This window comes from Paenibacillus albidus (genome assembly GCF_014644435.1).
Taxonomy (GTDB): Bacteria; Bacillota; Bacilli; order Paenibacillales; family Paenibacillaceae; genus Paenibacillus_AQ; species Paenibacillus_AQ albidus.
This window is the reverse complement of sequence record NZ_BMKR01000003.1, coordinates 1-57,671: the sequence shown is the minus strand read 5'-3', so window position 1 is coordinate 57,671 and position 57,671 is coordinate 1. Positions and strand designations below refer to the sequence as shown.

The 57,671-nt window shown below is 54.5% G+C and carries 48 protein-coding genes and 1 pseudogene (1 of these 49 running past the window's edge); 37 read left to right on the top strand and 12 right to left on the bottom strand.

Annotation, left to right across the window (positions count from 1 at the left end; genetic code table 11):
- The 3 genes from IEY53_RS03690 to IEY53_RS03680 form a co-directional block, all read right to left on the bottom strand.
- Positions 1 to 144: the start of an L-lactate dehydrogenase gene (locus IEY53_RS03690; protein WP_189022267.1), read on the bottom strand. Its footprint begins 819 nt before the window's first position; the window shows 144 of its 963 coding nt (coding positions 1–144); it begins with the start codon at positions 142 to 144; its stop codon lies off the left edge, out of view.
- A gap of 401 nt (positions 145 to 545) precedes the next feature.
- On the bottom strand, positions 546 to 1,052 hold the full coding sequence (locus IEY53_RS03685) for a CcdC family protein (protein WP_189022266.1): 507 nt from the start codon (positions 1,050 to 1,052) through the stop codon (positions 546 to 548).
- A gap of 222 nt (positions 1,053 to 1,274) precedes the next feature.
- Complete coding sequence (locus IEY53_RS03680; RefSeq protein ID WP_189022265.1) at positions 1,275 to 1,535, bottom strand: GlsB/YeaQ/YmgE family stress response membrane protein; 261 nt, start codon at positions 1,533 to 1,535, stop codon at positions 1,275 to 1,277.
- A 255-nt stretch (positions 1,536 to 1,790) separates the two neighbouring features.
- Here IEY53_RS03680 and IEY53_RS03675 point away from each other — a divergent pair, with 255 nt between their 5' ends.
- Positions 1,791 to 2,840: a lactonase family protein gene (locus IEY53_RS03675; protein ID WP_189022264.1), complete on the top strand. Its 1,050-nt coding sequence runs from the start codon at positions 1,791 to 1,793 to the stop codon at positions 2,838 to 2,840.
- A gap of 96 nt (positions 2,841 to 2,936) precedes the next feature.
- Here the strand turns inward: IEY53_RS03675 and IEY53_RS03670 are convergent, their stop codons facing one another.
- Positions 2,937 to 5,207, bottom strand: coding sequence for an alpha/beta hydrolase (locus IEY53_RS03670; RefSeq protein WP_189022263.1), 2,271 nt, complete (start codon positions 5,205 to 5,207; stop codon positions 2,937 to 2,939).
- A 381-nt stretch (positions 5,208 to 5,588) separates the two neighbouring features.
- Here IEY53_RS03670 and IEY53_RS03665 point away from each other — a divergent pair, with 381 nt between their 5' ends.
- The 4 genes from IEY53_RS03665 (at position 5,589) to IEY53_RS03650 (ending at position 8,804) form a co-directional block, all read left to right on the top strand.
- Complete coding sequence (locus IEY53_RS03665; RefSeq protein ID WP_189022262.1) at positions 5,589 to 6,686, top strand: sulfate ABC transporter substrate-binding protein; 1,098 nt, start codon at positions 5,589 to 5,591, stop codon at positions 6,684 to 6,686.
- Between the two features lie 28 nt (positions 6,687 to 6,714).
- On the top strand, positions 6,715 to 7,557 hold the full coding sequence (gene cysT, locus IEY53_RS03660; RefSeq protein ID WP_189022261.1) for a sulfate ABC transporter permease subunit CysT: 843 nt from the start codon (positions 6,715 to 6,717) through the stop codon (positions 7,555 to 7,557).
- Positions 7,558 to 7,616: 59 nt separating this feature from the next.
- Positions 7,617 to 8,480, top strand: coding sequence for a sulfate ABC transporter permease subunit CysW (gene cysW / locus IEY53_RS03655; protein WP_189022260.1), 864 nt, complete (start codon positions 7,617 to 7,619; stop codon positions 8,478 to 8,480).
- A 102-nt stretch (positions 8,481 to 8,582) separates the two neighbouring features.
- Positions 8,583 to 8,804, top strand: coding sequence for a YezD family protein (locus tag IEY53_RS03650; RefSeq protein ID WP_189022259.1), 222 nt, complete (start codon positions 8,583 to 8,585; stop codon positions 8,802 to 8,804).
- Between the two features lie 78 nt (positions 8,805 to 8,882).
- Here IEY53_RS03650 and IEY53_RS03645 read toward each other — a convergent pair whose 3' ends face one another.
- A complete protein-coding gene (locus IEY53_RS03645; protein ID WP_189022258.1) occupies positions 8,883 to 9,197 on the bottom strand; it encodes a hypothetical protein in 315 nt (104 codons plus the stop codon).
- A gap of 243 nt (positions 9,198 to 9,440) precedes the next feature.
- Between IEY53_RS03645 and IEY53_RS03640 the strand changes: the two genes are divergently transcribed.
- From IEY53_RS03640 to IEY53_RS03570, 16 genes and pseudogenes are all read left to right on the top strand, one after another.
- Positions 9,441 to 9,872 (top strand): GNAT family N-acetyltransferase, encoded by a 432-nt coding sequence (locus tag IEY53_RS03640; protein ID WP_229695961.1) that lies wholly within the window; start codon positions 9,441 to 9,443, stop codon positions 9,870 to 9,872.
- A 31-nt stretch (positions 9,873 to 9,903) separates the two neighbouring features.
- Positions 9,904 to 10,536, top strand: a complete 633-nt coding sequence (locus IEY53_RS03635; RefSeq protein WP_189022257.1) for an NAD(P)-dependent oxidoreductase — start codon at positions 9,904 to 9,906, stop codon at positions 10,534 to 10,536.
- A gap of 142 nt (positions 10,537 to 10,678) precedes the next feature.
- A pseudogene (locus IEY53_RS36260) lies at positions 10,679 to 11,174 on the top strand (transposase); the annotation flags it as partial.
- A 37-nt stretch (positions 11,175 to 11,211) separates the two neighbouring features.
- Complete coding sequence (locus tag IEY53_RS34920) at positions 11,212 to 11,490, top strand: transposase (RefSeq protein WP_229695958.1); 279 nt, start codon at positions 11,212 to 11,214, stop codon at positions 11,488 to 11,490.
- A 246-nt stretch (positions 11,491 to 11,736) separates the two neighbouring features.
- Positions 11,737 to 12,894: an ROK family transcriptional regulator gene (locus tag IEY53_RS03625; RefSeq protein ID WP_189022256.1), complete on the top strand. Its 1,158-nt coding sequence runs from the start codon at positions 11,737 to 11,739 to the stop codon at positions 12,892 to 12,894.
- A gap of 33 nt (positions 12,895 to 12,927) precedes the next feature.
- On the top strand, positions 12,928 to 13,932 hold the full coding sequence (locus tag IEY53_RS03620; protein ID WP_189022255.1) for an asparaginase: 1,005 nt from the start codon (positions 12,928 to 12,930) through the stop codon (positions 13,930 to 13,932).
- 90 nt (positions 13,933 to 14,022) lie between these two features.
- On the top strand, positions 14,023 to 15,630 hold the full coding sequence (locus IEY53_RS03615; protein WP_189022254.1) for a glutathione ABC transporter substrate-binding protein: 1,608 nt from the start codon (positions 14,023 to 14,025) through the stop codon (positions 15,628 to 15,630).
- A 99-nt stretch (positions 15,631 to 15,729) separates the two neighbouring features.
- The gene (locus IEY53_RS03610) at positions 15,730 to 16,653 is read left to right on the top strand and encodes an ABC transporter permease subunit (RefSeq protein ID WP_189022253.1); all 924 of its coding nucleotides are present in this window, start codon (positions 15,730 to 15,732) and stop codon (positions 16,651 to 16,653) included.
- 34 nt (positions 16,654 to 16,687) lie between these two features.
- Positions 16,688 to 17,599 carry an ABC transporter permease gene (locus tag IEY53_RS03605; protein WP_189022252.1) on the top strand — a complete coding sequence of 304 codons (912 nt, stop codon included), beginning with the start codon at positions 16,688 to 16,690 and terminating at the stop codon, positions 17,597 to 17,599.
- 12 nt (positions 17,600 to 17,611) lie between these two features.
- Positions 17,612 to 18,616, top strand: a complete 1,005-nt coding sequence (locus IEY53_RS03600; RefSeq protein ID WP_189022251.1) for an ABC transporter ATP-binding protein — start codon at positions 17,612 to 17,614, stop codon at positions 18,614 to 18,616.
- Positions 18,613 to 19,605 carry an ABC transporter ATP-binding protein gene (locus IEY53_RS03595; RefSeq protein WP_189022250.1) on the top strand — a complete coding sequence of 331 codons (993 nt, stop codon included), beginning with the start codon at positions 18,613 to 18,615 and terminating at the stop codon, positions 19,603 to 19,605. Before IEY53_RS03600 ends, IEY53_RS03595 begins: the two co-directional genes overlap by 4 nt.
- A gap of 14 nt (positions 19,606 to 19,619) precedes the next feature.
- Entirely contained in the window at positions 19,620 to 21,110 is a 1,491-nt protein-coding gene (locus IEY53_RS03590; RefSeq protein WP_229695957.1) for a M17 family metallopeptidase, read from the top strand.
- 16 nt (positions 21,111 to 21,126) lie between these two features.
- Complete coding sequence (locus tag IEY53_RS03585) at positions 21,127 to 21,855, top strand: copper homeostasis protein CutC (RefSeq protein ID WP_189022249.1); 729 nt, start codon at positions 21,127 to 21,129, stop codon at positions 21,853 to 21,855.
- Positions 21,842 to 22,819, top strand: a complete 978-nt coding sequence (locus IEY53_RS03580; protein WP_189022248.1) for an ROK family protein — start codon at positions 21,842 to 21,844, stop codon at positions 22,817 to 22,819. Before IEY53_RS03585 ends, IEY53_RS03580 begins: the two co-directional genes overlap by 14 nt.
- 30 nt (positions 22,820 to 22,849) lie before the next feature.
- The gene (locus IEY53_RS03575; RefSeq protein ID WP_189022247.1) at positions 22,850 to 24,127 is read left to right on the top strand and encodes an alpha-L-fucosidase; all 1,278 of its coding nucleotides are present in this window, start codon (positions 22,850 to 22,852) and stop codon (positions 24,125 to 24,127) included.
- Positions 24,128 to 24,404: 277 nt separating this feature from the next.
- The gene (locus tag IEY53_RS03570) at positions 24,405 to 26,063 is read left to right on the top strand and encodes an NAD(P)H-hydrate dehydratase (RefSeq protein WP_189022246.1); all 1,659 of its coding nucleotides are present in this window, start codon (positions 24,405 to 24,407) and stop codon (positions 26,061 to 26,063) included.
- Positions 26,064 to 26,116: 53 nt separating this feature from the next.
- On the opposite strand, the gene IEY53_RS03565 is transcribed toward IEY53_RS03570, so the two are convergent.
- Both IEY53_RS03565 and IEY53_RS03560 read right to left on the bottom strand, forming a co-directional pair.
- Positions 26,117 to 26,575, bottom strand: a complete 459-nt coding sequence (locus IEY53_RS03565) for a hypothetical protein (RefSeq protein ID WP_189022245.1) — start codon at positions 26,573 to 26,575, stop codon at positions 26,117 to 26,119.
- Between the two features lie 25 nt (positions 26,576 to 26,600).
- Positions 26,601 to 27,500 (bottom strand): SDR family oxidoreductase, encoded by a 900-nt coding sequence (locus IEY53_RS03560; protein WP_189022244.1) that lies wholly within the window; start codon positions 27,498 to 27,500, stop codon positions 26,601 to 26,603.
- A 215-nt stretch (positions 27,501 to 27,715) separates the two neighbouring features.
- On the opposite strand from IEY53_RS03560, the gene IEY53_RS03555 reads away from it, so the two are divergent.
- The 4 genes from IEY53_RS03555 to sdaAA all read left to right on the top strand — a co-directional run bounded on the left by IEY53_RS03555 (position 27,716) and on the right by sdaAA (position 30,286).
- Positions 27,716 to 28,174 (top strand): GNAT family N-acetyltransferase, encoded by a 459-nt coding sequence (locus tag IEY53_RS03555; RefSeq protein WP_373293790.1) that lies wholly within the window; start codon positions 27,716 to 27,718, stop codon positions 28,172 to 28,174.
- Between the two features lie 11 nt (positions 28,175 to 28,185).
- The gene (locus tag IEY53_RS03550) at positions 28,186 to 28,587 is read left to right on the top strand and encodes a GNAT family N-acetyltransferase (RefSeq protein ID WP_189022243.1); all 402 of its coding nucleotides are present in this window, start codon (positions 28,186 to 28,188) and stop codon (positions 28,585 to 28,587) included.
- Positions 28,588 to 28,700: 113 nt separating this feature from the next.
- A complete protein-coding gene (gene sdaAB, locus IEY53_RS03545) occupies positions 28,701 to 29,411 on the top strand; it encodes an L-serine ammonia-lyase, iron-sulfur-dependent subunit beta (RefSeq protein WP_189022242.1) in 711 nt (236 codons plus the stop codon).
- Positions 29,408 to 30,286, top strand: a complete 879-nt coding sequence (sdaAA, locus tag IEY53_RS03540; RefSeq protein ID WP_189022241.1) for an L-serine ammonia-lyase, iron-sulfur-dependent, subunit alpha — start codon at positions 29,408 to 29,410, stop codon at positions 30,284 to 30,286. The genes sdaAB and sdaAA overlap by 4 nt, the downstream gene beginning before the upstream one ends.
- A 14-nt stretch (positions 30,287 to 30,300) precedes the next feature.
- Here the strand turns inward: sdaAA and IEY53_RS03535 are convergent, their stop codons facing one another.
- On the bottom strand, positions 30,301 to 30,603 hold the full coding sequence (locus IEY53_RS03535; protein ID WP_189022568.1) for a hypothetical protein: 303 nt from the start codon (positions 30,601 to 30,603) through the stop codon (positions 30,301 to 30,303).
- Between the two features lie 96 nt (positions 30,604 to 30,699).
- Here IEY53_RS03535 and IEY53_RS03530 point away from each other — a divergent pair, with 96 nt between their 5' ends.
- Positions 30,700 to 30,894, top strand: coding sequence for a YwbE family protein (locus IEY53_RS03530; RefSeq protein ID WP_189022240.1), 195 nt, complete (start codon positions 30,700 to 30,702; stop codon positions 30,892 to 30,894).
- A gap of 116 nt (positions 30,895 to 31,010) precedes the next feature.
- On the opposite strand, the gene IEY53_RS03525 is transcribed toward IEY53_RS03530, so the two are convergent.
- Positions 31,011 to 31,808: an HNH endonuclease gene (locus IEY53_RS03525; RefSeq protein ID WP_189022239.1), complete on the bottom strand. Its 798-nt coding sequence runs from the start codon at positions 31,806 to 31,808 to the stop codon at positions 31,011 to 31,013.
- 302 nt (positions 31,809 to 32,110) lie between these two features.
- Here IEY53_RS03525 and IEY53_RS03520 point away from each other — a divergent pair, with 302 nt between their 5' ends.
- The 11 genes from IEY53_RS03520 to IEY53_RS03470 all read left to right on the top strand — a co-directional run bounded on the left by IEY53_RS03520 (position 32,111) and on the right by IEY53_RS03470 (position 46,926).
- The gene (locus tag IEY53_RS03520; protein WP_229695956.1) at positions 32,111 to 32,593 is read left to right on the top strand and encodes a hypothetical protein; all 483 of its coding nucleotides are present in this window, start codon (positions 32,111 to 32,113) and stop codon (positions 32,591 to 32,593) included.
- Positions 32,594 to 32,646: 53 nt separating this feature from the next.
- Entirely contained in the window at positions 32,647 to 33,666 is a 1,020-nt protein-coding gene (locus IEY53_RS03515) for a LacI family DNA-binding transcriptional regulator (RefSeq protein ID WP_189022238.1), read from the top strand.
- Between the two features lie 600 nt (positions 33,667 to 34,266).
- Positions 34,267 to 37,530, top strand: a complete 3,264-nt coding sequence (locus IEY53_RS03510) for a cellobiose phosphorylase (protein ID WP_229695955.1) — start codon at positions 34,267 to 34,269, stop codon at positions 37,528 to 37,530.
- A 162-nt stretch (positions 37,531 to 37,692) separates the two neighbouring features.
- Positions 37,693 to 38,682, top strand: a complete 990-nt coding sequence (locus IEY53_RS03505) for an ABC transporter permease (RefSeq protein WP_189022237.1) — start codon at positions 37,693 to 37,695, stop codon at positions 38,680 to 38,682.
- 18 nt (positions 38,683 to 38,700) lie between these two features.
- Positions 38,701 to 39,591 carry a carbohydrate ABC transporter permease gene (locus IEY53_RS03500; RefSeq protein ID WP_189022236.1) on the top strand — a complete coding sequence of 297 codons (891 nt, stop codon included), beginning with the start codon at positions 38,701 to 38,703 and terminating at the stop codon, positions 39,589 to 39,591.
- Positions 39,592 to 39,667: 76 nt separating this feature from the next.
- Complete coding sequence (locus IEY53_RS03495) at positions 39,668 to 41,332, top strand: type 2 periplasmic-binding domain-containing protein (protein WP_189022235.1); 1,665 nt, start codon at positions 39,668 to 39,670, stop codon at positions 41,330 to 41,332.
- An 80-nt stretch (positions 41,333 to 41,412) separates the two neighbouring features.
- On the top strand, positions 41,413 to 43,311 hold the full coding sequence (locus IEY53_RS03490) for a sensor histidine kinase (RefSeq protein WP_189022234.1): 1,899 nt from the start codon (positions 41,413 to 41,415) through the stop codon (positions 43,309 to 43,311).
- Positions 43,308 to 44,864, top strand: coding sequence for a response regulator (locus IEY53_RS03485; RefSeq protein WP_189022233.1), 1,557 nt, complete (start codon positions 43,308 to 43,310; stop codon positions 44,862 to 44,864). The genes IEY53_RS03490 and IEY53_RS03485 overlap by 4 nt, the downstream gene beginning before the upstream one ends.
- Before the next feature lie 283 nt (positions 44,865 to 45,147).
- The gene (locus tag IEY53_RS03480; RefSeq protein WP_189022232.1) at positions 45,148 to 45,363 is read left to right on the top strand and encodes a hypothetical protein; all 216 of its coding nucleotides are present in this window, start codon (positions 45,148 to 45,150) and stop codon (positions 45,361 to 45,363) included.
- Positions 45,364 to 45,462: 99 nt separating this feature from the next.
- Positions 45,463 to 46,266: an AAC(3) family N-acetyltransferase gene (locus IEY53_RS03475; RefSeq protein ID WP_189022231.1), complete on the top strand. Its 804-nt coding sequence runs from the start codon at positions 45,463 to 45,465 to the stop codon at positions 46,264 to 46,266.
- Between the two features lie 15 nt (positions 46,267 to 46,281).
- The gene (locus IEY53_RS03470; RefSeq protein ID WP_189022230.1) at positions 46,282 to 46,926 is read left to right on the top strand and encodes a histidine phosphatase family protein; all 645 of its coding nucleotides are present in this window, start codon (positions 46,282 to 46,284) and stop codon (positions 46,924 to 46,926) included.
- Positions 46,927 to 47,004: 78 nt separating this feature from the next.
- On the opposite strand, the gene IEY53_RS03465 is transcribed toward IEY53_RS03470, so the two are convergent.
- From IEY53_RS03465 to IEY53_RS03455, 3 genes are all read right to left on the bottom strand, one after another.
- Complete coding sequence (locus tag IEY53_RS03465; protein ID WP_189022229.1) at positions 47,005 to 48,258, bottom strand: MFS transporter; 1,254 nt, start codon at positions 48,256 to 48,258, stop codon at positions 47,005 to 47,007.
- A gap of 19 nt (positions 48,259 to 48,277) precedes the next feature.
- Positions 48,278 to 49,183 (bottom strand): ArsR/SmtB family transcription factor, encoded by a 906-nt coding sequence (locus IEY53_RS03460; RefSeq protein ID WP_189022228.1) that lies wholly within the window; start codon positions 49,181 to 49,183, stop codon positions 48,278 to 48,280.
- A 208-nt stretch (positions 49,184 to 49,391) separates the two neighbouring features.
- Positions 49,392 to 57,233, bottom strand: coding sequence for a 5'-nucleotidase C-terminal domain-containing protein (locus tag IEY53_RS03455; RefSeq protein WP_229695954.1), 7,842 nt, complete (start codon positions 57,231 to 57,233; stop codon positions 49,392 to 49,394).
- Positions 57,234 to 57,671: the final 438 nt, after the last annotated feature.

The following is a 57,671-nucleotide window of genomic DNA, read 5'->3' as shown; positions in this document are numbered from 1 at the left end:
CAGCGCTTGGGCCAGAGCCCGGTCATACGTGCGGTCGATCATCATAATCTCGTCGCAAATCGCCTGATTAACCATGGAGTATGCACAGCTGGAGCCAACCATTCCGGAGCCGACGATGGCTACTTTTCTTGATTTACTTTTCATATCCCCTGCCTCGCTCTCTGAAAGTTATACCCTCCTATATTTTAACTGATCCTGGAGGGAGTTACCTGACATCAGCCATGAAAAAACGAAGGGGTGTCCCATAAGCCGAAAATGGCTGCTTGGGACACCTCTTTTTTGATTCGGAAAGACATTTGGAGCGAGAGGTCCGTTGGACTGGCTGCTGCTTCAGTGTATTTAGTGCAGCCAAATCGCTCTGGGAGGGCTCAAAAGTCCATTCTGATGTATTTTGTACATCTTGAAACAGAGATATTATCGAAATACAGGTTTGTTCAGCCTTACCTGATGCATAAAATGCAGCCGAATCGAAAAAAAGCCAGGTTTGCCAGCATTCTGATGCACAAAATGCAGTCAAACCCAGACTTATCTCCCAACTAGCAAATCTATACCCGCGGTTCGGGAAGCTGTGTCTGCGGCGGGACAAGAACGTTGTAGCGTTTGTACATGAAGAATCTCCAATGGAGAATCATGCCGAAGGCCAGAATGAAGAATAATCCACCTGATTGCGGTACGGAGATATACCGGTTGATAAATTCATGCAGCAAAGTGCGGACGAGAAGCAGGCCAAGCAGGATAAAAGCAAAGCTTTTGGAGCGCTGCGCATAAATTTCGCCATCCCGTTGCTCAAAGGTAGTGGTGCGGATCAGCGGATAGGCGAAGACAAACCAGCCGATCAAAAAAGCGAGCACCGCCCACCACCAGGGGAAGCGGACCTCCGGTACCACAAACATGGCAAAACCCGTCGACATGCCAAGCGGTGGAATCCATATTTTGCGGATCGTCACTGGACGGGCACTTGCTTTTAGGCGGATAAAGATAACCATCAGCGCCATGAACACGGCCCCTACAGTGGAGCCGATATGCAGAAGCGAGGGGTTAATGCTGCCCATGATTCACGTTCCTCTCTGTGATTTGAGTCACTAATGCCTACATTATAACAGAAAAATGATGGCAAAACATTGAACGGTGCAAGGGGAAGAAAGCGCTGGAATATATTTAGGACAAAGGCTGCTGAGCTAAGTGATTACACAGGTAAAACCCGCCGGGAGCAAGCTCCCGGCGGGTTTTGGGCAAGCAGCTGGCAGTTGCCGCTGCTTAAGGGTAACACGGACTTACGAACGGCTGCGTCCTCCAACCGAACGAAGGATGAGGCTGACAATGAAGATCAGAACGATAGCACCGATCAGGGAAGGGAACACGTAGAAGTCGCTGACTCTTGGTCCCCAGCTTCCCAGCAGCATGCCACCAAGCCATGATCCTAAAATACCGGCGATAATGTTACCAATTACCCCGCCCGGAATATCTCTGCCCATGATCAGGCCTGCCAACCAACCGATTACTCCACCAACGATTAACATCCAGAGAAAACTCATTTTGCTTCAGCTCCTTTTGTGTTTGTTGTCTTTGATGCTTACTATTAACCTCATGCAGATTGTTTAAACCACATGTGAAAATTTGGCTCGATCATTATAGCTTGCCCTTTATTGAAGCAATTTACACACAAAAAGTATTGAGCCAATAAACATGATATAGTGAAAAAAGAACGGGAGAAAAGATGCGTTGCCCGTTGTACAGGGTAAGTAGAGGTTAGACAAGCTGCAGTAAATATACGATAAGGAGTCGCTGCCATGAAAAGGCCAAATCAAGCCGAGTTTTATGTGGGAAGCTACAGTCCCGAGGGAGAACCAGCTATTCATTTATGCACACTCGATCTTGCTTCAGGAGAGATGAGGGTACAAAGTTGGACAGCTGGCATCGAAAATGCGTCGTATTTGGCGGTCAACAGTGTAAAAAATGTGCTGTATGCGGTCAGCGAAAAGGATGAGGGTGAAGTGTATGCTTTTGCCATTGATCCTGTGGCCGGATCGTTAACGGAACTTGGCAGCCGCAAGACTGAAGGAGGAGCACCTTGTTATGTTTCTATAGCTCCCAAAGGCGATTACATATTTGTCTCCAACTATTCGGGAGGGAATATTAACGTATTTCCGGTGAACGCGGACGGTTCCCTGCAGGAGATGTCGGCCCAAGTCCGTCATGCAGGTGTTGGAGTACGCGAAGACCGTCAGGAAGGCCCCCATCCCCATTCCATCATCCCGGACAGCCGGGGTTCACGTGTGCTGGTCTGTGATCTGGGTCTTGATCAAATCCTGATCTACAATGTGGAGGACGGCAAACTGACCACCCATCGGGAGATTGAGCTTCCTCCAGGCTCCGGACCGCGCCATCTGGCCGTACATCCTACCGGGAAATGGATGTATCTGATTAATGAGCTGAACAGCACGGTGACCGTGTTCACCAATAATGAACAGCAGGGAGATCTCCAGATATTGCAGCATCTGAGCACGTTGCCCGACCAGCACATTGCCGGCAGCGATGATACGGGCGCCGACATTCATGTATCCCCCTGCGGACGGTTTCTGTATACTTCCAACCGGGGGCATGACAGCATCGCCCTGTTCCATATCGATCCTGCAACTGGATTGCTGCAGGCCGAAGACTGGCAGAGTACAGGAGGGCGCACCCCCCGCAATTTTGCCATAGTCAGCGGTATGCTGCTGGCGGCCAACCAGAACAGCGGCAATATCACCTCATTTACTATCGACAAGGATTCGGGCAGGTTAATCCCTACAGGCAATGAGCTGGAGCTTCCGGCACCGGTGTGCATCAAAGCGCTGTAAGTGAAGACTGAACATTCTATGCTTCGCCAAAAGGGACTATTCCTGCAAGTGCCGATGTATGTGGGCATCTGGAACAGACCCTTTTGAGGCTGTCTTTCAGCGGGGAGCCTTTGTTCTGGCATAGAAGCCGATGTCATCCAGCATAACCTTATCGCCTTCTTCCTGAAGATAAAAGGTGATTTGGCTTAACTGATCCGGGGCAAGCGTTGGTGCTTTTTCCCGGAAAAGCTCAAAAGGCAGCTCATACGTCTGGAAAACAGCCTCAGAAAGGTCGCCATATTTGCCGTCACTGATCCGTTCTTCCAGCCATGGATGGAGCGTGAATTGGGTCTTCGGCAGCGGCAGGATCTCCATAACCTCGGACAAAGGCAAGCGGGCAGAGGTGCCCTGGCGGTCGGTCAGTTCAATCTCCACGGCCGGGGCCGGCCGTGGAACACCGGCGTCCTCCGCCTTGTCGGCATTGCGGTTCGCCATCGCAAAGGTTAAGCCTTCAGCTCCGGCAAGTGTATGCTCTGCGGCCGTTCCGTTTTGTAGAGCAATGCTGTAATATGCTCCCGGGTCCTGCGCTGAAGTACGTTTCAGAACAACGCCGTAGTTGGCTTTGCTCTTGTTCTCACGGTCCATGGCAAGCTCTTCCGCCCAGACTAGCCCTTTGGACTCCGCCGTACCGTTGACGGCTGTGCTTGTAATACGGTCTTCCTCAAAGGTAGCCACAGGACGAAAAGATCCGTCCAGGAAACGGTTATAATAAGAGGTCGTTTCGGGCAGCCACTGCTGCCCGCTGCGGTAGTCGCGGAACAAGCCCTCATATTTGTGTTCTCCATGCAGTGTCGCTTCCAGAAAAGCAGAGACATATACCTTGGCCAGCTGCCGCTGTGCGGCTCCGTCCATAATGCGGCTGCGGCTGAGGAACAATCCGGCTGGAAGTGACTGATCGTAGCCGCCCCAGTCGCTGTTGAATTGACTGTGATTGGCATCCGCAATATACAGGGAGCTCTTGAAGGCGGTGGAGCCGGCTGAATAGGTGGAGCGGTTATACTGCCGGTCTCCATAGAAATCATGCACATCCCCGTCGCGGGCACCCTGAAGGGTTAAATAGTTGATGTCCTTTAAGCGGGCCTGCTGACCGTCGACGACCTTGTCCGTAGGAGCGAGGGCGATGACGGATGTGATATGGAACCGGCCTGCCGCTGTCAGTACGGGGTCGCTTTTGAACCAGCGGGCGGCATCGGCGGCCATAGCGGCGGCCTGTCCGCCGCGGCTGTGCCCGAGGAGAGCGGTCTGCCCAAAGTCGATTTTGTGATAAAAGGGATTGCCGCTCTCCTCCGAGTAGGTGCCGAGCTGCTCCAAATGCTTCAGAATCATCCAGGCCCGGACTTTGAAATCATGCTCCGGAATGCCGGACCATGCCGAATAATTCAGGAAGTTCTGGTCCAGGGCTACAGCAATGAACCCCCGGCTGGCCAGCAGCTCGCCCAGATAGGCGTACCCTACATCGGAGTAGTCCTCCATCATATGATTGCCATGTACCAATAGCACCAGCGGATAAGGACCGTCCCCGGAAGGCATGAAGACGCGTCCGTTCACGGGAAGCGAGCTGCTGTCAAATCCCCAGAACAGGCTGCGCAGCCGGGGCCATTTCTTGATATAAGCGGAAGCATCTGCCGGGAAAGAGCGCAGCGTGATCCCTTCTCCATATTCGGCGCGGTGCAGATCCTGTCCGCTTCCGTAAGTAAAGGTGGTGAATGGTGTATCTCCGGGAAGACCCGGATTGGCGGCGGCAAGCTCAGGCCATTCGTCACTGGATGGAATAAACGTATCTGTCACCGCTGTCTCCTGGACCTTGCTGGCCAGAGCCAGCGGTGACAGGGTTAACGCCGCTATGAGCAGCAGCGCCAGCGCGACCCGTCTGCTGCGCAGCAGGCCGATTACGATACCGCCCGCACCTCCCGCAAGGGAGAGCAGGACGGCAATGGCTGCCGCTGCATCCAGCTGCACATCGGCATAATACAGAATAAGCAGAATAACGATGGCATCCGCCAGCAAGCAGCCTGCGAACAGCCTGGCGATACGTATCCCGGTCAAGGCCAGCAGGACAGCCAGAATATGGCCGGCAACCAACAGCACAATGGTTCCGGTGCCCGCAGCCAGCAGGATGTCGGCAGGCAGCCCCAATCCGGTGGGAATTCCCAGGATAGTAACCGTGAAGGCCAGAAAAGAGACGATCCAAAGACCGGAGAGTGCCGTCCTCCAAAAGGTGGTGTCGTACCGGTAAGTTTCTTTGATCCTGCGTCCCATAGCATTCAGTATACGCCGGCGCCGGCGTTGCCGCTGGGGCACAGGCGCATATTCCCATTCCATTTCCATGTGTTTCTCCCCCGAAACTGACGGCAATTACAGATTCTTGATCTGCCTGTATTAGATGTAGCAATAATATTACTTTGGGGCTGCAAAGACAAGTGAAGCTTGAAAGGCCCATATTCAGCGGTTTACACTCCGCAAAAAAAGGTTTGACAGTGACGGAGGGTTTCAGTATTATAACTCCATAACCTACTAAATAGATAGGAATAATAATTAAAAAGAAATGTTCTCACCGTACGAACGGAGGAACGCCCGCGCTTGGCTAGCAGACACGGTCTTATTTTGACCGGTTTGACCTGCCCGCAAGCGGGCTTTCCTCCGTTTTTTTGTTAGGAGAAATAATCAAATCTATAATTGCCAGAAGAAAACCATGGGGGAGTGTTCAAAATGAAAAAAACGTTCAAGAAGGGGCTTCTTGCAGGATTTACCTTGCTGTTAACGGCAGGGCTCGCCGCTTGCGGCAGCGGCAACACGGCAGATCCGGGTGAGAATACAGCAGCGGCTACCAACTCGGGCAACGGCTCAGCAACGGCAGCGCCGTCCAAAGAGCCTGTTGAACTGCTGAATGTGTCGTATGATCCTACGCGTGAGCTGTACGAGAGCTATAACAAAGCCTTTTCAGCATATTGGGAGAAAGAGAGCGGCCAGAAGGTTACGATTAAACAATCCCATGGAGGATCAGGCAAGCAAAGCCGGGCCGTGCTGGACGGTCTGGAAGCGGATGTGGTAACACTGGCGCTGGGTTACGATATTGATGCCTTGCAGGGCTCCGGCCTGATTCAGGAGAACTGGCAGAGCCAATTCGAGCATAACAGCTCCCCATACACCTCTACCATCGTGTTCCTCGTCCGCAAGGGGAATCCGAAAGGGATCAAGGACTGGCCCGATTTGTTAAAAGAAGGTGTCGAAGTCATTACTCCAAATCCGAAGACCTCGGGCGGCGCACGGTGGAACTATCTGGCGGCTTGGGGTTATGCGCTTGATCAGAACAACAACGACGAGGCCAAGGCTGAAGCATTTGTCAAAGAATTATTCAAGCATGTTCCTGTTCTGGATACAGGGGCACGCGGAGCAACGACGACTTTTGTGGAACGCGGGATTGGCGATGTGCTGATTGCCTGGGAGAATGAAGCTTACCTTTCGGTAGAGGAGCTGGGCCCGGATAAATTCGATATCGTCAATCCCTCTGAGAGCATCCTTGCTGAGCCTCCGGTGGCGGTTGTCGATAAAGTCGCAGATAAAAGAGGGACACGTGAGGTGTCCGAAGCCTACCTGAAATACCTTTACAGCGAAGAGGGGCAAAGAATAGCCGCCGAAAATTATTATCGCCCTACACTGGACAGCGTAAAGGAACAATACAAGGATAAATTTCCGGAGATCAAGCTGTTCACCCTGCAGGACAAATTCGGCACCTGGAAGGAAACCCAGGAGAAACATTTCAACGACGGCGGGATTTTTGACAAAATCTATGTGCCTGGCAGCTAAGCTGGCGGGAAAGGATGAAACTTAGGAGATGAATGCTGTCACCAATACAACTGCGGCAAAGCGCAGAGTACTGCCCGGCTTCGGGCTGACCATGGGCTGCAGCGTTTTATATTTGAGTCTGGTTGTGCTGCTGCCGCTGTCCGCGCTGCTGTTCAATTCGACGGGACTGAGCTGGGCGAAGTTCTGGGACGTGGCTACGGATGCGCGCGTACTTGCCTCCTACCGGGTCAGCCTGTCGACGGCGGCGGCTGCTGCTTTTGTGGATGCTATTCTGGGTCTGCTGCTGGCCTGGGTGCTGGTTCGTTATGAGTTTCCGGGCAAAAGAATTTTCGATGCCCTGATCGATCTTCCGTTTGCGCTGCCGACGGCAGTGGCGGGCGTCTCGCTGACGGCACTTTATGCCCCGAATGGCTGGATCGGCTCCTGGCTGGAGCCTCTCGGCCTAAAGGTGGCCTTTACCCCGCTTGGCATCACGCTGGCGCTGATGTTCATCGGGATTCCCTTCGTGGTCCGCACCGTTCAGCCGGTGCTTGAGGACCTGGACCGCGATGCGGAGGAGGCTTCCGCTACCCTTGGGGCCGGGCGCTTGCGGACCTTCCGCAAGGTCATCCTGCCGGAGCTGATCCCGCCGCTGCTGACCGGCTTTGCCCTGGCTTTGGCCCGGGGCATCGGCGAATTCGGCTCCGTTGTGTTTATCTCCGGCAATATGCCGATGCGCACGGAGATCGCTCCGCTGCTGATTATGTCAAAGCTGGAGCAGTATGATTACGCAGGAGCCACTGCCGTGGCGCTGCTGCTGCTGCTGATCTCCTTTCTGCTGCTGCTGGTCATCAATACCCTCCAGCGCTGGGCACGTAAAACCTCCCGGTAAGACGCCGGGGTGAACATAATGCATTCTTAAAGGGATTTACCCTGAAGGAGGAAATCACTATGGCGGGCACCGTCCCCCTCTACGTTCCCCGGCCGCAGAAGAACGTTTCCTCGCCGGCAGCAACGGAATCCGCAGCAGTGAAATGGATTCTGATCACCGCTGCCGGATTGGTGCTGTTCTGGCTGATTGCCTTGCCGCTGATTGTCGTGCTGACAGAGGCACTTAAGAAGGGATGGGATGTATATCTGGCTGCATTAACGGACCCCGATGCGCGTTCGGCGCTGCGGCTGACGCTGCTGGTGGCGGTGATTACCGTTCCGCTGAATACTCTTTTTGGCGTGAGCGCGGCCTGGGCAGTAACCAAATTCCGTTTTCGCGGCAAAGGGTTCCTGATCACCTTGATTGATCTGCCTTTTGCCGTATCGCCGGTGATCGGCGGCCTGATCTTTGTCCTGGTGTTTGGTGCACACGGCTGGTTCGGCCCCTGGCTAAGCGCGCATGATATCAAGATTGTGTTCGCACTTCCGGGGATCATCCTGGCCACGCTGTTTGTAACCTTCCCCTTTGTGGCCCGGGAGCTGATCCCGTTGATGGAGGATCAGGGGACCCAGGAAGAGGAGGCGGCGATCACGCTGGGGGCGCGCGGCTGGCAGGTCTTTTTCCGGGTAACGCTGCCTAATATTAAATGGGGGCTGCTTTACGGGATTATTTTGTGCAATGCGCGGGCCATGGGTGAATTTGGTGCCGTGTCCGTCGTTTCCGGGCATATTCGCGGAGAGACGAATACCCTGCCGCTGCATGTGGAGATTCTGTACAATGAATACCAGTTCTCGGCTTCTTTTGCCGTAGCCTCATTATTGCTGCTGCTGGCACTGGTGACGATGATTATGAAAAGCTGGTTGTCCCGTAAAAATGTGCATTGACAGCTCTTTTGGTTCCATGCTACTTTAAAACTAAGTATACAGGTTGGTTATTACGGAATTAGAGCGGGGAATATTCCCTATCCGGAAAAGGGAGGCTGGAGAATGGCTAAACCACTGAAGGTGGATGAGGTCTGGCTAACACGGATTGCAGGACTGCTGGATGATATGGAATTCGGCTCCCTGCACATCGTGGTGCACGAGGGTCAGATTGTTCAGATGGAACGGACGGAACGCAAACGTTTTGAGAACGAAAATACAAATGCACGTTATAGTGGAGAGACCGGAAGCCGGCGGACCGATTCCCGTTCTGCGGGGCGAGGGTAGGGCATTATCTCATAGATCTATACAAGAACGGCCCGCTCCCGGGATTGGGGGCAGGCCGTTTTTGGCTATGCAGGGTGATTAAGGATAGTAGCGGTTGCGCCGTTGTGAAGAGAAGATGCCTTCTACGAGGAGCACGATGGCAGTGATGGCGTGCATCACCCAGCCGACAAAAGGAATCAGCGCAACAATTGAGGTAATAATACCAAGAGCGTTCCCGATTATAGGGCCGCGGTCTCTTAAGATTACGACAACGGCTATGGCATGGAGCACAAAGGCAATCCCCAGCGGAGCCCAGCCATTCGCTACCACAAACAGGCCGCCGACCAGCGGCAGGGCCAGAAAAGCCTCAAACGCGAAAGTTATCCATTTTAAAAGTTTTCCCAAAGGAGACATGATCCTTCACCAACCTTTTCCTAGGTAATGTAATGATATTTATTCCACACCTTGCGCCAGTATTCAAGAACAGGCAGTTATAGTACCGCCGCTCTGTTCATGGTTATCTTATTTTACGCGGAATACCCCGTTTCGTTTCACGGCAGAGGCCGTTGTTTCTTGTTGTGAGCAGCACTGTCGTATATATTGGTAAGGAAGTGCTGTGTCTGAGAAAGAGACAAGCGGGTAAGGAGAGAGAAAACTTTGGACAGAATAGATGGATTGGTTGTCGCGCATACCCTGCCGGGGGTAGAGGCTTATCTGGCGTTGCGGCAGGAAGTCGGGTTAAGCGGCATGAGTGTGGAGGGGGCGGCTGTCGGCCTGCCACGGTCACTCTTTGCGGTTACGCTGTATGAGCAGGAGCTGCTTGTAGGAATGGGGCGGGTCATCGGCGATGGCGGGTGTTTTTTTCAAGTCACGGACATTGCCGTCAAGCCTTCTTATCAAGGGCGCGGATATGGAAAAATCATTATGGGCGAAATTAGCGCTTTTCTGGATACAGTGCCGAAACAGGCTTATATCAGTTTGATTGCGGACGGTGAAGCATACAGGTTGTATGCACAATATGGTTTTGTGCCGGTGATGCCGCAGTCGCAGGGAATGTTTCTGCCCAGAATAGTACCGGTTACCGGATAAACGTTAGATTACATATGGAGGAGACAAGGAAATGGATGTTGTAGTGTTGGGTGCATCAGGAACTATTGGCAGAGCGATTGTGCAGGAGGCGTTAAAAAGAAAACATGAGGTGACGGCCGCAGTGCGTCATCCGGAGTCATTGCAGCTGGAACATGAACGCCTGCAGGTGATAGCCGTGGATATTCTGAATCCGGCTTCGGTGGCAGCAGCCGTCCGCGGACATGGCGAAGTGATCAGCGCGTACGGCCCGGACCCGGGCGCAGAGCTGGACCTGCTGGCAGCGGCTGTCTCACTTGTGGAAGGGCTGGAGGCCGCCGGGGTAAGCCGGCTGCTTATCGTAGGCGGTGCAGGCAGCCTGAAGACGGAATCCGGGGAACGGCTGATGGATACGCCGGGCTTTCCGGAATCGGTGAAGCCGCTGGCTGCTGCCCATGCCGATGCCTATGAAATTTACAGAAACTGCGAGCTGGATTACACGTATGTCAGCCCCGCTGCCTCCATCCAGCCGGGCCGCCGCACGGGCCAATTCCGCATTGGTCTGGACCGGCTTATCGTAGATGAGGATGGGGATAGCAACATCAGCGTTGAGGATTTTGCCGTAGCTATGGTGGATGAGATGGAGGAAGGCAATTTCAGCCGCACCCGTTTCACGGTGGCGTATTAAACATCGTAACAGGGGGTGTCCCATAAGCCATGAAATGCTGGGACGCCCCCTTTTTTTAGAGTTGGATAAACACAAAAAAGAAATCGCCCTTTGGTAAAATGGAAGTGTCGAGCAACCATTTCAAACCAAAGGAGCGATTTCTTTGTACATTCAATATACCATGGACCAACTTTGCCTGGCCAATGGATTTAGCGGAAGACATTCCACAACATCACCTCGTTCGTGTCGTTAACGCCGCCGTGAATCGGCTCGGGCGACGCCATCTTTGACGCTGCCTGCCCCGGCGGTGGCCGCGACAGCTACCATCCCACAATGCTCACCAAAGTCATTATCTATACATATACGCAGCGCATCTATTCCTCCCGGCAATCGCCAAAGCGGTCCGGGAGAACCTTCCCTTCATGTGGCTGGCCGGACGGCAGTGCCCAGATTTCCGCACGATTAACCGTTTCCGTTCCCAGCGGATGAGGAACGTCCTCGAAACCGTATTTACCGCAGTCCTTCAATTTCTCGCAGACGAAACATACGTCTCCCTGGAGTATTACTTTGTAGATGAAACCAAGATTGAGGCCAATGCCAATCGCTACACGTTCGTTTGGGGGAAAGCCGTGAGTAAACACAAGGCCAAATTGCAGGAGTAGCAAAGCCGCAGGAAATCGGGAAGTGGTCGTTAGTTTGGAACGACTGTGGCACCAAAGTCAGGCTCGGGAAATTCTGCGGAGTGAAGAAGGTTATGCCTTGTCTGTGCGCCGGATGACGGAACTGGAAAGTGTGTTTGGACAACTGAAGAACAATCGGGAATTCCGGCGATTTTGGCGATGGTACATGGACAAAGTGTCGCTTGAGGTCGGTTGGCTTTCCCTTGCCCATAATCTACTGAAGCAAGACTTATGGGACATCCCCTTTGGATCATGGAAAAGCAACACTAATGTTAGATTGATGTTAGATACTTAATATTTCTATAAATATCGAAAAAGTAAGCCCTTCCATTATCCTTGGAAAATTAATTGATTGAAAATGGTGTCATTTATATTGACGTCAATGGATTAAAGTATTATCATTAAAACCAGCAATGGAGAATATAAATATGAAATACCTACACTATTGAGTTATTTTAAGATTTTATTTAGTTTTATGCTGAATTTCTTGTAAATTACATTTGTATTAATTCAGTGAAGATAATAATTAGGAGACTTGTCTGTGAAAAAACATGACCAGGATTTCATGAAACGGCAGAACCGGCTTACCGTGTTCGAAATGATTAAGAATCACCATCCCATTTCCCGGGCATCCATTGCTAAACGGACGGGCATGAGTCCAACCACAGTGAGCCGTATTGTCGGTGAATTGACCGAACAGGGCTACTTGTTGAACTCTGAACAGGTATCGGCTGGGCTTGGCCGTAAGTCAACGCTGCTCGGCATGGTGAATGCATCAGTACTGGCAGTAGGCGTTGAGCTGGACCGCACCCGGATGAGCATTGGAGTTGTAGATTTGCAGGGGAATATGGTTTGCAGCGGTAAGTATCCGAGAGTTCCTGAAGAGAGTGCGGAGCAGACTCTGATGCATATCGGCGCGGCCATGGAAGAGCTAGTGCAGCAGCACACCATTGACCGTACACGTATCGTTGGCATTGGGGTCGGACTCCCCGGCATTGTAGATAATGAGAAGGGAGTCGTGCTGTTCTCTGTACAGCTTGGGTGGAGGAATGTAGCGCTTGCAGAGCAGCTGAAGGAGTTGACCGGCTTCGAAATAGCTGTGGACAATGAGCTTAAGGTCAAGGCCCTTGCCGAGCAACTGAAGGGTGCCGCCGTGGGTTCAAGCTGTACTGCGCTGCTGGGCTTCGGGAATGGTGTGGGTTCTGCGCTTATCCTCGACGGCGAAATCTATCGCGGCGTTATGAACAGTGCCGGGGAGATTGGGCACACCACTGTAGACCCCAACGGGACGATGTGCGAATGCGGCAAGACGGGCTGCCTGCAGACTTACATTAACATCAGTTCACTGCTCGCTGAAGCGAACCGGATTCGTCCTGTAGGCACAATCGAGGAGTTGTTCGAAGCCCGACAGGCCGGAGAGCGCTGGGCGGTCCAGCTAATTGAACGGGCACTGATTTATATGGCGATCACAATTAACAATGTCGTATGCATGTACAACCCGGACAGCGTGATCCTGAGCGGAGAACTGATCGACAAGTTTCCGGATATTTGCGATGAGGTGGAGCAGCTCTATTTCTCCCGCTTTGTCTGGGAACCGCTGCGGGCCTCCTTCGCCTTTCGGCGTTCGATGCTGAGTGAAGAGGGCGTGATGATTGGCTCGGGGCTTCTGTCGCAGAATCGTTTTTTCGCATTGGCGTAGCTCAATATTTAAAGCGGATCAAGGAGGCGCAAAATGAAATTTGTACCACTAGTGGAGGAATATCGTGCAGGTGTGCTTGAGAATGTACATTACGGTGCCGTAAGTGTAGTGAACGAGAAGGGAAATATTCTGTACCAGGCCGGTGATCCGCATCATATGACCTATCTTCGTTCAGCGGCCAAACCGTTTCAGGCCTTGCCGGGCCTGAAACGGCGGATTGATCAGATTTACGGGTTGACCAGCCGGGAGGCTGCGTTGTTCACGGCATCGCACCGGGGGGAGTCTTATCATATTGAAGCGCTGGAATCCATGTTTGGCAAAATGGGGATAGACGAAGATTCGCTATGCTGCTGCTCGACCTATCCGCTTAATGAGGAAGCAAAAGCAGAGCGCCTGCGGGCCAATGAGCCCACCCGGAGAATCTTTCACAATTGTTCGGGCAAACATGCAGGACTGCTTGGCCTCAGCAAGCATATGGGCTGGGATGAGTCCACCTATTACGACACGAATCATCCGGCACAGCGCGAGATTATCGAGACGATGGCTTACATCGCGGGAGTGTCCAAGGAATCTATCCCGCAAGGCATTGATGGCTGCGGGTTGCCAATCTTTGCACTGGAGCTTCACCGGATCGCCTGGTCATTCCTAAAGCTGGCTTGTCCTGATTTGATTGCGGACCCAGAGACAAGCCGTGCAGCGGCTCATGCCGCCAAGCTTATGAATGAGCATCCTGATATGATCGCCGACCGCAAATTTGTCTGTTCGGCACTGCTGAAGGATGACAATCTGGCGGCCAAGGGCGGAGCTAAAGGGGTATACGGCATCGGGCTGCGCAAGGAACGGCTAGGCATCTCGATGAAGGTATCCGACGGATCCGAACAGGTAAGGCCTTGTCTGATCGCCTCCATTCTGGAGCGTATAGGCTACAGCAACCAAGAGACGATTGACCGACTGTATGAGGTGGTTCCTAACATTATTGTGAATGACGGTGGCACCGTGGTAGGTGAGCGGCGTGCTGTATTTGAATGGCAGGTCTGATCTTAATATCCAGGAATGATCTTCAAGTCTCGGCAACAACTAAGACGAGAAGCTGTTCTAATACATCATATCTATAGGGGAGTGTATGGGATGAAATCGAAACCAAAAGTATGGTCCATGTTCATGCTGCTGCTGATTATGGCGGTGGTGGCTGCAGGCTGCGGGAATCAGGCAAATAACAGTGCAGGCAATAACACCACTGCTACCAGCCAGCCGCAGGAAACGGGCACAGCGGCAGGCAGTGATAAGGATATTGTGATTGCGATTAATTCCAACTTCATGACGCTTGACCCGCATAACGCCAGTGATACGCATTCGATCAGTGCGGCCAGAACGATGTATGAAGGCCTCATGGGCTTTGATGAGAATATGAATGTGATCCCAGTGCTGGCTACAGAACACAAGATCAGTGAGGATGGCCTGGTGTATACATTCACCCTGCAGGAGAATGTGAAGTTCCATGATGGTACTGATTTTAACGCGGAAGCGGTCAAGGCCAACATCGCCCGGATTCAGGATGAACAGAATAACCTGCGCCTGCGCAAAAGCTTCGCCAAAGTGGCCAGTGTAGAGACTCCCGATGCCAAAACGGTGGTGTTTACCCTAAGCGAGCCGTACAATGCCTTCTTGAATAAAGTAGCGATGGCTCCAATGATCAGCCCGAAAGCACTGGCTGAGAACAGTGCCGATATCATGAAGAGTCCAGTAGGTACCGGGCCTTTCATGTATAAGGAATGGACGCAAGGTGACCGTCTGGTGGTCGTGAAGAATCCGAACTACTGGCAGGCAGGCTTGCCGATGGTGGACAGTGTAACCTTCAGACCGGTGCCGGAGAACGGTGCGCGGATTGCCATGCTGAAGACCGGAGAAGCCGATTTCATCTATCCGATGCCAACCGAGCAGGTGTCTGAAGTAGAGGGTCAGGCGGATATCATTGTGGATACAACGGAATCTACCATCGTCCGTTATGTGACGCTGAACACGATGAAGAAACCTTTCGACGATGTGAAGGTACGCCAGGCGATCAACTATGCCATCAATAAAGAGGCGTATATTAAGGTGGTCAAATCCGGGCTTGGTTCCAAGCTGGACTCTACCATGTCGTCCAAGACACAATATTATTCCCAGCAGACCGGTTATGACTACGATGTAGAGAAAGCCAAGCAGCTGCTTGCCGAAGCGGGTTATCCGGATGGCTTCGCCACCGAAATCTGGGGCGAGAACGAATCCGAAACGATTAAGGGCATGCAGTTCATCCAGCAGCAGCTGGCGCTTGTCGGCATTAAGGTGGAAGTGAAGTCGATGGAAGGCGGCACCTTGTCCGACCAGATCAACTCCGTGCAGACGCCGGAGGAAGCCAAGGTTCAGATGTGGTATGTCAGCTGGTCTCCGTCGTCCGGAGATGCCGATGGAGCGACCAGAGGTCTGTTCAGCAGTGAGATGTTCCCTCCTGCGGGCTCCAATACCGCGTATTACAAAAATGAAAATGTCGACCAATGGATTGCAGATGCCAATAAATCCACAGATTCAGAAGAAGCCAAAGCGATCTATGCCGATATTCAAAAAACAATCTGGGAAGAGGCACCTTGGGCCTTCATGGGTGTAGACCAGATCATCTCTGGTAAACGCTCGAATCTGGAAGGGGTGAAGGTATTCCCGGACGGATCGATCAATATCCTGAAGGCTGAAGTGAAATAAGAGGCTTGGCAATTATGAACCGCAAGAGGCCGCTTCATTCCATTCCCGGAGGAAGCGGCCTCACTATATCAAAGGAACAGATGGAAGGTGGTGCAGGGGTTGGGTAGATATGCCTTACAAAGACTTCTGGGGGTTATCCCCTTGCTGTTCGTGGTATCTGTACTTGTGTTTATGTTTCTTCACTTAATTCCCGGTGATCCTGCAAGGCTGATTGCCGGACAGGACGCAACATTGGAAGAAATTATGGGGATCCGGCAGCAGCTTGGTCTTGATCTGCCGCTGTGGAAACAATACGTGCATTATATGAGCAATTTGCTGAGTGGAGACCTCGGCAACTCGATTCAATCGGGTCTGGCAGTTACGGACATGCTGATGAGCAGGGTTATGCCTACGCTATGGCTGACCTTCTTGAGTATGGCCTGGGCGCTTCTAATCGGTCTGCTGATCGGCGTTGTCTCTGCGGTGTACCGCAACCGCTGGCCGGATTACGTGGGTACACTGGCGGCTATATCCGGCATGTCGGTGCCGGGCTTCTGGCTCGGACTGGTGCTGATTCAGATCTTCTCGGTGGAGCTGGGCTGGTTCCCGACAGGCGGCGTTGATACCTGGAAGTCCTACATCCTGCCGTCAATCACACTGGGCATGGGTATTATGTCCATGCTGGCACGGTATTCCCGTTCGTCCATGCTGGAGACGCTGCGGGAGGATTATATCCGTACCGGACGTGCCAAGGGAATGCGGGAGTACGTGGTGATTGGCAGGCATGCGCTGCGCAACTCGCTGATTCAGGTGGTGACGGTAGCCGGGCTTCAATTTGGTTTCCTGCTTGGCGGCTCTGTGATGGTAGAGACAGTGTTCAGTATCCCGGGACTTGGCAGACTGCTGGTCGATTCAATCCTGTTCCGCGACTACACCGTCATTCAGGCACTGCTGCTGATTTTTGCAACCCAATTTATTCTGATTAATCTGATCGTAGATTTATTGTACGGGGTGCTCAATCCCAAAATCAGATATTCATCTTAAGCAGATTGTTGAATTTAGGAGGTGGAGGGATATCATGAGCGACAATTCAACGGTGATGGGAGCAGGTTCTCCATTGTCCGGAGAGGTGCTGCCCCCGGTGAAAACAAAAGGCCGCATAGGAGAGTTCGTAAGCAAATTCTGCCGCCAGCGGATGTCTCTGACTGCCGCCGGATTTATTGTTTTGCTGCTGCTGATTGCGGTCTTTGGGCCGTTCTTGACGCCATACAATCCGGACGAGGCGAATTATGAGGTCTTGATGGCTGGGCCATCTGCCGATCACTGGGCAGGGACGGACGAATATGGCCGCGATATCCTCAGCCGTCTGATTGACGGCACAAGGCTTACATTGGCGGTCAGTTTGAGCGCTGTCTTCATTGCAGCGGTTCTGGGTACTATTCTGGGCTTGCTGAGCGGGTTCTACGGAGGTTGGCTGGACCGGTTGATTATGCGGGGCAGTGACGTTCTGTTCTCTTTCCCTGACCTGCTGCTGGCCATCGGGATTGTGGCAATTCTCGGACCGGGATTATCCAATGTTGTAATAGCGGTAGCCGTCTTCGGCACCCCTTCATTTGCCCGGATTATCCGCAGCGTCACCCTGTCGGCGAAAGAAACCCTCTTTGTGGAGGCGGCGCGCTCCATGGGGGCGAAGAATGGCCGGATCATCTGGCGGCATATCTTCCCTGAGACGGTTCCCAGCATCATTGTGAATGTATCGATGAAAGTAGGCGGAGCCATACTGGCCGCAGCGTCACTCAGCTTCCTCGGCATGGGGGCAAAGACCACCGAACCGGACTGGGGCGCAATGTTAAGCATGGGCCGTGATTATTTAAGTATTGCTCCGCACATTGTTTATTTTCCGGGAATCGCCATTTTTTTGACGGTGCTTGCGTTTAATCTGGTCGGGGATGGCCTGCGTGATGCGCTTGATCCCAAGATGAAGAACTGAGGAGGGCGAGGCGTGACTCAACATTTACTAGAAGTTCAGGGTTTGGAAACGGAGTTTGCCCGTGGAGGTGGAAGCGTAAAGGCGGTTGCGGGCGTTGACTTTCATATACAAAAAGGCGAAGTGCTGGGCCTGGTCGGCGAGTCGGGCTGCGGCAAAAGCGTAACCTCGCTTTCGATCATGCGCCTGCTTAAGGATACCCCTGGCAAAATTTCCGCAGGTTCTGTTCGGTTCGAAGGAACCGATCTGGTAAAGCTGCCGGAGAAAGAGATGCGGCGGATTCGCGGGAATGATCTGGCGATGATCTTTCAGGAGCCGATGACCTCGCTGAACCCGGTGCTGCGCATCGGACTGCAGCTGGCGGAGCCGATTATGATGCATTTGGGTTATGGGCGCAAGAAGGCCCGTGAACATGCGATTCATATGTTGCGTCTAGTCGGGATTCCCCGTGCCGAGGAACTGGTCGACGATTATCCGCACCAGTTGTCCGGGGGAATGAGGCAGCGGGTAATGATCGCCATGGCGATGTCCTGCCATCCAAAATTGCTGATTGCCGATGAGCCTACCACTGCACTCGATGTGACTATTCAGGCACAGATCCTCGATCTGATGAAATCGCTGAAAGAGGAACAGGACATGGGCATGCTGCTGATTACCCATGACCTTGGCGTGGTGGCGGAGTTGTGTGACCGGGTGGTAGTGATGTATGCAGGCCGTGTGGTCGAGGAGGCCTCCGTTCATGAGTTGTTCGCCAATCCCCGGCATCCTTATACTAGAGGGTTGATCCATTCCGTTCCGAAGCTGCGCCAGAAGGTCCGCCGCCTGGAATCAATCAAGGGGAATGTGCCTGATCTGTCGCAGATGCCGCATGGCTGTAAGTTCGCCCCGCGCTGTGAATTCGTTATGGAGCAATGCCTGGCAGAAGAGCCGAGGCTGCTTCCGGTTGAAGGGCTGGAGGAACGCAAGAGCCGCTGCTGGCTTACGCAGCAGGAGAACGCGGAAGGAGGGGAATCTGCGTGAAGGAGACTCCGCTGATTGAAGTGAAGGACCTGAGAAAGTATTTTGCCGTCAAAAAAGGCTTCCTGGGTACCGCCAAATCGCTGCGTGCGGTTGACGGCATCTCGTTCGCAATCCGCCAGGGAGAAACCTTCAGCCTGGTTGGGGAGAGCGGCTGCGGCAAATCTACTACAGGCAGGCTGGTAACTCGCCTGCTGGAACCCAGTGAAGGCGAGGTCTGGTTCAAGGGCCAGAACATCAGTCACAGCACCAATAACCAGATGCGCCCGATCCGCAGGGACATGCAGATGGTTTTTCAGGACCCGTATGCCTCACTTAATCCCCGGATGAAGGTCAAGGATCTGGTAGCTGAGCCGCTGCTGATTCATACGAAGCTGTCGCCAAAGGAACGGGACCAGGCAGCTTACCGGCTGCTCGAGACTGTCGGGCTGAGCAGCTTGCATGCCGAAAGGTTCGCGCATGAATTCAGCGGCGGCCAGCGGCAGCGGATTGGAATTGCGCGGGCATTGTCTGTCCGCCCGAGCCTGATCGTGGCCGATGAGCCGGTTTCGGCGCTCGACGTCTCGATCCAGTCGCAGGTGTTGAATCTGCTGCAGGATCTTCAGGAGGAATTCGGGCTGACCTATTTATTCATCTCCCACGACCTCAGTGTAGTGGAGCATATCAGCGACCGCATCGGCGTGATGTATCTGGGGACGCTGGTGGAGACGGCGGATAAAGATACGCTGTATGACAAGCCGCTTCATCCCTATACACAGGCGCTGCTCTCCTCGGTCCCGGTGCCGGACCCGAGTCTGAAGCGGGAGCGTATCATCCTAAAGGGGGATCTGCCGAGTCCGGTAGATCCGCCAACCGGTTGCCGGTTCCATACGCGCTGCCCTTCCTGCATGGAGATCTGCAGGCGGAATGTGCCCGCATTTCGTGAGGTTGAGCCGGGCCATGAGGTGGCCTGCCATTTGTACGATGAAGAAATGCTGAAGCTGGAGCGTTAATTGCTATACAATTCTTGAGTAAAGAAGGGACTGGGATGAATATTCTGATCGATTCTCCTGAACCGGGGAATCTGCTGCTATATCCGGTGTATGAAGAAGAGCCATTTGTGTTCCGGCTGGCGGAAGCGCATAAACGAACCGGCTGCATTACATGGCTGTATGGCCGCTCAGGGGAAGAGCCGGATGTACTGGCCGTGGGTATGGGCAAACGCCGGGAACTGACGCCCGAGAGAATACGCCGGGCGGGAGGAAGGGCTGCACGTGCCCTGCTGCGTGAAGGTTACTCCGCAGCTGTGCTTGTGCGGCTAAAAGAAGCTGCGGCCTCAGCCACTGTAGAGATTGGCGCTGCGGCTGAAGTGCAGGCCTGGTCCGAAGGCTGGCTGTTCGGTCTGTACCGGTTCCAGACTTACCGGGGGGTAAGTCGGACTGAAGGCTCCGCCGATCTGCTGCTGCAGTCAGCGGAATGGGCCGAGTTGTCCGCCGCCGGTCTGCGGGAGGCTGTTGAAAGCGGCTGCTCACGTGCAGCGGGGGTGAGTATTGCCCGAGATCTGGTGAATGAAGTTCCGGGCACGCTTCATCCCGATTACTTCAGCGAGTGGCTGGAAACGTACTTCACACGGAGTGATGTGCCTGTTAAGGTTCGGGTCTATCGGGGGCGTGAACTTGACCAGCTGGAGATGAACGGTCTGGTGGCGGTGGGTGCGGGAAGTAAACATGCGCCTGCGATGGTCGAAATCCGTTATGAGGCTAACCCGGATCTGCCCATGCTGGCGCTGATTGGCAAGGGTGTCACCTTCGATATGGGCGGCATGAATGTCAAGAACGGCCGTGATCTCAGTGACGCACGGATGGATATGGGCGGAGCGGCTGCGGTCATCGGCGCAATGGACATTCTCCTGCGCCGCCGGGCGGCCGTGAATGTGACCGCACTCATCCCGGTCGTTGATAATGTGCCCGATGCCGCTGCCATGCTACCGTCCTCTGTGATTCGTTATCCTAACGGCCTGATCGTTCAGGTAGCCAATACAGACGGCGAAGGACGGCTCGTCATTGCCGACGCCTTGCTCCACGCCGCCCGGCTTGGGGCGGTCGAGGTCATAGATATTGCGACACTGACCGGAAATGTCGGCGCAGCGCTAGGCCTGTCCATTGCCGGAATATGGGGCGATGCCGGGATGACGCAGAACCTTGCCGATATAGGGGAAGTCAATGGCGAAAGGCTGTGGCCCATGCCGCTGATGGACGAGTATGAGGCTGAGCTCTCCAGTCCCTACGCAGATCTGAGCAATGTCGGCAGCTCCACGCTCGCCGGGGCGATTACAGCCGCTTTGTTCATTCGCCGGTTTGTGGCGAAATCGATGAGATGGGTCCATATCGATATGGCGGGGACTGTACAGTATAAGCAGGACGTAGGTTATGCCGAAAGGGGAGCGACCGGTTATGGCGCGCGGCTGCTGGCTGACTACGTTCTGAAGCAGGAGAGTGGACAAGACAACAATCGTTAAGAGTGGAGGCCGGGTTATGATATTGGAAGTGATCGCCACGTGCATGGCGGATGCTGTAACAGCTGAGGCGAACGGAGCAGATCGGCTGGAGCTGGTCACCGCGATTACAGAAGGGGGGTTGACACCGGGCATCGGATTGATCTGCCAGGTTGTGGACGCAGTGAGCATTCCCGTCTTCGTAATGGTTCGTCCGCATAGCCGCTCCTTCGTCTACTCGGAGGATGATCTGGCAACGATGGCGGCGGAAATCGAGGCGGTTTCGGAGAGTGGTGCAGCAGGGATTGTTCTGGGAGCATTGACCCCGCAAGGACAGATTGACCGGCAGGCGCTGGACCGGCTGCTGCCGCTTACCAAGGGGCTTCAGGTCACCTTTCACCGTGCGTTTGATGAGCTGGAGGACCAGCTCGAAGGCTTGAGTATCCTTGCCGACTATCCGCAGATTACACGCGTATTGACCTCCGCTGGACCGGGACCTGCCCTGGAGGCCATTCCGGCTATGCGCAGGCTGGTTGAAGCCTCGCAGGGCATGCCGCTGACTATTCTGGCCGGAAGCGGGCTGAAGGTGGAGGGGATTGCCGATTTCATCGCCCGGACGGGTGTGGGAGAAGTGCACTTCGGATCTGCCGTCCGCTTCGGCGGTAATTCCCTGCAGCCGATTGACCCGGTAGCCCTGAGGGCTTTGACTCAGAGTATTCACGGGACTACTCGACATTCAAACAGCGAAAAGGTGAATGGAAATGCATAAGGTGGACAGTTATATGGTCGGTATCGACCTGGGAGGAACCAAAATCGCAGCAGCTCTGTTCGATTCGAACGGGACGATGCTGAAACGTGAACAGATGGAGACGGCGGGTGCCCGTACCGCCGGGGAGATCGTACAGCGGATGATCGAACAGATTCAATCCGTCTCTGCAGGTTATCCGCTGGCAGGAATTGGGCTGGCTTCTCCGGGAGCGGTGAACAGCCGGGAGGGCATCGTGATTAACGGCACCAATCTGCCGGGGTGGACGGATGTGCCGCTGAAGTTATGGATGGAGGAAGCATTGGGGACGGAGGTCAGAGTGGTTAATGATGCGAATGCCGCAGCGTGGGGAGAGTATGCCAGGGGCGCGGGCAAAGGCGCGCAGAACATGGTATACGTCACCTTGAGTACAGGGATTGGATCAGGAATTGTGCTGGATGGAAAGCTGCTGCTTGGAACGGATTCCTATGCCGGAGAGCTTGGTCATAACATTGTAGATCCAAATGGGCCGCAGTGCAGCTGCGGCCGGTATGGCTGCTGGGAGGTCTTCGCTTCAGGCACGGCAATACGGAATTCAGCGCTTGGCTTGATGGAGGAGCGAAGCTCTGTGATTACAGAGCTGGCCCGCAGGGATGGGGAGGAGATTTCCTCCCGGCATGTCTTCGAGGCGATGAGTCTGCAGGACCCACTGGCCATGGAGGTCATTGGGCGTAGTATCGATTATATGGCGCTGGGATTGGCCAATGCCGTGCATACCTTCAACCCCGACCGGATTGTGATAGGCGGCGGTGTCAGCAGGGCCGGTGATCTGCTCTTCCCGCTGCTGCGCGTCACGACGGAGCGGTTGGTAATGAAGCCTTACCAAGGGACCTTCACCATCGTCCCTGCCGGTCTTGGAGATGATGTGGGTCTGATTGGAGCAGCGGCTCTATTCCATAGGTTTGAAGAAGAAATAAGTCGCGTATAGAAGCGTTTTCACAGCGGAGGGGTGTAAGCAATGAGCACTAGAGCAGAACGGACAGAATGGTTCCTGCGCGATAGGCTGGGGCTGTTCATTCATTGGGGACTGTATTCTATTCCTGCCAGAGGCGAGTGGATTCGCGGCAATGAACGGATGAGCCGGGAGCATTACATGGAATATTTCGCTGAGTTTGATGCTGCGCGATATGACCCGCGGGCATGGGCAAAGGCGGCCAAAGCTGCGGGGCAGAAATACGCAGTGCTGACAACCAAACACCACGACGGATTCTGTCTGTTTGACAGCGGGCTGACTGACTTCAAGGCGACGAATACACCGGCTGGACGTGACTTGGTCAGTGAATATGTCGATGCTTTTCGCGGGGAAGGGATTGCTGTTGGGTTATATTACTCGATTATTGACTGGGATCATCAGGATTACCCTGGTTATGGAGACCGTGCCCATCCCGATCGGAGCAATGAAGAAGTCAAGGACAAGCCGATCGACTTCGACCGTTATCTGCGTTACATGCATGGACAGGTGAAGGAGTTGCTGACAAATTATGGGCCCATCGATATCATGTGGTTCGATTTCTCCTACGATGATATGACCGGAGAGAAGTGGAAGGCGACTGAACTTATCCGAATGATCCGCTCTCTCCAGCCAAATATCATTATAGACAACCGGCTGGGTGGCAATATCCGCGCGGCGGAGCCGGAAGAATACGCCGGTGATTTCTTCTCGCCGGAGCAGATTATTCCGCCTGGGGGAATTGTTGATGTGAACGGCAGTCCCGTTCCGTGGGAAGCCTGCATTACACTCAATGACAACTGGGGGTATCATGCCGGGGACCGTAATTACAAGTCCGTGAAGCAGGTGATCCGTTCCCTGGTGGAATGCGTTAGCAAAAACGGGAATCTCCTCCTTAACGTAGGCCCGGATGCCAAAGGGGAAATGACCCGGGAATCACTGGAGGTGCTAAGGGGGCTTGGGGAATGGATGCGACTAAACGGTGACAGCATTTACGGCTGCGGCGGTTCTCTGCTACCTAAGCCGGAGTGGGGCCGATATACACAGAATGGTAACCTATTGTATGCCCATGTGTATGACAGGGGAATCGGTCCGGTCTACCTGCAGGGATTAAATGGGAGGATCAAGAAGGCCAGGCTGCTGCGCGACGGCAGCGAGCTGAAGGTCGAAGCGCCCTGGATGGCGAAGGAATATTCGGATACCGCCGGCGGCGCGTTCATTACGCTCACAGGCGCTGAACTGCCCGACGAGTGTGATACGGTGATTGAGCTGGAGCTTATTCCTTGATGTTGTATTTAACGGTGGAGGGCCAAGTAAAAGCTGTCCCTGTGCGAGTATCAGTTAATAAAATACTTGCGGTGTAGGAGATCGGGCGCTCGCTCGATCTCTTTGCGTTCTTCCCTGGACAGATGTCCAATACGGTCCTATTCTTTTTAACTACCTATAGCGGGTTGGAACGAACAAAAGCCGGTGTTGACGCGGTCACCGAAGAGTGATTTAATCGTGTTGCCATAACAGGAATTGCAATTCACATAGTGATCTGATAAAGCAGGGAGGGAACGATATGTATGTGGTTACTGCGGAGGAAATGCGGAAACTGGACCGCGAGACTATAGAGCAGCTCGGGATTCCGGCGGTGGCGCTGATGGAGAATGCCGGACGGGCTATCGCAGAGGAGATCATTGCCCTATGCCGCAGCCGGAGCGGGTCTGCCGGAAGTCCCCGGGGGGATGCGGGGACAGCAGCAGCCGGGACGGCTGGGATTGGCGGCGGCGCGGGCCCCGCTGCGCCCGGCTTCATCGTCAGCGGCGATGCCGCGCTGACGCTGGGCACGGCTGCCGGCGAGAGGTGGTTCATCCTCGTCGGCAAGGGCAACAACGGCGGCGACGGACTGGTCGCCGCCCGGTACCTGCGTGAGGCCGGCATCGCCGTCACGCTGGTCTATGCCGTGCCGCCGGAGTCGCTGACCGGCGAGGCCGCCCTGCAGCGGGACGCCGCTGCAGCGATGGGCCTGCCCGCCGCCGTATACGGGCGGGACCGGCTCGACTTTGCCGAATGCAGCGGCATCCTGGATGCGCTGCTCGGCACGGGCAGCGCGGGAGCCCCGCGCGGTGCCTATGCGGAGCTGATTGCCGCTGCGAATGCGAGCGGCAGACCGGTCGTGTCCGCAGACATCCCAAGCGGGCTGGACGCGGACACGGGGGCGCTACATGAGCCGTGCATTCATGCGGCGGTGACGGTATGCCTCGCGTTCCTCAAGCGGGGCCTGGTGCAGTACCCCGGCGCGGGCGCTGCGGGGCGGGTGGTGGTCCGCTCCATCGGCATCCCCGCTTCGCTGGCCCAAAGCGGCGGGGTCGAAGCCTGTCTGCTGACACCGGAAGTGCTGCGCGGGCGGCTTGCGGTCGATGTGTCCCGCAGCCGCTCGCCCGAAGGGCATAAAGGCACCTACGGCCATGTGCTGCTTGCGGCAGGCACCATGCAGATGAGCGGGGCCGGGCTGCTCTCGGCACGCGCTGCGCTGCGGATCGGCTGCGGGCTGGTGACCTGGGCGCTGCCCGGGAAGCTGCTGCCCGCCGTAATCGGGGCGGTCCCCGAGCTGATGCTGACACCGGTCGGCGGCGAGAATGGCGACTGGAATGCAGCAACGGCTGCAGAGGTGCTGCGGCTGAGCGAAGGGCGTGACGTTATGGCTGTGGGCCCGGGCCTGGGCCGGTTTGAAGGAGATGCTGCCTGGCTTCGGGCCTTATGGGAAGGGGCGGCTTGTCCACTCGTTATTGATGCGGACGGGCTCAATATTCTGGCGGAAGCGGACTATGCGAACTGGGCAAGCCGTTCCCATCCGGTTATTCTGACCCCGCATCCGGGGGAAATGGCCCGGCTGGCCGGCGTGTCTACAGCCGAGGTGCAGTCGGACCGGATCGGACTGGCGATGGCCTACGCACAGAAGCACGGAATTACGCTGGTACTGAAGGGTGCACACACAGTCATTGCCACGCCCGGAGGGCAGGCTTATGTGAATATCACGGGGCACCCCGGTATGGGAACAGGCGGAGCAGGCGATGTCCTGACCGGCATCATTTCCGGACTGCTTGCGCAGGGGCTGGATGCCGCGCAGGCTGCGGCATTTGGCGTATATCTGCATGGGCTGGCCGGTGAACGGGCAGCCCGGCAGCGGAATCATCCGGCGGCGGTTCTGGCCGGAGACATTATTGAAGCGTTATAAGCCTGACTTTGAAGCGGCGGGGCCTCCCTCGGGAATGAAGTACCGCCGGTGCCTCAGGTGAACAGCAGCAGACACAGCAGCGGGATAAAGAGGGCGAAGACCGGCACGAGCAAAGGCAGGCGTTCCACCAGGATCAGGGCTGCCCGGAACACAAGAAGTAAGAGGGTGCCGGCCACTACGCTGACAAGCAAGGTCCCCCCTTGCTCGGCCTCTATCCAAAGTCCCGCTCCCGCTCCTGCGGCAGCGTACAAAAGGAAAGCTAGCACTAGGGAGCTGCTGCGCAGCAAGCGCAGGAACAGATCTGCAACAAGGGCGGCCGGCAGACCGTAGGCATAGATTGCATAGGCCGCCGATACCGGCCATTCCTCCGGCCAGCCGATCATATCCGGAAGGAAAAGCACCAGCAGGGAGAGCAGCAGGAAAGTGATGCCGGCACAGGCTAGCTTGCTTAAGGCATATAGCCCGGAGGTCAGGCGTACCGAGGGAATCTCGGATTTAAGGATTTTATTCATAGTTGTGTGTCCTTTCGGTACAATCTCAGTTTGTGACCATGTCCCCACCGTTGACATGAATGCACGCACCGGTAACGTAAGTGGAATCCGGGCCGGCCAGGTAAACATAGGCTCCGGCCAGTTCATAAGGCTGTGCGGCCCGTTTGAGCGGGGTATCCGTCCCGAACAGGCTGACTTCTTCGGCCGAGAAGCTGGAAGGAATAAGCGGTGTCCACACGGGTCCAGGGGCAACGGTGTTGACCCGGATCCCACTGTCTGCGAGCGACAGGGCCAGGGAACGGGTGAAGGTGACAATGGCTCCTTTGGTGGAAGCATAGTCGATAAGCTCCTTGTGGCCCTGGTAGGCTGTGATTGAAGCGGTGTTGATGATGGCAGCCCCTCTGCTCAGATGCGGCAGAGCCGCCTGGGTCAGGAAAAAGAATGGAAAAATATTCGTCTGAAAAGTCTGATACAGCTGTTTCTCCGAGATATCCAGCACACTTTGCTGCGGATATTGTACGGCATGGTTGTTCACCAGAATGTCCAGCTTGCCGAAGACAGCTACCGTGTGTTCTACAGCCCCGGTACAGTTCTGTTTGTAACGGAGATCGGTCCGAATCCGCAGACAGCGTTGCCCCAGTTCTTCAATTCGCCGCTGGGTAACCTCGGCATCGGAGTCCTCGTACAGATAGGCAATGGCCACATCCGCACCTTCCTTGGCAAAAGCAATAGCCGCCGCTTTGCCGATTCCGCTGTCCCCTCCCGTAATCAGGGCAATTTTGCCCTTCAGCTTGCCACTGCCGCACACCTCCGTATTTTCGCTGAGGGGTCGGGGGTTCATCAGGCTCTCAAGGCCGGGCTGGCGATCCTGGTGCTGGGGAGGAAAAGCAATCGGCTGTTCCCGGCACACCGTCTTTTGACCATAATAGGGATAAGTGATATTCATCTTGCAGGCAGTCCTCCTTGGCGGTCACAATGTCCATATATTTCTATGCATCCGCCCAGAAAAGCGTGCATCCTATGCCTGGGTTCGTCCAGGGCTCAGCAGAGCCGCAGGGTGTTCGTTATGGGGCTGGCGCGGTTCTGGTGTTCGGCAAGTACAGATGATAAATTAAAAGTGGAAGAACTCATGGGCTAAAGAGGACAGGGAGGCGGATAGGGTTGAACTTATCTATTAGGCAGGCACAGCAGGCGGATGCCCCGGAATTATGCCGGCTCATGAAACAATTGAACGGCAAAGTGCTGCCGCTGGCAGACATGGAAAGGCGTCTGGAATTCATAAAAACGAGTCCTATTGAGGAACTATATGTATGCACCGCTGGAGAAGGTCATGCAGAAAGGCGGCTGTGTGGAGCTCTGGGGTTCCGGCTGCGGGAGAATATTGAGGATATGACCCGTTACGGGGAAGTTTCGCTGCTGGTCGCAGACCGGAGCAGCCGCAGGCAAGGGATCGGGCGGCGGCTGATGGCGTATGCGGAACAACTGGCAGACGAACGCGGCTGTCTGGGGACCTGGCTGGTCAGCGGACTTGGCCGTGCGGAGGAAGCACATGTTTTTTACAAGGAATTGGGCTATGAAATAAATGGCTACCGGTTTGTGAAAGTGAGGGAGAGTCATTGATTTATAGAGACATGAATACAGCCGATTATGATGCAGCCTATGAACTATGGGAGAATACGGAGGGCATGGGGCTTAGCAGTGCGGATGCAAGAGAAGAGATCACCCTCTATTTAGAGCGAAATAGCGGAATCAGCCAGGTTTGTGTCCGGGAGGATGGCACGCTGGCCGGGACGGCGCTGTGCGGCCATGACGGACGAAGAGGCTATATGTATCATGTGGCGGTCAGCGGGGATTGCCGGGGGTTAGGTGTGGGCCGCGCGCTGGTCGCCCGTTGTCTTGACAGGCTGAGGGAGCAGGGGATTGTAAAATGCCACTTGATGGTGATTGCGGGGAACGAGCAGGGGCAGGGTTTCTGGGCAGGCCTCGGCTGGCAGCGCAGGGACGGAATTCTGCTGTATTCCCAAGATGTCTAAGCAGGGAGATCCGGGCAACGTCACAGCTCATGTTACGGTGTTGTCTGCGGATATGTGCAGTATAATAGGGGCATAAGCATCTATTTCATCAATTGAAAGCGGGCGACCTTTCTATGCGGTTCAAGGATGTTTTCTCGATTATCGGCCCTGCCATGGTAGGGCCGTCCAGTTCACATACAGCGGGGGCGGCGCGGATCGGCAGAGCGGCCAGGCAGGTGCTTGGTGAAAGGCCAAGCGTTGCCGAAGTGACCTTTTTTGGCTCCTTCGCCGCAACGTATCAGGGACACGGTACAGACCGGGCCATTGCCGGAGGACTGCTTGATTTCCCTACCGATGACCACCGGCTGCCGGATTCGATAGAGCTTGCGGCAGAAGCCGGGATGGATATTTCTTTTGCCCAGGGCACGGGACTGTTTCCACATCCCAATACGGTGCGGCTGCGGCTTACCGGACAAGAGACGGGACAAGTGCTTACGCTTACGGGCATATCCATTGGCGGGGGTAATATTGAGATTGTCGATATCGACGGCTTCAGCGTCAAGCTGACCGGTATGTATCCAACCGTTCTGATTCAGCATATGGATTATTTGGGTGTGCTGGCGAGCGTTACGGATGTGATGCGCAAAGGGGAGTTCAACATCGGCCATATGTCGCTGGACCGCAAGAACCGCAGCGGAGCAGCTCTGACAGTGCTGGAGCTGGATGAATCGGCTACGGTGGAGCTGCTTGAGGCGCTGGAGTCATTGCCCGCTGTGAAATCGGTGAAGCTGGTTGATTTGAATGAAGGCAGACGGGAAAAGCCGGGAAAGGAAGGCGCAACATGAATTTTCAGACATTAAGTGAGCTGGCTGTATTATGCGAGGAACGGGGGCTGGGGATCGGTGCGCTGATGCTGGAGGAGCAGAGCGCGGAATCCGGACGCTCCATCAAGCAGGAATTTGCTACAATGAGCGAATATTATGGTGTGATGAAAGAAGCGGTCCATCGCGGCATGCATGAGGATACCACCTCGCGCAGCGGCTTGACGGGGCTGGATGCCCAGCGCGTCGGGGCCTACAATACGGCAGGGGAGCCCTGTCTGGGCGGACCGGCAGGTCAGGCCATGGCTTATGCACTGGCGGTCTCGGAAGTGAATGCTTCTATGGGCCGCATTATCGCCACACCTACAGCCGGGTCCTGCGGCATCATCCCCGGCGTATTTCTCAGCTGCCAGGAGCGCTTTGGCTGGGAGGATGATTTTATGGTGTCCGGCCTGTTCGCTGCCGGGGCCATCGGGTATGTGATTGCCAACAATTCCTTTGTATCCGGAGCGGAAGGAGGCTGCCAGGCCGAAGTCGGGTCTGCTATAGGCATGGCGGCGGGCGCACTGACAGAGCTGCGCGGCGGAACCCCTGCCCAGGCGGTGCATGCTGTGGGGCTGGCGCTGAAGAACACGCTGGGTCTGATCTGTGACCCGGTTGGCGGGTTGGTCGAGATCCCTTGCATTGTCAGAAACGGCTTCGGAGCGGTGACGGCTCTGGCCGCGGCGGATATGGCCCTCGCCGGGGTACGCAGCGTGATTCCTTCGGACGAAGTCATCAAGGTGATGCTGGAGGTGGGCTCGGCCATGCCGGAGAAACATCGGGAGACAGCAGGCGGCGGACTGGCGCAGACGCCGACCGGCCGCCGAATCATGGCGGACCTGCGGCGCAAGAAGTAATATTTCCGCGCGGCTCAGCGCATTTTGAAGCGTTCCAGTTGGTCCCACAGTCCTTCTTTCCGCAGAATGTCCGGTTGTTTGGGTCCAATAAGATCAAAATGGGGGAACGGCGAGCGGTTATGAATATACTTGGCAGGCAGACCGTTCTCCTCGCACCAGCGTGCCAGCCGGTCAAGGTCACTGCAGCCTACCTTGGTGACTGTCGTTACACCGGGAAAACGCGGGTCCAGCCAATAATGGGTCAAAAAGGCGATCTCTCCTGCGGAGACCGCTTTTTTCCAGCGGTTCAGTTCATCTCTGTTAATGCCGAAGGCCATCGTTGCTCGCATCCTTATCTTTAAGAGTTGACTCCATTATAACTCCTTTCCCTCTTCTGATATAATAAGAGCCATACGAAAGGGGAGTACATCATCATGAATGGACAAGTAAGAGCGGACATCCGCGCCGGGCTTGAAGTGGATATCGTGCTGAAGCAGGATCAGGCTTCCGGCAAGCTCACGCACGGCACGGTTAAGGATATTCTGACCAATTCACCCCGCCATCCGCATGGCATCAAAGTCAGACTGACCAGCGGACAAGTGGGAAGGGTCAAACAGATTACGAGCTAACTGGAATATGGCTGCATTACAATGCCGCATACTGAAACGCCCCGCCAGGGTCCTGGCTGTTCTTTTTGAACAGCCATGAATCCAGGCGGGGCTTTATCGTATTTCTTAACAAAACGTTACCGGCTCATGAATTCCTCGACATACTGGTCGGCTTTGGTCTGATTGCACAGATTGCAGGCACATACACAGTTAACCGGTGTGGTATGGCCGCCTTTGGCGCGCGGCAGCAGATGGTCGATGGTGTCTCCGTATAAGCCGCAGAAATAACAGGTGTAATTGTCCCGCGTCAAGATTAGCTTGCGAAAATCCTTATTGCTGTAAAGGCGGCGAATGGTGCGGCGGTTCAGAACGATGGCTGCCTTTTCCTTGACCAGAGTCACAGCAAGCTCCAGATCAATCTCCTGATGCCAGCGCCGGCCTTTGTCGCTGTGGCCGCGCATCAGAATCATGCCCTGCGCAGACGGGACCAGGGCGGACACATCCTGCGGATCGGGTTTAACGCCCCGATGCGGCGGGGTGCGCCGCTGCTCTGCGCCGCGCGGCCGGGATTTCGCCTTGGCTGCCGGAGAGGCGGAAGGCGCCTTGCCTTCCTTGGATCGTTCCGGCAGCGAATGCTGATGGGCTTTGGCGGGCGAAGGCTTCGGCGGCAGCACAGTGGCTGCGGAGACCGGCCGCCGCTGTGCCGGCGGCGGGCCGGACGGAGCCAGTCCGGCAATGGCTGGCGTAGAGGACGCCTTGCTCCGCAGCGGAGCGGCGGGTGCCGCAGCTTCCCGCTGCTTGCGGCATTCCCGGCAAGCGCCGCGGCGGGATTGGCCCTTGGAGCGTTTGCCTGTCCGTCTGCGGAATTCGGAGAGCGGTTTCAACTGCTGGCAGTAGGCGCATTTTTTGGATAATGGCAAAAGGATATCGGTCATAAGTATATGTGTGGCAGGGTGTCTGCTTGATCGCTTGGCCCTGTCCAGCCCCCTCGATTTTCTTGTGATATAAGACGGTATAACTTCCCTGGATAGATTGGTTTTTTCATATAGCTATAGTATAGCGCAAAGTGCCGCTGTTCACACCGCAGGCTCTTAGGCCAGGTTATCCGGTGTGACAAGTGTCTCCGCGCCTGAACGAAGAAAGCTGTAGAATTTCAAGCAAGAGCCAGTTGATTCTACAGTGCGTGCGGGAAGCGGGTGCTCTTATCTATTTTATACACAGAAATGAGGGATTGGAAATGGTGCAGAAGCAAAAAAGGCCAAAGACGGTAGCCTTGCTTTATGTTCTCCATGTCTTTTTGGGGCTGGGTGCGATTGCGGGCGGTCTGGTGCTGATCGTGGACCCAAGCGGGCAGATGATCGGAATGGATACCTCCATTCTTGTGAAATCACCCTTCGCGAACTTTGCGATTCCAGGTCTGTTGCTCTTGCTTGTATTCGGATTGCTGCCTTTGGGTGTCCTGTACAGCATGATTAAGCGGCCTTGCTGGAAATGGGCGGAGCGGGTAAATCCGTTTGAAGGATTGCACAGCTCGTGGGCACTGTCCCTCTATATCGGCTTCGGGCTGATCATCTGGATCATGGTGCAGACCTATATGATGAATACGGCCGTGTTTATACATGTATTTTATATGAGTCTGGGGCTGCTCATTCAAGCGGTTACGCTGCTGCCTGCGGTGCAGAGGTATTTTGTGCTGGACGACAGTAATCAAAGAAGTTAGAATGGCAGTGAACATAAAAGGGCTTACATCTGACAGGGCAGGAGTGAACCGGAATGACAACCATATACGATATTGCCAAAAGAACCGGTTACTCTCCAACGACGGTATCCAAGGCATTCAATAACTATTCCGATGTACGGGAGAAGACCCGCCAAAAGATCCTTCAGACCGCCCGGGAGATGGGATATGTGCCCAATGCCCATGCCCGTACGCTGACCACCAAGAAATCGTGGACGATCGGTGTACTGTTCGTGGAGAGCACGGGAGCCGGTATCCGGCATCCATTTTTCAGCAGCGTGATCGAAAGCTTCAAGCAGGTGGCTGTAGACAAAGGTTATGCGCTCATGTTCATTTCCAAAAATGTTGGCGGCAAGCAAAGCGGGTATCTGGAGAATTGCCGGATTCGCGGCGTCGACGGGGTGGTGGTCTTTTTATCCGATTATGAAGACCCTTACTTTCAGGAACTGCTGGACAGCAATATTCCTACGGTGATTGTGGATTATGAGACGCCGCAGTCGCATACGGTATGCTCCGACAACCAGGCCGGTGCCCGGCTGGCGGTAGAATATCTGGCAGCGCTGGGACACCGCAGGATTGCACATATTTCCGGAGGGCTGAATACGATTCCGGGAAACCGGCGGCAGCTGGGGTATGAGGCGGCTATGAAGGCGCAGGGCCTGCGAGTAAAAGAGGGCTTCATTGCTGAAGGAGCCTACTATTCTCAGGAGAGCGGTTATGGGGCAATGCTTGCGCTGCTGCAGCTGCCGGAACGCCCGACCGCCGTGTTTGCTTCGGGTGATATGCTGGCAATAGGAGCCATCATGGCGGCCCGGGAAAGCGGGCTCCGCGTGCCCGGGGATCTCTCGGTCATAGGCTACGACGATATCGATCTTGCCAGATATGTCACCCCCGGACTCACGACGGTCCGGCAGGACACGGGTCGGCTCGGAAGCCGGGCCGCAGAGCTGCTGCTGTCTGCCATTGACGGGCTGCTTACAGGCCAGGAAGCCCTGGTGCTGCCGGTGGAATTGGTCGTCAGGGATTCCTGTGCACCTCCGGCAGGCGGGGAGTAAGGGCGGCCCCTGGTCCCAAACCGGAGAGAGGCAGGTCCGACCTAACGGAGCCAAGTCCGACCTAACAGAGGCAGGTCCAACCTAACGGAGCCAAGTCCAACCTAGCTGAGGCAGGTCCAACCTAATTGGTGACTTGAACGGACACGGGAGGCGTTATTTGTGCAAAATGACGGTGAAGGTGTACGAATCAGCAGGCATAGCGGATTCTGGGTCCGCTACGTCCGAAAATTACCGCTGAGCGCCTGAATAAGGTCCCTGGAGTCCGTCAGCGGCGAGAGAGAGGTTTGGGCGCAAGAGTTGGCCGATATTGCGGATTCTTAGAGCAGCATCTGCGAGCGTTATGAAGTGCAAAATGATGAGTATATTTTTTTCGGCACAATCGAAACCGGTTTCGATTGTGCCGAGCCGCGGTCCAGTTAGTTGACGTTAAGTGTAGCAGTAGTGCCGCGTTGTGTGTTAGGACAGACGTAATCCGAATTGTGGTACAACAGATGCAGGAATCTCCCGGCACGTGGTCTGGCATCAGCGGATCAAAGGTAACTACATGCTGGAAAGTGTGCACAGTCTATTTTACAATCATTAACTTGGGGAGGGTATAACATGAGCAAATATTATTTCGACGGCGGAGCGGGAAAGGGTACGGGCAGCGGAGAGACGTCAGGGGCATTTGTGATTGAGCAGTTTCATGAGGGGAAGCCATTCGCCAGTTTTCTGCCGGGACTGGCCGGCCTGAAGGGGATCCCGATGTGGACGTTTTATGTGAACCGGGGGCAGGCGGTGTGCAGCTTCGGGGTGCGCGACAAGAATTCGCCGATTATGGAGTTCTCTCCGGCCAACATTTCCTATAAGAACGTGGCAGCAACCGGTTTCCGCACGTTCATCAAAATCACAGGGAAGCCGCACATCTATGAGCCCTTTCAATCCTCGCATCCTGATCCGTCTGCCAAACGGACCATGACGATCCTGCCGAACGGGCTGACGATTGAGGAGAAACATGCCGGGCATGGCCTGAAGACTACGGTGCATTATTTCAATCTTCCCCATGAGAATTATGCTGCATTGGTCCGGCGGGTGGAGATTGAGAACATCGGAGATGCCGAAATCGGGCTGGAACTGCTGGACGGCCTGCCGGAAATCCTGCCTTATGGTGTCGAGAACAGCGGCTACAAGGAAATCGGCAACCTGCTGCGCAGCTGGATGGAGGTGTACAACCTGGAGAACGGGATTCCGTTCTACAAGCTTCGCTCCAGTACCAGCGATGAAGCGCAGGTGAGCGAGATTACCAAAGGCCACTTCTACTTGTCTTTTAACGAAGAAGGAGAGCTCCTCCGTCCGATTGTTGATTTTGAAGTGGTATTTGGGGCAAATACTTCGCTGAGCTATCCGGACACCTTCGGCTCTACACCGCTGGCTGAGCTGCAGGCACTCCCGCAATATCCCGTCAACAAGGTGCCTTGCGGCTTTAGTGGAATGAAGCGGAGCCTCGCTGCCGGCGAAGCTTTGACTTTGAATACGCTCATCGGCCACGTCAGTGACATTGAGACCATCAACAAGAAGGCGCCGGATATTTGCCGTGAAACCTATATTGCCGGCAAAATGCAGGAGGCGGTAGAGCTGACCGGTGAATTGACCGCTGACATTGCCACCCGAACGTCGTCGGCACTGTTCGATGCCTATTGCCGGCAGTCCTATCTCGACAACTTCCTGCGCGGGGGGTATCCGTTTATCTTCGACAACGGCAGGGACGGCAATGTTGTGCATTTGTATTCGCGCAAGCATGGGGATATGGAGCGTGATTACAACTTTTTCTCGCTGGCACCGGAATATTATTCGCAAGGCAACGGGAATTTCCGCGATATGAATCAGAACCGGCGGAATGATGTGTTTTTTAACCCTAAGGTTGGCAATTTTAATATCAAAATGTTCTACAGCCTTATTCAGGCCGACGGCTACAATCCGCTCAGTGTCCAGGGGACGACGTTTGAGGTGCTGCCTGAGAACCGGGTGAAACTTACGGCGTGGCTTGGGGAAGCTGCGGCGGATCATCACGCCGACTTGGCTGCGCTTTGCAGCGGGCGGTTTACGCCGGGCGGACTGATCAACTATATCGCCGATCATGGCGTTCAGCTCAAGGTTAGCGAACAGGAGCTGCTGGCCGGTGTGCTGTCCCTGTCACAGCAGAATATAGAGGCGGCTTTCGGCGAAGGGTTCTGGTCCGACCACTGGACCTACAATCTCGATCTGGTGGAAGGGTATCTTGATATTTTCCCCGACCAAAAAGAGGAGCTGCTTTTTGGGGACGAAACGTACGCTTTCTATGACAGTCCGGCGTATGTGCTGCCGCGTAGTGAGAAATATGTGGTCAGCGGCGGAAAAGTCCGCCAGTATGGGGCGCTGCTGGAAGATGAAGAGAAGTTGCACAAGCTTGGGCGCCAAGCTTCCGAGACCCACTGGCTCCGCACGGATCACGGCCATGGCGGGATTTACCGCACCAGCCTGTTCGTAAAGATGCTCTCGCTCTCCCTGAACAAGTTCGCTACGCTGGACCCTTACGGTATGGGGGTGGAGATGGAGGGCAACAAGCCGGGCTGGAACGATGCCATGAACGGTCTGCCGGGTTTGTTCGGCTCGGGCATGAGCGAGACGTTTGAACTGAAGCGGATGGTAGTGTTCCTCTTGGATCTGCTGCACAGCCAGATGAATCTCCCGGCAACCGTACAGTTGCCAGAGGAAATCACCGCTCTGATGACAGAGGTGGGTGAAGCGGTGACAGCTGTGCTGGACGGGGGGCTGGAACAGTTCCGCTATTGGGATACGGTGGCAGCGGCGCGTGAGCGGTACCGGGAGCGGATTCGTTTTGGTCTTTCGGGCATCCAGTCTGAGGTGGGCCTGGCGCAGATCCGGGAATTGCTGGCCAAATGCCTGCGCCGGATGGATCAAGGCATTGCCAAAGCCTTGGAATTTGGAGACGGGCTTACGCCGACCTATTTCCGCTTTGAGGCGACCGGTTTCAGGGTAGTAACGGATACGGATGGTCAGCCGGTGATCAGCGGGTATGGCCTGCCCAAAGCGGTGGTGGAAGGATTCGAAGCCCACCCGCTGCCTTACTTTCTGGAGGGACCTGCCCGCTGGCTGAAGACACTGCATCATCCGGAAGAGGCGCGGCAGATTTATTATGCCATCAAGCAGACCGGCCTGTTTGACCCGTGCACCTCCATGTACCGCACATCGGTCAGCCTTGAAGGGGAATCCCCTGAAATCGGCCGGATGCGCGCCTTTACCCCAGGCTGGCTGGAGCGGGAATCGAATTTCCTGCATATGTCCTACAAGTATTTGCTGGCGCTGCTCAAGGCAGGGCTGTACGAAGAGTTCTACGGTGAACTGAAGACATCGCTGGTTCCCTTCCTCGACCCTGCCGTATACGGACGCAGCACACTGGAGAATTCGTCATTTATCGCAACCGGCGGCAACCCCGATCCGGGCACGCATGGCCGGGGATTTGTGGCCCGGCTCAGCGGTTCCACCGCGGAGTTCCTGAGCATGTGGAGAACAATGATGGCCGGAACCCGGCTGTTCACGGTTGAGGACGGCCTGCTGACTGCGACGCTAGCTCCGGTGCTGCCGGGTTGGCTGTTCGATGAGCAGGGTGAGCTCCTCTTTACCTTGCTGGGCAGCACGGAGGTGACGTACTGCAATCCGCAGCGCAAGGCCACCTTCGGCGAAGGCAAGGCCACTATTCAGTCGCTGATGCTCGTCTTCTGCGAGGGAACAGTCACCAGGATCTCCGGCTCCCGGATACGTGGGGCGGAGGCCGAAGCCCTGCGGCGGGGAGAGATTGCGGCCATCCGGGCAGTGATGGCGTAGGTGAGGCATGTGTGGGCGGCTTTTACCCTAATCATCCGAAATATGAACCCCCAATACGAAATTTAACACCTTACGGAGACAGGCAAAAGCGCATACAATCAATACATAGATACTGTAAGCGCTCTTATAGAAAGAACTAAGATATGCCTGGAGGTCCAAAAAATGCAGAAAAACAGCAATACCGGGTCAGGCCCGGCGCTTTCGCCGCAAGCTGCGGCCCGAATCGAAACCGGTGTCGGAAACCGGAATTCTCTCTGGAAGAGGCTCCTGGCACAGAAGCATTTGCAGACGATGGCGCTGCTTGGTGTAGTATGGATGATTATTTTTAACTACATTCCTATGTACGGGGTCATCATTGCCTTCAAAGAGTACAACATCGTCAAGTCAATTGCCGAAGCGCCATGGGTAGGGTTAACTCATTTCCGGGAGTTTCTGGACGACGAGAATCTGGGCAATGTCATTAAGAATACGCTGGGAATCAGCTTGATCAAGCTGTTCATTGGATTCCCGCTGCCGATTATCTTCGCCTTGTTCCTGAATGAGGTCCGGTCAGTCCGTTTCAAAAAGAGTATTCAGACCATCTCCTACCTGCCGCATTTTCTCTCCTGGGTCGTACTGGGCGGAATACTGGCGACTTGGCTGGCGGATGTGGGGATTATCAACAATATTCTGCTGGCGCTGAATGTCATCGATCAGCCAATCAGTTATTTGGCCGAACCCAGCTATTTCTGGACAATTGTAATCTCGTCAGATATCTGGAAAGAACTGGGCTGGTCCGCAATCATCTATCTGGCGGCGATCTCCGGCGTCTCTCCGGAAATGTATGAAGCTGCGACCATCGACGGGGCCGGACGTTTTCAGAAAATGTGGTATGTGACCCTGCCGGCGATCAAATCGACGATCAGCATTCTGTTCATCCTGTCGGTCAGCGGCGTGCTGAACTCCAACTTTGACCAGATCCTGGTGCTGCGTAACTCCCTGAATGACAGCGCAAGTAATGTAATTGACTATTACGTGTACTATACGGGAATTCTCTCCGGCCGATTCTCCTATTCAACGGCTGTCGGTCTGCTCAAATCAGTAATCGCACTGATCCTGCTGCTGATTGCCAACAATGTCTCACGAAAAATCAACGACACCTCGTTGTTCTAGGAAAAGGAGGACCTGTACATGTTTAGTCTGAAACGCAAAACGATGGGTGAAGCCACATTCGATATCGTCAACAATATGATCATGCTGTGCATTTGTTTCATTACGCTGTATCCGATCTGGTACGTGCTGGTCAATGCCTTCAACAACGGAAGCGACGCGATGAGCGGCGGAATCTACTGGTGGCCGCGGGTTTTCAGCCTGGAGAATTTCAAGGCGGTATTTGTCACCCCCGGCATCATGCAGGCGATGTGGATTACGGTAGCCAAGACGGTGGTTGGAACGGCGGCGCATGTGTTTTTTACCGCGATGGTTGCCTATGCCCTGTCCCGTAAAAATCTTATCGGCGGCAAGCTCTACATTCTGATGGGCACCGTAACCCTCTTTTTCAGCGGCGGATTGATCCCGACCTTCCTGCTGATGAGAGACCTGCACCTGCTGGAGAATTTCCTGGTGTACATTATTCCGTTCATGTTCAGCTTCTTCGATCTGATTATCTTCATGACTTTCTTCCGGGATATCCCCGAGGGTCTGGAAGAAGCAGCCCGTATTGACGGGGCCAATGACTGGTCGATCTTCCTGCGGATTGTCCTTCCGGTGTCGATGCCTGTGCTTGCCACTATCGCGCTGTTCCATGGCGTGTTTCAGTGGAATGACTATTTTACCGGAATGATTTATATTAATAACCCGGACCTGCAGCCTATTCAGACTTATCTGTACCGAGTAGTGGCACAATCCAGTTCGAACCAGATGATGGTTGCAGTGCAGGGCAGCAGTGTGACGAAGAGTGTCACCTCCCAATCGATTAAGCTGGCGACGATGGTTGTCACGACACTGCCCATTGTGTTTGTCTATCCGTTCCTGCAGCGTTATTTTGTCAAAGGCATGATGATCGGCTCGATCAAGGGCTGAGTATTCCCGTAAGGCAATCCCTCCGGCTGCTTGTCCAGGGCCGGGGTTATAGATTCTATGAAAAGGGGTATAGATGATGAAAATGACAAGCAAGCCCAAAAAGATGATGGGACTGCTGCTCGCAGCCGTCATGACGTTGTCGGCCGCAGCCTGTTCCAGCGGCAATGGTGCAACGAAGGAGGGCAACGCGAATTCGGCGGCAGCCACCGAACCGGCCGTAAAGCTGACCGAAAATGATCCGGGCTGGAAGGTGGATACTTCGCCCATTACGTTTGACTGGTATTTGAACTTCTCCTGGTTCCCTAATAAATGGGGCGTGGACCCTACGTCGCAATATATCACGAAGAAAACAGGCGTTAACCTGAACTTTATCGTTCCTGCGGGCAATGAGAATGAGAAGCTGAACACACTGATTGCGTCTGGTAACCTGCCTGACTTCATCACTCTGGGTTACTGGGAAGATTCGATCAAAAAAATGATCGAAGGCGAGCTGGTGCTTCCGCTGAATGAGCTGGCCGAAGAATACGATCCGTATTTCTTCAAAGTATCGGATCAGGATAAGCTCAACTGGTATAAACAAGAAGACGGCAATGTCTATGGCTACCCGAACTCCTCCTCTTCGCCAGCCGATTACAAGGAATACGGGGACAAATACGTATCCAACCAGGTGTTTGCTGTACGCAAAGACATGTATGAAGCGATTGGCAGTCCGGATATGCGCACACCAGAGGGTTTCTTGAATGCGCTTAAATTAGCGAAAGAGAAGTTCCCAGAAGTCAACGGACAGCCGCTGATTCCGCTGGGCCTGCATGAATTCACCGACAAAGGCAATGACTCGCTGGAGGCCTACCTGCAGAATTTCCTGAACATTCCGTGGGAGAAGGACGGCAAGGTATATACCCGTGAGACCGACCCGGAATACATCCGCTGGATGAAGGCATTGCGCCAAGCCAACCAGGATGGGCTGCTGGCTAAGGACATCTTTATCGACAAACGTCCACAGATGGAAGAAAAGATTGCTCAAGGCCGCTATTTCGCGATGTTGTACCAACGGACGGATTTTGCCGCCCAGCTCGGTACGATTTATCAGCAAGACCCAAGCAAGACGTATATCGCGGTGGATGGACCTGCCAATACGAAGATGGACCCACCAGCCCTTGATGGTCCTGGGATCTCCGGATGGACGGTTACGCTGATCTCCAAGAATGTGAAGGACAAGGCGAGAGCGATCCGTTTCCTCAGCTATCTGAACAGTGAAGAAGGCAACAAAGATCTATATTTGGGTGAAAAAGGTGTCAGCTATGATACTATTGACGGCAAAGACAGTTTCAAACCCGAAGTCTTCGAGCTGATGAACAAGGACCGTGCCGCATTCGACAAGCAATACGGTTCATCGTTCACCTACTGGATGCTGCAAAACACAAATATTACCCAGCAATGGGCGCCTGAATCCGTAGAGCCTTTCAAACAACTGGAAGACTGGACTAAAGGCAAAGCGGTTAGTTCCTCCGTGTTCCAGCAAATTGAGCCTACAGGCAACTCGCCGGAAGGCATTATCGGCTCCAAGCTGAGACAGTTGCGCGGCAAAACGATGCCGAAGCTGCTGATGGCTTCCTCGGATGCAGAGTTTGATGAGATCTGGAACGACTATCAGGAGAAAAGAAAAGCTGCCGGACTGGATCAATTTGACGAGTATCAACAGAAAAAATATGAAGAGAACAAGGCAAAGCTTGGACTATAATGAAATAGAAGCCTGACCCAATCGCCCGCTGCCCGCGGGCTTTTGGGTTGTTTTGTTGATAAGCGAGGTGGTAGTTGCAAATGCATTTACGTAAGGGAACGGCGGCGCTTTGGCTATCCTTCAATTACTGGTGGGGCCGCCGGTCGCTGCAGAGCCGTCTGATTGCCGCTTATATTATTATTATTCTCGGCCCTTGTCTGATGGTATCCATCTATTCGTACCGGGCGCTTAACAATACTTATGTGCGGGATGCCGTCGAGCGGAACGATTATCTGCTGCAAATGGAGAGGCTGCATATCCTGAACCAGATCGAAGTTATGGAAAGAGCCGCCCAGATGGCCTATTCCGACAAGGAAGTGCAGGCTTATCTGACCAATGAGAATGAGCCGCAGCTGGAAGAACTAGTCAACTTCAATACGAACACGAATGTGAATATCTCACGGATTCAATTCAATAATCCCAACATCGAACATCTGCGGCTGTATTCGGCAAGTGAGAACCTGCATGAGATCTGGCCGATTATCTTCCGTGAAGAGAGGGTAGCTGCCGAGGCGTGGTATCAGGCGGCGCTGAAGCTGGAAGGGCAGGAATCCTGGTCTTTTCACGAAAGTGATCCTGAACTGATGGAACGTTTCTCCGGGCAGATCCCCAAGCAAACGCCCAAAGTATCTTTGCTGCGCGAGATTAGCATTCCCGCAGGCCATCACGTGGGCATGGTGCAAGTGGATATGCTGCTGGAACGGTTCACGCCCAAGACGTATACCGATGTGCGGGACAGCCAGTCGCAAATGTTCCTGATGGACCCGCAGCAGCGGTTGTTTACCCGGCTGGATCATTCTTTTTTGGAAGGGAACGGGGGGATGGCTGATGCCATTTCGCAGCGGCTTAACACGTATAAGAACACTGGCGAATGGAATATGCATTACAGCGAGAACGGGGAGTCGTACCTGTTCATCCAGACCCCGCTGGAACGAATCGGGGGGTTCCTGCTGAATGTGGTGTCGATGGAAGGGGTGATGAAGGATATCTCCCATACCCGCAACCGGATTATAGCAGCCTTTGTCCTCTTTATTATTCTGGTGTCTGTCATTGCCTATGTGATGAATGCCTTTATTCTCAAGAATCTGCGCCGGCTGACAGAAGCGATGAAAAAGGTGCGCCGAGGGGAAGCATACACCGGAATTACGATTCGCGGCGGCGGGGAAGTAGGGGAACTGGCCCATCACTTCTCCAAGCTGATGAATACGATTAATACCCTGGTTGCTCAAGCCGTCAACAAGCAGGCTCTATCCAAGGAAGCGGAGCTGCGTACACTGCATAATCAGATCGATGCCCATTTTCTTTACAACACACTGGAGAATATCAAGATGCTGGCAGAAATTGAGAATCAGCGGGCGATATCCGATGCCCTAACCTCGCTTGGGGGAATGATGCGTTATAATTTCAAGTGGTCGGGCGAGTATGTGAAGCTGGGTGATGAGATCCGCCATATTGAGAACTATGTGGAGGTGATGAACATCCGTTTTGAACATCCGATTATGCTGGAGCTGGCGGTGGAGAAGGCTTATCTGGAGCTGGAGGTCTTAAAAATGTCGCTGCAGCCGATTGTGGAGAACAGTGTAAAGCATGCCTGGACAGGGCTGGAGGAAGACGTACAGGAGCGGATGATCCGTATCCAAGTGTCCGAAGCGGCCGGCGAGATCTTCATTGCCATCCGGGACAATGGCATCGGAATGACGCCGGAGCGGTTAGCCGCTCTGCACGGGGCGGTCTATGCCAAGGAAGAGACGGAGGCGGGGTTTCAGGAAGCAGACGGAGGACGTAAGAGCGGGGGAATCGGACTGCGGAATGTACATCAGCGGATGCAGTTATTCTACGGCGAGGAATACGGGCTGGAAATTGGCAGCGAGGCGGGGGCCTGGACGACGGTATTCATGACCTTGCCGAAAGTTCTTTTGACGGGAGACCAAAGGCGATGAACAAGCTGATGATTATTGATGATGAGAAAAACATCCGGGTGGGGCTCAAAACGATGATTGAGCGTGAATATCCCGGGGTCTATGAGATTGTTACGGCAGGCAACGGTGCAGAGGGGCTGGAGCTGTTCAGGCAGGAACCGGCCGACATTATCATTACGGATATCCGGATGCCGGTGATGGACGGAATGGCGCTCCTGGCGCAGCTATCTGCAGAGACGGGGAGCGGAGAAGGGCCGGCCGTGGTGATCTTAAGCGGCTACGATGATTTCGAATATGCCAAAAGCGCCATCCGCCACCGCGTCAGGGACTACCTGCTGAAGCCGATCCGCCGCGACGAGCTGTTCGGCATTCTGGAGCGTATCGCGCAGGAACGCCGGGAACAGGAAGTCAGCGCCAAGAGGCTTACGCAGGAAGCGGAAGGGGTTCGCCGGGAGCTGCGGATCAGCCGGCTGCGGACACTGCTGCTGCAGGAGGAAGTGCTGCCGGAGCGGGATCTGCTGGAAGAGCTTCGCGGGTGGACGGTTCCTTTTACAGTTGGGGTTATGAATGTTTATTACAGTGACGGAACCCGGATGAGACCGGAGGAAGTGTTGGGCTTGGCCGAACGGCTGACCGGGCCGCTGGACCAGCGGTTTATGGAAGTGCTTACGGACTGGGAAGGCAAGCTGGTGCTGATCGGCAGCAGCAGACAGGCTTTCCTGGAACTGGCGGGACAGGCGGAAGCCAGGAATCACGAAGGTCTGCTGATCGGTATCAGCAGAGAGTGCCTTGAGCCGGTGTCGCTGCGCTCCTGCTACAAGGAGTCGTGCCGGGCGCTGCACTATCTGTTTCTGCATCCGCAGGTGAACCTGCTGGATTATGGCGACGTTGCCGAAGGCCGGCGAAGCTTCGCTTTTCCGGAAGAGGAGCTTCGCAAGCTGCTGAATATGCTGGGGACGGACCGGGAGAAAGAGATGAAAAGCCTGCTGGGGGAGATTTTTCAGACAGAGCATTTGAAGCAGCTGGACTTGTCCTATCTGGAGGCGGTGGGCCGGGGCATCAACGAACGTGTTCTGGATGAGGTATTCCGGGTGCATGGCGAAGCTTCGGTGGAAGTGCTCAAGCTGTACCGGACCGTGGGCAATATGTATAACTACCGCTATTTTCATGACTATTACCGGGCACTGGAGCAGCTGCTTATCAGTGTGAACGATTATATACTGGGAGTCAGGTCTGCGCATACCGAACATACGGCGATGAAGGAGGCTCTGGCCTATATCGAAGCCTACTATAGCCGTCCGCTGAATATGGCGATGGTCAGCAATCATGTGTCCCTGAACTACTCCTATTTCAGTGAAGCGTTCAAAGCTTACACCGGAGAGAGTTTTGTGCCCTATCTCAAAAAAGTACGCATCCGCCACGCCAAAAGGCTCCTCGTCGACAGCCGCTGCAAGCTTGCCGGAGTATCCGAGGCGGTGGGCTTCGAGAACAGCAAGCAGTTCACCCGCGTCTTCAAAGAGCTGGAGGGCATCTCGCCCGGCGAGTACAGGGTGAAGATGCTGCTGGAGAAGTAGGGCATTGAAGCCGACAGTGCCGGGGCATGGCCGATCGCAGGGGGGCGCGGGGTACAGGCAGCGGCTGGAGGCCCTACTGGAGACCTCAAGTAGAAAAGCCGCGGACTGTAAACCGTAAACCGAAGAGTAAACCGTAGACCGCGAACGTAAAGCGTAAAGCGTAAACCGTAAACCGTAAACCGTCTCGCTTCCGAATATAGTGTTGGCCGTACTTCAGCTGGTATAATGATCGATAGATTCGCTCTCATTGGAAATAATCGGTTGCGGGAGGTCTGGAGGCGGAATGAAAGGCAAAAATGCCTTAGATTCTGCGGATTTGGGCGCTGGAGGCGGAATGAAAGGCATAAATGCCTTAGATTCTGCGGATTCGGGTGCTGGAGGCGGAATGAGAGGCAAAAATGCCTTAGATTCTGCGGATTCGGGCGCTGGAGGCGGAATGAAAGGCATAAATGCCTTAGATTCTGCGGATTTGGGCCGTGTTAATGTGGATACTTGTTAAGAGGACGCAACATTCGGGTCAATTGGAGAGGTTCCGTGCATTCAATCACGGGTTAGCCGATGTACCGCTGCAAACAGGATGTTTTTGGAGGATATGAGTATGGAAGAGATCAAGGGGAATCTGATTACTGTAAAGACGCTCGCGGCGGATTTTCGGGCTTTGGGTGTGACAGCCGGGATGACGCTGCTGCTGCATTCTTCGTTTAAGTCGCTGGGGTCATGGGTGGCAGGCGGGCCTGCCGCTGTAATTCTGGCGCTTGAGGAAGTGCTTGGCGAGGAAGGCACTTTGGTGATGCCGACACATTCCGGCGATTTATCCGATCCGTCAGGCTGGTCCAAGCCCCCGGTGCCGGAGGCCTGGTGGCAGACCATCCGGGAGCAGATGCCGGCGTTTGACCAGGATTTGACCCCGCTGTATGGCATGGGAGTGATCCCGGACAGTTTTCGGAAGCAAAAAGGAGTCAAACGCAGCGGCCATCCGCTCGGTTCTTTCGCAGCCTGGGGCAGACACAGGGACGAAATCATAGACGGTCATGGTCTGGATTTCGCCTACGGTGATGATTCGCCGCTGGCCCGTATCTATGACCTGGACGGAAGGGTTCTGCTGCTGGGTGTGGGCAATCTGAACAACACCTCGCTGCACCTGGCCGAATGCCGGGCCTCCTACCCTGGCAAAAAACAACTTACGGGTGGAGCGCCGATGATGGTGAACGGCCTAAGAGAGTGGACGGAGTTTATTGAGCTGGATTGGGATTCTGACGACTTCGCGGAGCTGGGAGAGCAGTTTCAGCAGGAGACAGGGCTTGTCAGACATGGCAACGTCGCCGCAGCTTCCGCCATGTTGATTCCACAGCGGGAGCTTGTCGATTATGCGGTGCGCTGGATGGAGCGCAACAGAGATTAGGATAGGGGGAGCCATATGGATACTACGACCACCACAGTGTATTTAACCCGTCATGGGCAGACAGAATGGAATGTGCAGCACCGGATGCAGGGGCATCAGGATTCGCCGCTTACGCCGCTCGGCGTACAGCAGGCACAGTGGCTGAACCGGGGGATGGAGAACGTGCGGCTGGACGCGATATATGCCAGCACCAGTCCCCGCGCATTGCACACAGCTGAGATTATCCGGGGTGACCGAAAGGTCCCGCTGCATACTTCGGATGCTTTTAAGGAGATTGGCATGGGGGTATGGGAAGGCAGTGACTCGGCAGAACTGGAGAACAAATACCCGAAGCAATACAACTTTTTCTGGGAAGACCCCGAGCACTTCCAGGTTGAGGGCAGCGAGACCTTCTTACAGGTGCAGGAGCGGGCGTTAGGCAAACTCCAGGAGATTATTGCGGCGTCCGCAGGGCAAAGTGTATTAATTGTTACCCATACCGTGGTCATAAAGGTGCTGATGGCGTATTTTGAGAACCGCCCGTTCTACAAGCTCTGGGATTTGCCCTATATTCATCCCACCTGCTTGTGCAGGATTGATGTTGTGGGAGATGCCCATGAGATTGTGCTGCATGGTGATATCAGCCATTATGAAGTGAACGAAGCGGGTATGGAATCCTAGTTACATAAGACATGCAGCATCCAGCTTCACACTTAAGCGCCGTTCCTGTTATAAGGAATGGCGCTTTTTAACATGTGATTAACTCGTTGTTATAGGAACTTTCGGCTGTGATTTAGTCTGTAGAGCGGACAGATCACCGTTTAAGGACCTCAGGCTGGGCAGAAATGCAGCGGCTGCCGAACAGAGGACGGGAAGAAGACCCAGGGACAGGAATAGGAAGGGCAGACCATAAAGCTCGGCAATCGCTGCTCCTGCAAAAGCACCTACAGGCTGCAGTCCGCCGCCAATCAGAAACCGGATTGAGTTGACCCGTCCTTGCAGATGTCCGGGTACCAGTGTGCCGTGCAAGGAAGAACTGAGTGAGCTGAAGAAAGGTCCGGCGGCTCCGGCGGCCCCTAAGGCAAAAAGTGCAAGCGGGTAGCTTGGGAACAGTCCCAGCAAGGCATTAAAGAACCCTATGGCAGCCAGGCTGCCTAACATAACGGTGCGGCGCTTGTGGATCTCACCGATCCACGAGATGACGGCAAGTCCGGCTAAGGTGCCAACCGCCGATGCGGTGGTCAGCGTACCCATGGCGGCGGCATCCCGGTGCAGCACCTCGCGGACAAAAGGGATCATCATCGTCCAGATCGCAATATTGGACATATTGCTGATGGAGACCATGCCCATGATGGAGAGCATCGCCGGGAAATTCCGGTAGAAGGAGAAACCTTCGCCGATTTCTCGTATATAAGCCGTCAGCGAAAAAGAGGTACCTACGGCTGAGGGCTTCTGCATTTTGGGCAGCCAGAGCAATGTGGCGATGGCTGCCATGTAACAGACGGCGTTGATGCCAAGCGTCGGCAATGCTCCGGCGGCCGCGGTCAGAGCGCCGGACAGGGCTGGCCCCAGCATGCCGGCCGCGTTCCGGCAGCCGTCGATCACCGCGAACGCGCGCGTAAGCTTGCGTTCGCCCGCTACGCCCGGGACAACGGCCATGGCCGTCGGCATGAACAGGGCGGAGCAGGCCCCGCTGAGCCCGGCGGCGAGGAACAGGTGCCATACCTGCAACTGGCCTGCCAGGCCCAGGCTCAGCGGCAGCATGAGGGCCAGCAGCCGCAAGGCCGCCAGCCCTGCCATGAAGCGTCCGCGGTGCAGCCGGTCGGACAGCGGCGAGCCGATCAGCCTGAGGGTTATCTCGGGAATGCTGAAGCTTAACGCCATCGCACCCATCGCCAGCTTGGAGGCCGTTAGTTCATAGACAAGCCATTCCATGGCCAGAAGTCCAAACACATCGCCGAAAGAGCTAAGAGTAACAGTTGCCAATAAACCGTAATAACTGCGCTTGAGCATGAGATTTCCTCCGTATGTGTCAGCCTTCAATATAAGCTCCAATCTGGTGTGGCAGATCGTTCAGAGCCTCCAGACGCAGGCTGTATCCTGTGTTTTTATGATCATAATGAACGATGACCAGTCCGGCGGCCCGCAAGGCGATGAGATGGTAATGCACCGTGCTTTTGGACAGCCCGACCTCGCGGACGATTTCGGTAAAAGTCAACTGTCTGCCGGCCAGCAGGCGAAGGATGTACAGTCTGTTCTCATCGGACAGTGCGCGCGTTAGTCGCAGCAGCCCGGGCGCGGGTCGGCCCGGTTCCGGCGGGAGGATGTCGCAAGAATAGCTGGTGAAGATGATCTCGTCAAAGATCGCTGAAGTGACAAAGGGACGGGCGTGATATTGAGGGATGAGGATCACTTGCTTCAGCAGATCGTTAGGATATAAACGCATCCCCTCTGTGGCCTGCTCATAGACTTCTTTGTCATTGGTCCCGTTTAAGCTGGAACGTCTGGCTTCGGCTTCCCGGCCGAGGCCTTCTAGAATAGCCGGATCGATCTGCCCGAAATACTGGGCATCCCATTCCCGCAGCGCTTCGGATGTCTTGCTGCGCAGTTCCGGGAGATTAGAAGGCACCGACAGCTTCAAGCGGGCGGCAATGTCATACAGCTGGCCTGTGGAGAGACCTTCAATCCAATCAAGAAAGCCATTCACCGAACGGTCTCCCGGACAGCTCCAGATATAAGGAGCGAGGCTGAAGTCGTCTGTAGCCTTCATGATCTCCCGCATCTGTTGAAGTTTAGCTGGTGCGAAGAGGTCCTGAACCTCACGAACCCACAGTTTCCCGGCATCCAGGGCGTTATGTGTTTGTTTGCCCATAAAAGCGGTCAGGCTGCTTACACATTCATAAATGGGTGCAAAATCCACTTCAACTTTGTAGTCCATACAGTTGCACGTTTCCTTCCATTCTTTATTGTTCTATATTTATAGAACTTATTATTGGTTTTATTATATGCGAACCAAATGGGGGTTTCAACATAAATTTTCCTTGATCCGTTCAACGCCCATTCAGCGGAAAAAAGACGGTTCCCCGGGTGCAAGCACCTGGAGAACCGTCTTTTGCTTTATCCGGTCAGCGTTAGAACAAGCTGCCTTAGTTAATGAACTGAAGCGACCGCAGGGTTTTCTCCAGCATGGTCGCGGCTTCCGCACGGGTGGCCTGCTTCTGCGGAGCAAATGAACCATCCGGCGTGCCCTGGATGATGCCTTCGGCGGCAATCTCGGCTACTGCAGCCTTGGACCAGTCCGGCAGGTTTGCCGCATCGCTGAACTTGGCCAGTCCGGCCAAGTCAGCATTTAAGCTCTTGCCTGTATACTTCATGGCTTTGGCCAGGATGGAAGCCATCTCCTGACGGGAGATCGGGCTGTCCGGACGGAAGGTGCCATCTGTGTACCCGGAGAGCAGTCCGGCAGCGGCAGCTGTCTGGATATCGCCCGCATACCATTTGCCGGAGCTGACATCGCTGAAGGATGTTCCTCCGCTTACCGTAGCCAGTCCCAGTGAGCGTGTAATCAGGGCTGCGAATTCGGCCCGGGTAACGGACTGGGAAGGCGAGAATGCCGTTACACTGGTTCCGCTGATGATCAGCTTGGAAGCCAGTAGCTCAACCGTTGACTTGGCCCAGTGTCCGCTCAGGTCAGTGAACGTTCTCGCCGATTGAACGACCGTGTAATAACTGTTGCTGTTGCGTGTAATCGTGGCAGTTGTTGTTCCATCCGCCCGGGTGCTGAGCACAGAAGGGACAAAGGACAACTTGCCCGCAGCAGGATCGAAGACAACGCCTGTAGCATTGTGCGTGTTCAGCGCAGTAGAGGTTGAAATGGACCGTTTCACGAACGTATCACCGAAGCTGTCCATTGGGATGCGCTTGTTCCCCGCTGAGGCTTCGACGCTGAATTCGATGACCGGTCCAGCAAGGGTTACGGTTCCCTGCTGGGAGGTCAGGGCCTCCTTCAAGCGGCTCAGTATAGCTGTGTCTGCTTGCAGCATAGATACGGTAATAGTGAAATCGTTGGTTCCCAATTGGTTAGAGAGCGCGGTTACATTGATCACACTCAGCGGCAAGGAATAGGAAGTGCCCGCTGTGGTAAAGGTCAGCACGGTATTTGGCTGCGCTGCGGCCTGCTGGATCAGCACGGAGGCTGGCAGGACGATTTGTGCACCGCCCGCTGAAGCTGTGACCGGAATGACCAGCTCAGTGCTGCCGCTCGGCAGAGCCGCCAGACGGGCTGCCAAATCTTCAGCTGCAAGGGTAGTGACTTGTGCCGGAACGGCTGGCGCCGTTGAGGCACCAGGTGTTGCTGTTGCAGCAGGTGTGGCTGTTGGTGTTATGCCTGTACCTGCTCCACCCCCACCGCCGCCAGGTGCTGTTGTTGGTGCAGGTGTAGGTGTCACCAATCCGCCCTTCAGGTCGGTAATACGGCCTTCCGTGCCCATAGTAACCGTACCAACCTGTTCAAGATAGGCGGTGAATACTTCATAATCCGGCAGATACAGCTCATAATATCGTCCGTCTGCTTTGGCTTTGGCCAGTGAACGGTAGAAGTCTCCGCCTCCGGCCATGAAAGAGTTGGTAGACAAAATGTAGTAAGCCTGCGGATCAACCGGCTTATAGGAGCCGTCCGCTTGCCGGATCTCCACGGAGACGATCCGCTCCCCTTTTTGCTGCAGCTCATTGGTTGTCGGATTGATGATCTCGGCTTTTCGGGTCGAGTCATACGTATATTTCATACCCGATACTTGAGCGAATCGGCCTTGATCACTCTCCAGTCCGCTTACGCTGTTCTCCAGGGAATCAATAAGCTCCTGGCCGGTGACTTTGAGCGCTACAAGGCTGTTGGAGAATGGCATCACGGTCAGCACTTCTTCAAGTGTAATCTCGCCTGCATTAATCCCGGCACGGATGCCGCCGCCGTTCTGGATAGCTACATAGCCCTGAATCGACGAGGAGTCAGCTGGGGTCAGCAGTTTTGCCAGCAGCTCTTTGGACTTGCTGTTGATGCCGTCTGCAATCAGGTTCCCCAGATTGGTCTCTTCTTTACGCACCACACGGGTGGATTTGCCGTCGATCATGCGGTTTACATTCAGCTCAACCGCTGTATTCCCGACGACCGTCTTGCGGATTTCCGCCAGTTCTTCGTCATATTTGGCCAGCATGGCTTTGGCCTCTTGGTCTTCGGCGAATGTACTCACATCCAGAAGCCGGCCATTATAAGAGGTGATTAGGCCCTTGTCGTCAAAAGCGACATCCAGCTCTCCGAGATGTTGTCCATATTCGCCTGTCTGTACAATCAGTGTGCGTTCGCCATCCGCATTCTTGACTACAGGCTGGTTCAGCTTGGTGTGCGAGTGTCCGCCCACGATCACGTCGATTCCGGCCACTTGCTCCGCCAGCTGTGCATCCACCGTGTAGCCCAGATGGGACAAGGCGATGATCTTATTGATGCCTTGGGCTTGCAGCATGGCAACCGTGCGCTCTGCGCTGGTCTTGTAATCTTCAAAGGTGATGTTGCTACCCGGGGAAGACAGTCCAACTGTATCTTCCGTGGTTAAGCCAAAGATGGCCACTTGCTCACCGTATACTTCTTTGACAACCGCCGGATAAATCTGGCCCTTGAGTTCAGAAGCATCGTTTTTGATGACGCCCACGGTATCGTTGTAGATTTCCTTCAGTTCATTGTCTTTGCTCGTGAAATCAATGTTTGAGCTGACAAGCGGGAAGTTCGCTTTATCAACAAAGGTCCGCAGTGCAGGTAATCCTTTATCGAACTCATGGTTCCCGAAAGTCATTGCGTCATAGCCAATATAGTTCATGAAGCTCAGGTCGGCCAGACCTTCGAACTTGGTAAAGTACAGGGTGCCGGAGAAGACATCGCCTGCATCAAGCAGCAGGGTGTTGCCGGTTCTTTCTTGTTTGATCGCCGTCATCCGTTTCACAACGGTCTCCAGATGGCTATGCGTGTCATTGGTATGCAGAATGCGCAGGGAGAAGTCTTCCTCCGGCAGCGGGCTGCCGTTCAGATCGACAATCCGTCCTTCCACCGCCGACGTGTCGGCCGTCACCGTTCCTACCGATTGAATATAATTCGTGAATACCTCGTAATCCGGCAAATACAGCAGATTTACGCGGCCTTCCTTGTACGCCTGCTCCAGTGATGCATAGAAGTCCCCGCCTTTGGCTGTAAAAGCGTTGGTGGCCACCTCATAGCTCGCACTGAGATCCAGCGGCACATAAGTCCCGCCGTTTTTCACTTCGATCCGTTGGACCCGCTCATTCACCGGCTTCGTGGAATCGTAGTAGAAACGCATCCCGGCTACATGCGGGAACCGTCCATCGGCGGCGGGGAGTTTGGATACACCATTCTCCAGCGCTTCCTTGATTTCTTGGCCGGTCAGCGTGATAGTTACCAAGTCATTGTTAAAAGGCAGCACCGTCAGCACTTCGCCTTGGGTGATTGGCCCCGCATTGATGGAGTCGCGGATACCACCGCCATTTTGCAGCGCGATGACTGCGTGGGTGCCTGCAGCTTTGGCAGCGGCAAGCATACCGTCGGCAATCAGATTACCCAGATTCGTTTCTTTGGTGCGTACATCATTCCGTACCCCGTTCAGCACTACATTAGAGGTGCCGACCTCGGCATTGGACAATTCTTGAATCCCCGGCTTATAGTCGCGGTCGAGAATGACCTTGGCTTCCGGATCTTCAGTAATATTGTAAGTGCTGCCTGTTTTGGCATCAATCGAGATCAGCTCATTGTTCCAGGAATCAAGGACGCCGTCTTCGCTGAACATTACCTGAAGTTTGCCCAGGAACTGGCCTTTTTCTCCGGTCTGTACGATAAGTTTAGGCGCATTGGCATCGGTATGGTCTACTACAGCCTGGTCCAGCTTGGTGTGGCTGTGTCCGCCGACGATGATATCAATGCCGCTGACAGCTTTCGCCAGCTTCACATCCTCGTCATACCCGAGGTGGGACAACACGATGATCTTGTTGATCTTCTCGGCTTGCAGCATGGCGACCGTTGCGCTTGCTTTGGCAGCAGCATTGTCGAAGGTGACTGCGCCCGGTGAGGCGATATTGGCCGTATCCTCCGTGGTCAGGCCGATGAGGCCGATCTGCTCGCCATCTACTTCCATAATGAGTGCAGGGTAGATAGTGGCATCTGCGCCCGGCTTGCCGATTTCGTTCTTGAACCTGCTGCTCAGAATCTCATCTGCCGAAAAGTTAACGTTGGACGAGACGAACGGGAACTTGGCATTGTCTATGAACTTGGACAGTACCGTGGAATCCTTGTCGAATTCATGGTTGCCGAAGGTCATCGCATCATAATCCACGAGATTCATAAAGGCCAAATCGGCTTGTCCCAGATACTTGTTGAAATAAAGTGTACCTGAGAATACATCGCCCGCATCCACCAGAATCGGGTTAGTCGAGCTGGCTTTGGCTTCCTTAATCGCCGTCACGCGGCGCAGGACGCTGTTCGGTGAACTGGTCGTATCCAGGTTGGCGTGCGTGTCGTTGGTGTGCAGAACGGTCAGCGGGAACAGTGTATTCCCTTTGAAATCAATCTGCGCCATAACGGCATCATGGTCGGATACACGGCCTCTGGAAGCCGGGAAATCGGCATTCAGATGAACCACATCCACCTGGGCGGCAGCACTCAGGTTTTTGCTGACCAGGATATGATCCAGTACCTGGGAGTTGCCGTCATACGTATAGGTGTATTGCTCGTTCACAGGCAGCTTGTCGATCAGGTTGTCCAGCTCGTTGCCTTTGAGAATTGTGGCCGTTTCGGTGAACTGGAAGTCATTCAGGTCGCCCAGGGCCACAATGTTGGCGTCCGGGTTCGCGGTTAAGATATCTTTGGTAAAAGCATTCACGATGGCGGCAATTTGGTGCCGCTGGGTCTCACTGGAGAGCACCGGTGGCTGAGTCTTGCCGAACGGACCGTTGTCGCCACCCTTGGAATTAAAATGATTGGCGATCACAATGATCTGCTCGCCCTGGAATTCAAATTGCGCCGCCAGCGGCTTGCGTGAGCTGGCGAAGGCACTGTCCGCAGGCGCGATCCGCCCCGGATTATAAGTCAATTTGCCGCTTGCAGCATCATAGGCGACAGCTTGGGTAGCCGATCCCTTTTCCCCGTTTACGCTGTCAGCAAGCTGGACTCTGGCCGGATTATACAGGAAACCTACGCGGATATTGCCGCCAGGGGCTCCGCCGTCCTTTTTGTTCTCAGGCGCAATATCCACATACTTATACAGTGGGCCGCCGGCGTTCTGAATCGCCGTAATCAGTGCGGAAGCGTCCGCTTCCACAGTGCCGCTGTCGGCTTCCCCATCGCCATCCTGCATTTCCACGACGCCGATAATATCAGGTTTCTTCATGTTCGCGGTGATGGACTCGGCGAGTTTTTGTGTTTTGGCCGGGCCCACACCCGGATAGTAATTCTCAATATTGTAGGAAGCGATAAGTAATTTGCTGTCCTGGGCAGTTAGTGTAGTGGTTTCTTGCTGGGTTGGATTTGGGGTAATGGACGGCAGGCTGCCATTGGCGGGAATAACTTTGAAATTCCCGTTGTTGTAGCCAATTACGCCCGTTACATCCCCGGCAAACGTATCTCCGGTTCCTACTTCCATGCCTGGGTTGCTGTAAGCGATCAGGAGGCGCTGCGGATTCAGGTTGCCCGCTCCTTTAAGCACAAGTCCGCCCGCTGGAGTAATAACGTCTTGGAAATCATTGTCCACCCGGGTCGGAATATTGTAGAGAAGGGAGTTGCCGTTGCCGCTGGTCCAGTAAGGACTAAGGATAGCAGGGGTTGGCAGCTTCACCAGCATGCCTTCCAAAGATTCATAGAAATCAATGGCATCTTCCTCAGGCTGGAATTCTTTCATTTCGTCATTATCGATGAGGCTTGAAGGAATCACCCGTCCGCCTTTACCGAGAACAACCGGTTCTGGTTGCGCTTGGCCGGAGGCCAGCTTTTTCAGCGAAGTGGGTGTAATTTGGGTAGAGGTCAGGTTGCTGCTGCTTCCCTCATTGTATTCGGACACCTTCCCGGTTACAGACACCAGGTCGCCAATGGCCGGCTTCTCAGCCTCATTGGTGCTGAATACATAAATCGCTTCGGAAGTGTTCGGATTATTATCCGGTTGCGGGTCTTGCATGAAGAACCCTCTATATTTGCCGTCGCTGAAGTAGTAACCGTATTGGGTCACGATGCCTTCCACATCGGTAACGGTTTGGCTGGCGAAATCAGAGGTATGTGACTCGCCCTGAATATCATGAATGCGCGGAACCTCAGAAGCTACATAGGCAAAAGAGAACACCTTACTCGTCTCGCCGTTCGCAACGGCAACCGCTTTGATCGTAACATCCTGATCCACCTTGATTGGCGTGGTGTACAGTGTGCTTGCAGCAGTAGGATCTGTTCCATCCAGCGTATAGTGGACGGCTGCGCCGACAGTAGGGCTGGAGAGAGTGACCTCGCTGCCGATAATGATGCGGCCTGCTGCCGGGCTTGCGGTAACAGAGAATGTCTCTTCTACCAGTGCATTATCATTAAGCGGCACCAATTGATAATTGGCATTGAACTGCTCTACGACACCAGTGATCCGGTCAAAAGTCTTGCCTTCCGCAAGCTTGGCCGATCCGGAGTAAACCGTAAAGGTAGTACCACCTTGACTTGCTGTAACCGTACTTCCATTTTTGCTGGTGATGGTTACATTCTCCAAGGTCACGAGTTCTGCTTCATGCTGCTCGCCATTTGCTGCAGACAAGTCTGCCGCTGTCAACGGCTTCGGTGCTGGAACGCCTGCATTGGGTTCGATAACGCTGTAGTCCAGCCCCGTCACAGGTTTGAGTTCTTGCAGGTTGCTGTAGATATCCATAACGCCGCTGACGTCTACACGGTCACCCGCACTTGCGAAGGCCGGGAAGTTGTACAATACAATGGCGCCTGACTCGTCTTGGATATAGGTTTTGGTCCCATCGATATGGGTTACAATCCCGGAGGTAGCGACATTCTGCGATTTGGGCGCAGTCCGTGCTGCTGCGATGTCAGTCTTGGAGAGGATTGTATAGGAGAATTCAGATACCGGACTGTCCGGCAGATTCGGCTCCGAGGCATAAGCGCGGATCGTAGTATCTCCATTAATCAGGATCGGGCTGCTATAAGGAGCATAGGTCCCGTTATTGCCTGAGGTATATACCGCCGCATATACGGAGGCGCTTACGGTAGGAGAGCTAAGGGTTACCTCAGTGCCCGCAGGCCAGGCGTTTGGTGCCGGCGCTGCCGTTACCGGGCTGGCCGTATCGGGTGCGAGACCGTAGCTGCTGTTGCGCGGATCAGGTGCGCCCACACTGAAATCAGCAGCATTGTTGTCTGTATCCAGGCCACGGCTGCCCGCAGGCGCACCGGAGAGGGCGAGGCGGATGGCTGCTGTGGAACCGGATAGAGCAGAGGCTGGAGAACCTTCGCCTCCCGTTGCTGTTCCATAGCCCACGAGGTCAATGACTTGACCTGCATTATTCACAAGATCCACTTTACCATTAGTACCGCTCATGGCGATTGAACCTGTCAGATCAGGCTGGGGCAGATCCTTGGTGCCGCCAGCCCCTGCGACTTGCTGAATCAGCAAATAGCCGCCAGGCTGAATGGTGCCAGTTAAAGAGGTATTATTGCTATCACCGAACGAACCGGTTGCACTGGCATAACGCACCTTCCAGCCCGTTAAGTCTACCGGTTGATTCGTAGGATTATATAATTCAATGAAATCATTTTTGTATTCTGCTCCGCTGTTCCCCCCGCCGCCGTAGACTTGAGAAATGACCACCTTGCTGTTATCCGGCGCTGCCTGGGCAGTCTGTACAGCTGGGAATATATTGCCGGCAGCCAGTAGGACCGCTAACCCTGAAACCAACCACTTTCGCAATCTGGAAGATAACCTCATTAGTTAAAATCTACTCCTCTCAGTTACAATATTTGTAATCTACTAAATAGTATCATACTACTGTAAAAAGAGAGCTTCTCTCGTATAAACTTATATTAATTTTGTGAGAAATACCCTTGACCATAGCCTCGGTGCACAAAAATAGGAGGGGGTTTTGCCGGTTTATATAAAAAGAAGTCGGTTTTACGGCTCAAATCCATAATCAGCGGTTGACTTAGGCCCGGCAACAATTCGTCACCGGGACCGGCTGGGCAAGTAAGCGGACACAGGGGATCTTATTTAAGGTAACGAAGGGTGTTATCCTTTTATACGGACACAGGTGCTCTTATTGTATGATCTCTAGCTCAAAACGAGGGTCCATGGATCATTTAGCGGCTTCTGTGATTTAGACTAAGAGGTGGACACGGAAAGTACAACTCA

Bases quoted from the DNA above. Each gene is read 5' to 3' on its own strand.
- IEY53_RS03520 (WP_229695956.1), top strand. From the start codon at position 32,111: ATGGTGCAGAAGCAAAAAAGGCCAAAGACGGTAGCCTTGCTTTATGTT.
- IEY53_RS03680 (WP_189022265.1), bottom strand. From the start codon at position 1,535: ATGAGTTTTCTCTGGATGTTAATCGTTGGTGGAGTAATCGGTTGGTTG.
- IEY53_RS03550 (WP_189022243.1), top strand. From the start codon at position 28,186: ATGAATACAGCCGATTATGATGCAGCCTATGAACTATGGGAGAATACG.
- IEY53_RS03515 (WP_189022238.1), top strand. From the start codon at position 32,647: ATGACAACCATATACGATATTGCCAAAAGAACCGGTTACTCTCCAACG.
- IEY53_RS03510 (WP_229695955.1), top strand. From the start codon at position 34,267: ATGAGCAAATATTATTTCGACGGCGGAGCGGGAAAGGGTACGGGCAGC.
- IEY53_RS03565 (WP_189022245.1), bottom strand. From the start codon at position 26,575: ATGAATAAAATCCTTAAATCCGAGATTCCCTCGGTACGCCTGACCTCC.
- IEY53_RS03615 (WP_189022254.1), top strand. From the start codon at position 14,023: ATGAAATCGAAACCAAAAGTATGGTCCATGTTCATGCTGCTGCTGATT.
- cysW (WP_189022260.1), top strand. From the start codon at position 7,617: ATGGCGGGCACCGTCCCCCTCTACGTTCCCCGGCCGCAGAAGAACGTT.
- IEY53_RS03525 (WP_189022239.1), bottom strand. From the start codon at position 31,808: ATGACCGATATCCTTTTGCCATTATCCAAAAAATGCGCCTACTGCCAG.
- IEY53_RS03535 (WP_189022568.1), bottom strand. From the start codon at position 30,603: ATGGCCTTCGGCATTAACAGAGATGAACTGAACCGCTGGAAAAAAGCG.
- IEY53_RS03665 (WP_189022262.1), top strand. From the start codon at position 5,589: ATGAAAAAAACGTTCAAGAAGGGGCTTCTTGCAGGATTTACCTTGCTG.
- IEY53_RS03575 (WP_189022247.1), top strand. From the start codon at position 22,850: ATGAGCACTAGAGCAGAACGGACAGAATGGTTCCTGCGCGATAGGCTG.
- IEY53_RS03500 (WP_189022236.1), top strand. From the start codon at position 38,701: ATGTTTAGTCTGAAACGCAAAACGATGGGTGAAGCCACATTCGATATC.
- IEY53_RS03570 (WP_189022246.1), top strand. From the start codon at position 24,405: ATGTATGTGGTTACTGCGGAGGAAATGCGGAAACTGGACCGCGAGACT.
- sdaAB (WP_189022242.1), top strand. From the start codon at position 28,701: ATGCGGTTCAAGGATGTTTTCTCGATTATCGGCCCTGCCATGGTAGGG.
- IEY53_RS03495 (WP_189022235.1), top strand. From the start codon at position 39,668: ATGAAAATGACAAGCAAGCCCAAAAAGATGATGGGACTGCTGCTCGCA.
- IEY53_RS03480 (WP_189022232.1), top strand. From the start codon at position 45,148: ATGAAAGGCAAAAATGCCTTAGATTCTGCGGATTTGGGCGCTGGAGGC.
- IEY53_RS03485 (WP_189022233.1), top strand. From the start codon at position 43,308: ATGAACAAGCTGATGATTATTGATGATGAGAAAAACATCCGGGTGGGG.
- IEY53_RS03475 (WP_189022231.1), top strand. From the start codon at position 45,463: ATGGAAGAGATCAAGGGGAATCTGATTACTGTAAAGACGCTCGCGGCG.
- IEY53_RS03460 (WP_189022228.1), bottom strand. From the start codon at position 49,183: ATGGACTACAAAGTTGAAGTGGATTTTGCACCCATTTATGAATGTGTA.
- IEY53_RS03465 (WP_189022229.1), bottom strand. From the start codon at position 48,258: ATGCTCAAGCGCAGTTATTACGGTTTATTGGCAACTGTTACTCTTAGC.
- IEY53_RS03505 (WP_189022237.1), top strand. From the start codon at position 37,693: ATGCAGAAAAACAGCAATACCGGGTCAGGCCCGGCGCTTTCGCCGCAA.
- IEY53_RS03635 (WP_189022257.1), top strand. From the start codon at position 9,904: ATGGATGTTGTAGTGTTGGGTGCATCAGGAACTATTGGCAGAGCGATT.
- IEY53_RS03470 (WP_189022230.1), top strand. From the start codon at position 46,282: ATGGATACTACGACCACCACAGTGTATTTAACCCGTCATGGGCAGACA.
- IEY53_RS03685 (WP_189022266.1), bottom strand. From the start codon at position 1,052: ATGGGCAGCATTAACCCCTCGCTTCTGCATATCGGCTCCACTGTAGGG.
- IEY53_RS03650 (WP_189022259.1), top strand. From the start codon at position 8,583: ATGGCTAAACCACTGAAGGTGGATGAGGTCTGGCTAACACGGATTGCA.
- IEY53_RS03670 (WP_189022263.1), bottom strand. From the start codon at position 5,207: ATGGAAATGGAATGGGAATATGCGCCTGTGCCCCAGCGGCAACGCCGG.
- IEY53_RS03490 (WP_189022234.1), top strand. From the start codon at position 41,413: ATGCATTTACGTAAGGGAACGGCGGCGCTTTGGCTATCCTTCAATTAC.
- cysT (WP_189022261.1), top strand. From the start codon at position 6,715: ATGAATGCTGTCACCAATACAACTGCGGCAAAGCGCAGAGTACTGCCC.
- IEY53_RS03620 (WP_189022255.1), top strand. From the start codon at position 12,928: ATGAAATTTGTACCACTAGTGGAGGAATATCGTGCAGGTGTGCTTGAG.
- IEY53_RS03530 (WP_189022240.1), top strand. From the start codon at position 30,700: ATGAATGGACAAGTAAGAGCGGACATCCGCGCCGGGCTTGAAGTGGAT.
- sdaAA (WP_189022241.1), top strand. From the start codon at position 29,408: ATGAATTTTCAGACATTAAGTGAGCTGGCTGTATTATGCGAGGAACGG.
- IEY53_RS03645 (WP_189022258.1), bottom strand. From the start codon at position 9,197: ATGTCTCCTTTGGGAAAACTTTTAAAATGGATAACTTTCGCGTTTGAG.
- IEY53_RS03560 (WP_189022244.1), bottom strand. From the start codon at position 27,500: ATGAATATCACTTATCCCTATTATGGTCAAAAGACGGTGTGCCGGGAA.
- IEY53_RS03675 (WP_189022264.1), top strand. From the start codon at position 1,791: ATGAAAAGGCCAAATCAAGCCGAGTTTTATGTGGGAAGCTACAGTCCC.
- IEY53_RS03580 (WP_189022248.1), top strand. From the start codon at position 21,842: ATGGAAATGCATAAGGTGGACAGTTATATGGTCGGTATCGACCTGGGA.
- IEY53_RS03585 (WP_189022249.1), top strand. From the start codon at position 21,127: ATGATATTGGAAGTGATCGCCACGTGCATGGCGGATGCTGTAACAGCT.
- IEY53_RS03605 (WP_189022252.1), top strand. From the start codon at position 16,688: ATGAGCGACAATTCAACGGTGATGGGAGCAGGTTCTCCATTGTCCGGA.